Here is a 54,615-nt window from a genome sequence, read left to right as displayed (position 1 = left end):
GATGAACGGCCGCATCTTCGACCCGCAGCACGTGCGCAAGAACGTGGCGGCGAACCGCTTCGAGTCGGTCTGAAGAACCCGTAGTGCCAAAAAAACACCCCGGCCGAAGCCGGGGCGTGCCCTTGGAGAGGGACTTGGGCTCAGTACTGGGCGTTGAGGCTGACGCCCGAGAAGGTGCTGTACCCCTTCACCCGGACGTGCCAGGTGCCGGCGGCGGGGTTGTTGATGGTGCAGGTTTCGTTGTTGCCGCTCAGGTACGGGCGGCAGGTGTAGGTCGTGTCGGTCGGGGCGCTGCCCTGGCGCACGTACAGGTCGGCATCACCGCTGCCGCCACTGATCGCCACGCGCAGCTGTGAACGGCCGGCCGGCACCTGCACCGTGTAGCTGAGCGAGGCACCGCTGGCCGCGCCCAGGCCGGTCACCGGGACGTTGTTCTGCAGCACCGTGCCACCCGGGTTCGGGTTGGTGCCGCCGCCGGTGCCGTTGATGGCCGCGGTGACCGCCGCATCGGCATCGATGATGCCCGCGCCGCAGCCGCCCGAGCAGGCGCCCGGCAGTGCACGCGCAGTGCTCTTGATGATGCTTTCCACCTGCGCCGGGCTCAGCGGCGAGGGCGCCACCGACTGCATCAGCGCCACGACGCCGGCCACGTGCGGCGCAGCCATCGAAGTACCGTTGTAGGACGCGTAGGTCGCGCTGGCCGGCACCGTGGTGCCGGTGTTGAGGGTCGAGAGGATGTTAGCGCCCGGCGCGGAGATGTCGATGCCGGTGCCGTAGTTGGAGAAGCTGGCCTTGGCGCCGGCCGAGGTCACCGCAGCGACCGCCACGACGTTGGCGCAGTTGGCCGGTACCGAGGTGGAGACGTTGGACGACTCGTTGCCGGCGGCCACCACCACGGTGGTGCCACGGCCGACCGCGCCGTTGATGGCGTTCTGGTAGGTGGTCGAGCACGTGCCGCCGCCACCCAGCGACATGTTGATGACCTCGGCCGGGTTGGCATTGGCCGGCACGCCGCTGACCGTGCCACCCGAGGCCCAGGTGATGGCATCGACGATGTCGGAGGTATAGCCGCCGCATTTGCCGAGCACACGCACCGGCACGACCTTGGCGTTGAAGGCGGTACCGGCCACGCCGGTGCTGTTGTTGGTCACCGCGGCGATGGTGCCGGCCACGTGGGTACCGTGCCAGCTGGAGTCGGACGCGGGGTAGCCGGCGCCGCACTCGTTGGCGGCGTACCAGTCACCTTCGTCGTTCGGGTTGTTGTCGCGGCCACCGCCATCGCGTGCCATCGCGGCATCGCTGATGAAGTCGTAGCCGGGCAGGATGTTGGCGTTCAGGTCCGGGTGGCTGGTGATGCCGGTATCGATGACGGCCACGACCACGCCGGTGCCGGTGGCCTTGTCCCAGGCCGGGCGCACGTTGATCGAGGCACTGGAGGTGCCGAAGCCCCACTGCTCGCTGAGGCGGGCGTCGTTGGGGGTCAGCGTGGCACGCATGATCTGGTCGACTTCCACGTACTCGACGTTCGGATCAGCGGCGAGCTTGCGCATCAGCAGCTCGGATTCGGCCTGGTCCAGCGCGCGGTCGGAGCGCACCACACTCGGACCGGTGGCCAGGCGGCGGACCTGCTGCAGGCCGAGGGCGCGACCCTGGGCGCTGGGCAGGCCGGCGGCGGCGGTCTTCAGCGACGAGGCCAGTGCGGTGGTGTTGGCCACCAGCTGGTTGCCGTCCTTGAACTTGACGATGAACTGCTGGTGCACCGGCGCGGACTTCAACCCGCTGAGCTGGACATCGCCAGCGAAGGCCGGGGCGGCCAGCAGCAGGGAGGTGACGACGGAAGCACTGAGAACCACCCACGACTTGCGCAGGCGCGGTTGCGAAACCTGGGACATCGGAATTTCCCTTTCTAGTGGTGTGAATGCCGGAATCGGCAGAAGCACCGGCCCGAGCGCGCGATGGAGGTGTGCACGCATGGCTCGAAGTCCGGTCAGTCAGCGGATTCCCCTGCGACCCGCCGTACTGTTGACGCTAATGACCTGAAACGGACTCCACAAGATTTTCAGCGTCTTTTCAGTAACGTGAAATGTCTGATCTGAGACGTTTTGGGTGTAGGGTTTGTGAAGGTGAAGGAACTTTCACGTCACCTCGACAGACATGAACAGGACTTTGAGTGTCCACCCATGTCTTTGCCGACATCGGCAGGCAGCCTGCCGGAGATGGTTGCTGAAACGCAGAAAGCCCGTCGCGGGGACGGGCTTTCCGGGTATTGCAGTCGAGCATGGCTCGACTCTACAGGGAGCGTAAGACCTGGTGCGAGCGATCAGCCCAGCTTGACCAGCCAGTTGTGGCGGTCCGGCTGGCGGCCGTACTGGATGTCGGTCAGCTCCTTGCGCAGCGACATGGTCACTTCGCCGGCCGGGGCGTTGATGTCGCCCACCGAGAAGCCTTCGCCCTTGAGCTGGCCGATCGGGGTGACCACCGCGGCGGTACCGCAGGCGAACACTTCGGCAATGTCACCGGAGGCCACGCCGTTCTTCCACTCGTCGATGGTGACCTTGCGCTCTTCGACCTTCATGCCGCGGTCGCGGGCCAGCTGCAGGATGCTCTCGCGGGTGATGCCCTCGAGGATGCTGCCGGACAGTTCCGGGGTGACCAGGGTGCCGTCCTTGTAGACCAGGAAGACGTTCATGCCGCCCAGTTCTTCCAGGTACTTGCCTTCGACCGGGTCCAGGAACAGCACCTGCGAGCAGCCCTGTGCCTGCGCCTTCTGCTGCGGCAGCAGCGAGGCGGCGTAGTTGCCACCGCACTTGGCCGCGCCGGTGCCGCCCTTGGCGGCACGCGCGTATTCGGTGGACAGCCAGATCGACACCGGGGCGACGCCCTTGGCGAAGTACGGGCCGGCCGGGCTGGCGATGACGTAGTAGCCGGCCTTGTGCGCGCCGCGCACGCCGAGGAAGGCTTCGTCGCCGATCATGAACGGACGGAAGTACAGGCTGGACTCATCGGCCGACGGCACCCAGGCGCTGTCCAGCGCGATCAGCTGCTTCAGCGATTCGACGAAGATCTCCACCGGCAGTTCCGGCAGCGCCAGGCGCTGCGCCGAACGCTGCAGGCGGCGGCCGTTGGCATCCGGGCGGAAGGTCCAGATCGAACCATCGGCGTGGCGGTAGGCCTTGATGCCTTCGAAGATTTCCTGGCCGTAGTGCAGGACGGCCGCGGCCGGGTCCAGCTGCAGCGGACCATAGGCACGCACGTTGGCGTTGTGCCAGCCGGTGTCCTTGTCCCAGCGCACTTCCACCATGTGATCGGTGAAGTGCAGGCCGAAGCCCGGCTTCTCCAGGATCTGGGCGCGCTCTTCAGCGCTGCGCGGGTGGTCCGAACGGGTGACGGCGAAGCTGGGAATGGACTGGGACACCGGAGGATTCCTGTTCTGGTTGCGGGTAGTGCCGGACCCGCCATGCGGCGGGCCGTGGGTCAAAGCATGCCGGTTTCGAGCCGGGCGGCCTCGGACATCATGTGCTGGTTCCACGGCGGGTCGAACACCAGTTCGACGTCGGCCTGGGCCACGGTCGGGACCATCTCGAGCTTGCTGCGCACGTCGTCGACGAGGATGTCACCCATGCCGCAGCCGGGCGCGGTCAGGGTCATCTTCACGTCGATCTCGCGCTGGCCCTCGTCCAGATGCTTGATCTCGACTTCATAGACCAGGCCCAGTTCGACGATGTTGACCGGAATTTCCGGGTCGAAGCAGGTGCGAAGCTGCTGCCACACCAGCTGTTCCACCTGTTCATCGGTGGCATCGGCGGGCAGTTCCAGCGGCGCCGGGGCCTCCTTGCCGATGGCGTCGCCGTCCTTGCCGGCGATGCGGAACAGGTTGCCTTCGACGAACACCGAATAGCTGCCGCCCAACGCCTGGGTGATATAGCCATAGCTGCCGGCAGGCAGGGTCACGGTGTCGCCCTGCGGGACCATCACGGCCTCGCAATCGCGTTCGAAGTGGACAGGTTCGCTGCTACGGGAATACATGGGGACCGATATGGGGCCGCGGCCGAAGCCACGCAAGACGGCATTCTAGCCCAGCCGCCCTGCCCCCGCCGGTGCACTGCGACAAACCACAGTATCCTGTGGGTGTCCTTCAGGAAGCTTCGATGTCCTCCAATGCCGCGCGTGCCAGGACCGTCACCTGGCTTTGGCCCTTCATGCTGCTGCTGGGTCTGGTTGTCGCCCCGATGGTCTGGGTGCTGCTGGCCCTGATGACCGGCCGCCAGGTCGGCTGGATGGCGGTGCTGACCGCCCTGGAACTCACGTTCATGCTGCGCCTGGGCACGCTGGGCCCGGGCCGCCTGCGCATCGCGCTGGTGGTGCTGGGCACGGTGCTGGTGAGCGCGGTGGCCTACTGGTGCATCGCCAGCGCCTGGATGGGTGGCTCGATCGGCCTGAACCCGATGGATGCCGCGCTGCGGATGGGCCCGCACCTGGCCTGGACCCTGACCAGCCTGGCCAACGGCGCGGTTGAATGGATCTGGCTGGCCGTGGCCGTGGTCGTCGGCGCCTGGCTGGCGCGCTGATCCACATCACATGGGGTCGGATCCCTTTCCGCAGGAAAGGGATCCGACCCCGGCTTTCAATGCCCGCCGTCGAGCGCCTTCAGTTCGCTCACCAGCGAGGCCGCGGCTTCGGCGCCATCGCCGTACAGCATGCGGGTGTTGTCGGCGTAGAACAGCGCATTCTCGATGCCGGCAAAGCCGGTGCCCTTGCCGCGCTTGATCACCACCACGTTGCGGGCGTTGACCACGTCCAGCACCGGCATGCCGTAGATCGGGCTGGCCGGGTCGGTGCGTGCCACCGGGTTGACCACGTCGTTGGCACCGATCACCAGTACCACGTCGGTGTTGGCGAACTCGGGGTTGATGTCGTCCATGTCGGCGATCAGGTCGTAGGGCACACCCGCTTCGGCCAGCAGCACGTTCATGTGCCCGGGCATGCGACCCGCCACCGGGTGGATGGCGAACTTCACCTTCACCCCGCGCTGGCCCAGACGCTGCGCCAGCTCCCAGATCTTGTGCTGGGCCTGGGCCACGGCCATGCCGTAGCCGGGCACGATCACCACGCGCTCGGCGAAGGCCATCATCGCCGCCACGTCGGCCGCTTCGATCGGCTTCTGCGAGCCGGTGATCGCCTGCGCTTCGCCACCGGCGCCAGCGCCGAAGTTGGAGAACAGCACGTTGCTGATCGGCCGGTTCATCGCCTTGGCCATCAGCCGCGTCAGCAGGATGCCAGCCGCGCCGACCATCATGCCGGCGATGATCAGCGCCTCGTTGCCCAGCACGTAGCCTTCGAAGGACACGGCCAGGCCGGTGAAGGCGTTGTACAGCGAGATCACCACCGGCATGTCGGCGCCGCCGATGGGCAGGGTCATCAGCACGCCCAGGGCCAGCGCCAGCACGAAGAAAGCGACGATGGACCAGGTGCTGAGCGTGCTGGCAGCGATGATCGCCAGCACCACCACGGCCAGCGCCACCAGCAGGTTCAGCGCCTGCTGGCCGGGCCAGGTGACGCGCTTGTCCAGGCGCCCGTCGAGCTTGGCCCAGGCGATGACCGAACCGGACAGCGACACCGCGCCGATGGCCGCGCCGACCACCGCCAGCAGCAGCATGGTGGCCGAGGGCTGGCGCGCGGCCAGGTCGGCCAGCGCCTGCGCGCTCCAGTGGCTGGTATCGCGGTTGGCCAGGAAGGCATAGCGCAGCAGTTCCACCGCGCCGATGGCCGCGGCCGAGCCACCGCCCATGCCGTTGTAGAGCGCCACCATCTGCGGCATGTCGGTGATGGCGACCTTGCCGGCCGACCACCAGGCCAGGCCGGCGCCGAGCAGCAGGGCCACCAGGATCAGCGGCACGTTGTGCAGTTCGGGCAGGAAGAAGGTGGCCACCGTGGCCAGCAGCATGCCCAGCCCGGCCCAGCGGATGCCGCTGCGCGCGGTCAGCGGCGAGGCCATGCGCTGCAGGCCGAGCAGGAACAGGGTGGCGGCCACCAGGTAGCTGGCCTTGACCAGCCAATCGAGCAGTTCGACGGTGCTGATGTTCAAGCCTGCGGCTCCTTCGGTTCGTCCTTGCCACCCTTGGGTGCGCTCGGCTTGAACATTTCCAGCATGCGCGCGGTGACCACGTAGCCACCGGCGGCGTTGCCGGCGCCCAGCACCACGGCGAGGAAGCCCAGGGCCTTCTCCAGTGGTGTCTGCGCGTGGCCCAGCACCACCATCGCGCCGATCAGCACGATGCCGTGGATGAAGTTGGAACCCGACATCAGCGGGGTATGCAGGATGACCGGCACCCGCGAAATGATCACGTGGCCCGCGATTGCGGCCAGCATGAAGATGTACAGCGCCACGAACCCGTCACTCATCGGCAACGCCTCCCGCTCTGTCTTCGTCGCCCCATCATAACCACGGGCTGAACCCGACGCGTACTCCGGTCAACCAAAGCCGCGCTCACGCGTTGTCGATGGTGACCCCGAGCGAGGAACCGTACCCTGTGCTGGTGAGCAGCCCCCTCCCCCCGACCGCTGACGCCGATGCCCTGCCGGCATCGCTGGAAGCGTTCCTGGCCAGCGTCGGCCCGCGCGCCTTCCGCTTCGCCGAGGCCGGCCTGCGCCAGCGCGAGGATGCGCTGGACGCGGTACAGGATGCCCTGCTGCGCATGCTGGACTACGCCGAGAAGCCGGCCGCCGAATGGGCGCCGCTGTTCTGGAGCATCCTGCGCCGCCGGGTGATCGACCTGCAGCGCCGGCGCCGCTTCCGCCTGCCGTTCTGGCGCGACAACCACGATGCCGACGGTGCCGACATCGACTGGGCCGACCCCGGCCCGGACCCGGCGCAGGCGCATGAGCAGCGCCAGCAGTACCAGCAGCTGGTGCAGGCGCTGCGCACCCTGCCCGCCCGCCAGCGCGAAGCCTTCACCCTGCGCGTGCTGCAGGACCTGGACGGGGCCACCACCGCCCGCGCCATGGGCTGCAGCGAAGGCGCGGTAAAGACCCATCTGGCACGCGCCCGACAGGCGCTGCAGGATTACCTGGAGAACCACCCGTGAACCGCTCCCTGCCTTCCGATGACGCCCTGCGCAGCCTGCACGCGCAGTCGCTGCAGTCGCTGTCGCCGGCCACCCTGGCGCGCCTGCGCCAGGCCCGCCATGGCGCGCATGCGGCGCACCGGGGCCGCTGGCGCTGGTGGCTGGCCAGTGCCTGTTCGCTGGTGATGGCGCTGGGCATCGGCGTGCAGTTCACCGGCCCGGGCACGCACACCGGCCCGACGCCGGCACCGACGGTGGCCGCGGTGGAAGACAACAGCGCGCTGTACGACGAGAATCCCGACATGTACCTGTGGCTGGGCGACACCGACCTGGCGATGGAGTGAGAACCATGCTGCGACGCCCCACCCTGCCCCTGCTGTTCGCCCTGATCCTGCTGCCGGCCGCGCCGCTGCTGGCACAGACGACTGCGCCTGCGCCCGCCGCGAGCGCCGCGCTGCCGAACTGGGAACAGCTCAGCCCGGCCCAGCGCGAAGCGCTGCTGGCGCCGCTGCGTGACCGCTGGAACGGCGCCGATGCCGGCCAGCGCCAGCGCATGCTCTCGCACGGCCAGCGCTGGCAGTCGATGAGCCCGGAAGAACGCGACAAGGCCCGCCGCGGCCTGCGCCGCTTCGAGCACATGAGCCCGGAGCAGCGTGAGCAGGCGCGCGCGCTGTTCGGCCAGATGCGCACGCTGAGCCCGGCCCAGCGCGATGCACTGCGCGAGCGCTGGACGGACATGACGCCGGAACAGCGCAAGGAATGGGTGCGGGAGAATCCGCCGCCGGCGAAGGCGCGGTAAATGGGTAGCGCCGGGCCATGCCCGGCGGATCCTGTGCGGGCCGCTGCGCTCGCCGGGCATGGCCCGGCGCTACCGCTTCACGCCTGCCAGCGCGTCTTCGCCAGCAGTTCGTCTTCCCAGTCGAAGCCCAGCTGGCCGCCCTGCACGAACAGGGTGACGAAATTCAGCAGGTTGCGCGCGTACATCTCGCTGGCCTGGGTGGCGCCGCGGCTGGCCAGGTTCAATGGGCCATCGATGGCCACGCCCTGGTGGTCGATGCACTGGCCCGGCTGGGTCAGCGCGCAGTTGCCGCCGCTCTCGGCGGCCAGGTCGACGATCACGCTGCCCACCGCCATGCCCTCGACCATCGCCGCAGTGACGATGGTGGGTGCCGGCCGGCCCGGCACGGCCGCGGTGCAGATCACCACGTCCACACTGCGCAGGTGGTCGGCCAGGCGGCGCTGCTGCTCGGCGCGCTCCTCGTCGGTCAGCGCGCGCGCATAGCCGCCCTCGCCCGCTGCGCTCACCCCCAGGTCGAGGAAACGTGCGCCCAGCGACTGGATCTGTTCACGGGTTTCCGGGCGCACGTCGAAGCCTTCCACCTGCGCGCCGAGGCGGCGCACGGTGGCGATCGCCTGCAGGCCGGCCACGCCGGCACCGATCACCAGCACCTTGGCCGGGCGCACGGTACCAGCCGCAGTGGTCAGCATCGGGAAGAAGCGCGGCGCGCGCTCGGCGGCGATCAGCGCGGCCTTGTAGCCCGCCATGCCGGCCTGCGAACTGAGCACGTCCATGGCCTGCGCACGCGTGGTGCGCGGCAGCTGCTGCAGCGGGAACAACAGCAGGCGGTCGTCACCGGCCAGTGCCGCCAGCGATGGATCCGCAGCGGGGGTCAGCAGGCCGACCACGCTGGCGCCCGGCTTGAGCTGGGCCAGCACCGCCGCCGGTGGCGCCTGCACGCACAGCAGGATGTCGATCTCGTTCCAACGGCTGGCGTCGAAGACGCGCGCGCCGGCATCGTCATAGGCGGCATCGGGGAAGCCCGCAGCCAGTCCGGCGCCGGCTTCGTACCAGACGGTGATGCCCAAGGCCCCAAGCTTGCGCGCCGTTTCCGGCGTCAGTGCCACGCGCCGTTCGCCCGGCGCGGTCTCCTTCATCCCCAGCAACGCCACGGCCATGCAGGTCCCCGCTGATCGGTGAGTTTTCCCGATCCTAGCAGGCGGCCACCCCTCAGTGCAGGGTGGCGCTGCCCGGGTCCAGGCGGTCGATCACGCCTTGCATGGCGCTGTCGAAGGCGCCATCGTCGACGTGGGCGCGCAGGCGGCCCAGCCGCACCATCACTGCAAGTTCTTCCGGCGAGGCCACGCAGAAGCGCACGCCGCGGCGGTTGACGAACAGCAGGCGCGAGGAGATCGGGCTGATCCAGGACAGCTTGCCGGCCTGGACCTTGCCGTCCTTGTCGACGAAGTCCAGCCAGTTGCCGATTTCCATGCGGCGGAAGCGATCGGCGTCGGCATTGTCGAAATCATCGGTATCGACCTGCCCGGCCAGTTCCACGGCACTGGCTTCGGGCACCGGCGCGGTCGGCAGCGCGACCTGCGGCAGTTCCGGCAGCGCGCGCTGCAGTTCCGGCCGCGATTCGGCAATGCCCTGCAGGGTGCCATGCAGCACATCGATGGCGGCCGAGGCCGCATCACCGTGCACGCCGACACTGGCGAACACCTTGGCCAGCACCGGCTGCCAGGCCTGCAGCCACGGCTTGCCGATGATGTGCCGGCGTGCCTCGGCCACTTCCTCCAGCAGGCCATCGCCCAGGCTGAGTGCCTCGGCCACGGACGCGCCGTCCTCGCCCTCGCGCAGCAGCGCCAGGGTCAGGTGGTGCTGCCACGGCTGGCGCAGGAACTCGGCGATCGCCGGCGGCAGGGTGGCATCACCGATGCGGCGGTCCAGTTCGGCGCCGGCGCGGTTGCGGGCCATCTCCAGCTTTTCCTGGCCACGCTGCGTTTCAGCGGCGCGGCGCTCGGCGATTTCCACGCGGCGGCGATGCTGCAGCAGGAAATCGCGGAATTCTTCTTCCAGGGTCAGGAAGATCGCCAGGTTCTCGTTGAACTCGGCGACCAGGCGCTCGATGATCTCCTCGACCTTGGCCATCAGCATGCGCTCGGCCTGGCTTTCGCCGGTGTTGCCTTCGCAGGCCTCGGCCAGCGAATTGAGCAGCTTGCGGGCCGGGTGGGTCTTCTGCACGAACATGCGGCGGTCGAGCATGGCGACCTTGACGAAGGGCACCACCAGGCGGCCGATCAGCTCGCGCGAGCGGCCTTCCAGTTCGCGTTCGTCCAGCATCACGTCGAACAGCATGCCGACCAGGTCGATCGCATCCTCGTCCTGCGGGTCCAGCCGGGTCTGGCCGGGGTCCACGCCGAGGCGGGTGGCGTTGGACAGCACTTCGCTCTTCAGCCGCTGCGCCAGTGATTCGCCGTCCTCGCCGATGGCCGCGCGCAGGGTGGCGCTGGGCGTGGCCTGCAGCAGCGACAGCACCGACATCATCTCGCGCTGGCTGAGCGGGCGATGCTGGCCCACCGCCACCTGCGCGGCCGACGTGGCGTCCTCGCGGACATGCCGGGTCTGCTGCAGCAGTTCGTGCAGCGCCTCCAGCAGCATGCCCTGCTGGCCGGGATAGGCTTCGCCCGACCCGGCCGACCCGGCCGGCGCGCCGCCGGGCATGCCATGTTCGTCGGGCAGCTGCTGCATGTGGCCACGACGTTCGGACCAGCGCGCGGCAAACCGCTGCGCCCAGGCCGGTGCGGCCTGCTCCTCGTCGCTGAAATCGGTCTCGAAGCCCGACGTCTGGCGCTGCTCGACCAGGTCGTCCAGCCCGTGCGGGGCCTGCGGGGCCGGGGCCGCCGACAGCGGTCGCCGCGGGGCGCCCATCTGCGGCATCACACCGGCGGCCGCCAACTGCTCGTCCAGCTTCTCGTAGATGCGGCCCACCGGCGTGCGCATGTCGCGCTCGCACAGCTTGATCAGCACCAGGTGAACTTCCGGGGCCAGCTCGCACCCGGCGAAGGCCTGGTGGATGGCCACCCCCAGATGTTCGGGGCTGATCGGATCGAGGTCGGCGTCCAGTTCCAGGCCGCCGACCAGCCAGCCGAGGCGGCGGTCGAGGCGGGCCAGCACCGGCTTGAAATCGCGCAGCAGCACGGTGGCGAAGTTGCGCACCGCCAGCCGCGACTCCAGGACATGCTCGGGAATGAGGCTCAGGCTTTCCTCGGCCGGCCCGGACAGGGTGGCTTCGGCGGACAGCGGATGGCCGTCGGCCAGCGCGGCCCAGGCCCGGTCCAGGTGGGCGGCAAACGCCGCGGTGATCTCGTCCCGGCGCCGGCGCAGTTCGCGCATGGCATCCAGGAACAGCAACTGCGACGAGCCGGCATTGCCGGCTCGATCGAACAGGGCATCGTCAAACCGCGCCAGCGCCGCGCCGAAAGCCTGGCCCAGCGCGGGCAGGACAGCGTCCCGCGCACGCTTGAGCTGGGCCGGGTCACGACCCGACGATCCCATCTGAGTGGGCGCACTCATCATTCGGGAAGGCTCCCCACCTTCTCTGATACGACAGACATGATGGACATCGCGACGACCGGTACACCCCATGTACCGGATCGTCGATGGTAAGCCGGCCAGCCCGTCACGGACAGTGAAACAGTCCTCACTTCAAACCTCACGACCGGCGGCCCGGCAAGACGGATATCCTAAGCCGTGCGGGACCTGCGAGGCGAGGGGAAGGGCTCGCCGGATGCCCGGCAGTGGCATGACGTTCATCACAGTTTGATATTGAAAGGGCAAACACGACGCAGGCAGCGTCACCAACTGCCCCGACTATAATCTTCAGCCCGTGATGACCGGTTCAGACTCCATGCCCGACCCCGCAGCCCTGCTCGCCCTCGACGCCCGCCGTTCGGTGCCCTCGCGGCAGCTGGGCGAGCCCGGCCCGGACCCGGCCACCCTGCTGCGCATGCTGCAGTCGGCCGTCCGCGTGCCCGACCACGGCAAGCGCGTCCCGTTCCGTTTCCTGAAGATTGCCGGCGATGCCCGTCACACCCTGGGGGATTTCCTGGTCGAACGCAGCCGCCAGCGCGATCCGCAGGCCGGCGAGGCGGTGTTCGAGAAGGACCGCCAGCGCTTCAGCCACGCCCCGGTGGTGATCGTGGTGGTGGCCAGCCCGCGCCCGGACGCCAAGGTGCCCGAGCAGGAGCAGCTGATGACCGCCGGCTGTGTCTGCTTCGCCCTGCTGCAGGCCGCCCAGGCACTGGGCTTCGGCGCGCAGTGGCTGACCGCGTGGATGGCCTTCGACCCCGCCGTGCATGCCCACCTGGGCCTGGCCGAGGGCGAAGGCATCGCCGGCTTCATCCATATCGGCACCCCCAAGGCCGACGTGCCCGAGCGCGAGCGGCCGGACGCCGCGGCCCTGCTGCGGGACTGGACCGGCCAGTGAGCGCCGTGAATGCCGTGCCGCTGCCGCCGCCGCTGTACCTGGTGGATGCCAGCATCTATGTGTTCCGTGCCTGGCATTCGCTGCCGGACGAGTTCCAGGACAGCCAGGGCTGGCCGACCAATGCGGTGCACGGGTTCGCCCGCTTCCTGCTGGACCTGCTCGAGCGCGAGCGCCCCCGGCACATCGCCATCGCCTTCGACGAAGCGCTGGACAGCGGCTTCCGCCACCGCCTGTACGCGGCCTACAAGGCCAACCGCGACCCAGCGCCGGAAGCGCTGAAGCGCCAGTTCGTGCACTGCAAGGCGCTGTGCGCGGCGCTGGGCCTGGTGGTGCTGGCCCACCATGACTACGAGGCCGACGACCTGATCGGCAGCGCGCTGCACCAGCACCGGCACAGCCATCGCGGCCTGATCATTTCCGCCGACAAGGACCTGTCGCAGCTGCTGCTGGACCACGACGAACAGTGGGACTACGCACGCAACCAGCGCTGGGACGTGGCCGGAGTGAAGGCGCGGCACGGCGTGCACGCGCACCAGATCGCCGATTACCTGGCCCTGTGTGGTGATGCGGTGGACAACATTCCCGGGATCAGCGGTGTCGGCGCCAAGTCGGCGGCGGTGCTGCTGGCCCACTTCGGCAGCATGGACGCGCTGTACGAACGCCTGGACGAAGTGCCGTTCCTGCGCCTGCGCGGCGCCGCGCAGATGGCCGTGCGCCTGCGCGAGCAGCGCGACCACGCCCAGCTCTGGCGGCAGCTGACCACCATCGCGCTGGACGCGCCGCTGGAAGGCTGCCAGCCGGGCCTGCTGCGCCAGGCGGCGGACCCGGAGCTGCTGGGCGGCCTGTGCCAGGCGCTGCGCTTCGGCCCGCTGACCCGCCGCCGGCTGTTCAGCGCCGCAGGCGTCAACGATCCCGGTTCGGCCACCGCGGCCGGTCCCGACCATTCCCTCCCCTCCTCCAGCGAGCCCGCATGAGCCAGAGAAACACCGAAGCCCCGCGCGTCGTCTACGAAGGCAAGTACCAGCGCATGGTCGTGCGCGGCACGTGGGAGTACAGCGAACGCACCCATGCCGGTGGCCTGGCGGCGATCATCATCGCGGTCACCCCCGAGGACAAGGTGGTGTTCGTCGAACAGTTCCGCGTGCCGCTGCAGTCGGCCACCATCGAGATGCCGGCCGGCCTGGTCGGCGACATCACGGCGGGCGAGTCGATTGAAGCGTCGGCCGTGCGCGAGCTGGAAGAAGAAACCGGCTGGACCGCCGAGCACGCCGAAGTGCTGATGATCGGCCCGACGTCCTCCGGCGCCAGCAGCGAGCAGATCGCCTTCGTCCGTGCCACCGGCCTGCGCCGCATCGGCGAGGGCGGCGGCGATGACAGCGAAGACATCACCGTGCACGAGATTCCGCGCGCGCAGGCCGCCGCCTGGCTGGTGCAGAAGATGGGCGAAGGCTACGCGCTGGACGCCAAGCTCTGGGCCGGCCTGTGGATGATCGAGCACCACCTGGATGGACGCCCGCGTGGCTGATGCCGACCTGCACGTGGCGCCGGCCCTGCTCGGTGCCGACGATCCCGCGATCTACACGATCCACCGTGCGCAGGGTGCATCTCCCTTCCTGCTGCTGGCCGACCACGCCGGCCAGCAGATCCCGCGCGCGCTGCATGGCCTGGGCCTGGCGCAGGCCGAGCTGGACCGCCACATCGGCTGGGACATCGGCATCGCAGGCACCACCCGCGCACTGGCCGGGCTGCTGGATGCGTGGGCCATCGAACAGACCTATTCGCGGTTGCTGATCGACTGCAACCGGCCGCTGGCCTCGCCCACGCTGATCCCGGAAGTGAGCGACCACACCGTGGTGCCGGGCAATGCCGGGCTGTCGGCGGCGCAGCGGCAGCAGCGCATCGATGCCATCCACGCGCCGTACCACGCACGCATCGATGCCGAGCTGGACGCGCGCCGCGACGCCGGCCGCCCCACCCTGCTGGTGATGATGCACAGCTTCACCCCGGCGATGAACGGCGCGGCGCGGCCGTGGCACGCCGGCGTGCTGTACCACCAGGACACGCGCTTCGCCCCGGCACTGCTGCAGGCCCTGCGCGATGAAGGTGACCTGGTGGTGGGCGACAACCAACCGTATTCGGTGAGCAGCACCAGCGACTACGCGGTGCCGGTGCATGGCGAAGGCCGTGGCCTGGTGCATGTGGAGCTGGAGATCCGCCAGGACCTGATTGCCGATGTGGCCGGACAGCAGGCCTGGGCGGAACGGTTGGCGCGGATCTTCAGCGCGTTGCAGCCGGCGTTGCTGGCGGTTGGGTAATCGTCATCAACGCAACACGGGCGCGTCCATCCACGGGAACGGCTTGAACCCGTACACCTGTACGGTCGCGCCGATCGCTTCGAACTGATCCTTGATGGCCTGCGCGCGGTTGCGATCCAGGGCTTCGCCCAGCAGCAACGGCAACGCACGGCAGCGTGCCAGCGCTTCACCCACCGACACCTCGTGCAGGTGCGCCACGGCCTGCGCGGTGGCCTTCAGCTGTTCGTCCACACACGCCAGCAGCTGCAGATCGAACGAGGCAAAGATGCCCGCGCCTACGCCGGCATCGCGCGCGGCGGCCTGGTCTGCGGCCGTGGCCTCACCCAGCGCCTCGTCGATGCCTTCGACCTGCTGGAACGCGTCGTACTCGTGGTAGTGCGCCAGCGCCTGCGCGTACTCGGCCAGCGTGGACAACGGGCGCTGCCGCTTCTGCACGTCGAGCACGTCGGCGAACGTGGCCGGCTCCAGGTAGGTGGACAGGCCCAGCGCGCGCGCCTCGGCCGGCACCTCGCTGTCATCGTCGAACGCGGTCTCCTCGTCGGGCGGCAACCAGAACCGCGCCTGCAGCAGGTCACCGTCGGTGGCATGCACCCAGCCGAAGGACGCGTACACGCCATGGTCGTCGTTGCAGGCGGCAAACGCGTGCAGGGTCTGTTGCAGGTCCAGCAGCTCGATCATGCGTTGTTGGCCTGGCCATCGAGGGATCCGCAGTCTACCGGTGCCGGGCGCAGGCCCAGCGCGATGATCACGCCGAACAGGGCGAACAGCGCGGCGCCGTACTCGGCACGCACCAGCCCGGCCAGCGCGCTGGGCGAACCTGCAACGCCGGCGCCGGCATTGGCCACCATCACCAGCACCGCAAGCCCCAGTGCACCGCCGATCTGCTGCGCGGTGGCGGCCATGCCCGAGGCCACGCCCTGCTGTGCAGCCGGCACGCCCTGCCCGGCCACGATCCACATCGAGGTCCAGGTCATGCCCTGGCCGATGCTCAGCACCACCACACCCGGCAGCAGCGGCCAGAAGTTCGAGGCGTGCGGGAGTGTTGCTGCGACCCAGGCGATGCCGACGGCGCCGGCCAGCTGGCCGAGCACCAGCACCTTGCGTGCACTCCAGCGCTTCAGCGCCCACTCGGCCAGCTGGATGCCGACCGTGCACACCGCCGTCGCCGGCAGGAACGCCAGGCCGGCCTGCAGCGGACTCCAGCCGTAGCCATCCTGGAAATACAGCGCCATGAAGTAGTACTGCACGCCGTAGCTGCTCATGAAGGCGAAGGTGAGGCCGAGCGCAGCGCGCAGGCCGGGCAGGCGCAGCAGCGCGAACTGCATCAACGGGTCGCGGCTGCGCTGTTCGATCTGCACGAAGGCCACCAGCAGCAGCGCCGACAGCAGCAGGCAGACCAGCGTTGCCGGCGCGGTCCAGCCCCACTCCGGTCCCTGCACGAGGGTGGTCACCAGCAGGCTGCCGCCGAGGGTGACGGTGATGCAGCCGGCCAGATCGAACGAGCGGCCCTGCGCGCGCGGGCCATCGGCCGGCAGCCATGCACCGGCGGCGACGGCGCAGGCGGTGGCCATCGGCACGATCACCGCCAGCACGGCCGGCCAGCCGAACGCCTGGGTCAGCACGCCACCGAGCAGGGTACCCAGCGCCAGGCCGACCGCGCTGGCCATGCTCCAGATCGCCAGCGCGCGGTTGCGCACCGGGCCCTCTGCGTACAGCGTGTTGATCAGCGCCAGCGTGGCCGGGAACAGCAGCGCGGCACCGATGCCCTGCGCGGCGCGCGCGATGATCAGCAGCGTGGCATTCGGTGCCAGCGCACCCAGCAGCGAGGCCAGCGCGAACAGCAGCATGCCCAGCCGGTAGAAGCGGCGGCGCCCGATCAGGTCGGCGGCGCGCCCGCCCAGCAGCAGGCTGCCACCGAAGGCCACGGTGTAGGCGCTGACCACCCACTGCAGCTGCTGCGCGTTGATCTGCAGCGCGCGGCCCATGTCATGCAGGGCGACGAAGATGATGGTGGCGTCCAGGGCGATGATCAGCTGAGCGGTGGCCAGCAGGGTCAGCGCCCAGCTTGCGTACTTGAGAGGGGGCATCGGCGGTGGTGGATCGGTGGGGGAACGCAGTCTCATTGATGCGGCGCTATCAATAAACCCTTGCCTGACCATATCTGTCATGATTTTCGGCATGAATGGACCCTCGTTGGACCTCAATGCCGTGCGCATGCTGGTGCAGGTGGCCGAGGCACGCAGCTTCACCGTCGCCGCCGGGCAGCTTGGCCTGAGCCAGTCCGGGCTGTCGCGCGCGATCGGCCGGCTGGAGGTTACGCTGGGGGTGAAGCTGCTGCAGCGGAACACCCGCAACGTGGCGCTGACCCCGGATGGCCGCCAGTTCGTCGACCAGGTCGCGCCGCTGCTGTGCGGCCTGGAGGATGCCGAGCGGCAGCTGGCTGACCGCCCGTGCACGCCTTCGGGCACGCTGAGGATCAGCGCCCCGTCGATGTTCGGGCGCAAGGTGCTGGTGCCGCTGCTGGGCCCGTTGCTGCAGCAGCACCCGCAGTTGCAGGTGGATGCGGTGCTCAGTGATCGCCTGGTCGATCTGGTCGAGGAAGGTTTCGATGCCGCGCTGCGCACCGGCGTGATTGCCGACCAGCGCATCGTTGCGCGGCCGCTGCGGCCGCTGCGCTGGGTGACCGTGGCCAGCCCGGCCTATCTGGCGCGTTGCGGCACGCCGGGGGGTATCGCCACGCTGCACGACCATGCCTGCCTGGCGGTACGCAACCTGCGCAGCGGACGCGTGGTGGACTGGCAGTTCCGGCAGGACGGCCAGCTGCACGACTTCACCCCGCCGACGCGGATGGTGTTCGACAGCGGCGACCCGCTGGTGGAAGCGGCCATCGCCGGCATCGGCATCGTGCAGGTGATGGATTTCGCGGTGGCCGATGCGTTGGCTGACGGACGCCTGCAGCGCGTACTGCAGCCGTTTGAAGGCCGCAGCCGCGAGCTGTCGCTGATCTACCCGCCATCGCGGCAGCATTCGCCGAAGCTGCAGGTGCTGGCCGACGCGCTGCTGGCCGGCGACTGGTAGATCCACGCCATGCGTGGATGGGGGCCACACCGGGGTCAGAGCCCTTTCCATGGGAAAGGGATCCGACCCCTCGCCGGCCAGCGGCCGGCACTACCGAGTGCAGTAGATCCACGCCGTGCGTGGATGGGGATCCGATCCCGTGGGCATCAGGCGAAGCTGTCGGTGGCGCGCACCAGCGCGTCCACGTTCTCCGCTTCAAATGCGGAGTGGCCCGAGGCCGGGGTGATCTCGAGCCTGGCCTTCGACCAGACCTTGGTCAGGTCCCAGGCGTTGGCCAGCGGGCACACCACGTCGTAGCGGCCGTGCACGATCACGCCCGGAATATCGGCGATGCGGTGCGCGTCGCGCAGCAGCTGGTCTTCCACTTCGAAGAAACCGCCGTTGACGAAGTAGTGGTTCTCGATGCGGGCAAAGGCCAGCGCGAAATGCGGGTCTTCGTGGCTGTTGATGAAGTCATCATCGACATGCAGGAAGCTGGTTGCGCCTTCCCACACCGCCCAGGCCTTGGCTGCTTCCAGGCGCGTGATTTCGTCTTCGCTGGTCAGGCGGCGGTGGAAGGCCGAGATCAGGTCGTGGCGCTCCACGGCCGGGATCGGCTTCAGGTAGTGCTCCCACGCATCCGGGAACAGGCGGTTGGCACCTTCCTGGTAGAACCATTCCAGTTCCCAGCGGCGCAGCATGAAGATGCCGCGCAGGACCAGCTCGGTCACGCGCTGCGGATGGGTTTCGGCGTAGGCCAGGGCCAGGGTCGAACCCCAGCTGCCGCCGAACACCTGCCAGCGGTCCACCTTCAGGTGTTCGCGCAGCTTTTCGATATCGGCAACGAGGTCCCAGGTGGTGTTGTCCACCAGGTCCGCATGCGGGGTGGAACGGCCGGCGCCACGCTGGTCGAACAGGATGATGCGGTACTTCGACGGGTCGTGGAACTGGCGCATCTTGTCGCTGCAGCCGCCGCCCGGACCACCGTGCAGCATCACCACCGGCTTTCCGTCCGGGTTGCCGCACTGTTCGAAGTACAGCGTGTGGCGGTCGTCGACCTTCAGGGTGCCGACGTCGTAGGGGGTGATGGCGGGATACAGCGTACGCATGCTTGCAGCTCCAGGGTGATGCCCTGCCGAGGCAGGAGAACCTCCATTCTAGGCCGGGCGCTGGCCCAGGGTGATGCGGTCGCGCTGCTCCAGGTCCTGCGCGGTCCGCACCTGCGCATAGCCGGCCTGCTCGAACAGCGCGCGGATCGCCTCGCTCTGGTCCCAGCCGTGCTCGATCAGCAGCCAGCCGCCGGGCAGCAGGTGCGCCTGGCCGCCGGCGACGATGCGGCGGATGTCATCCAGCCCATCCACGCCGGACGCCAGCGCGGTGGCCGGTTCGAAACGCAGGTCGCCCTGCTGCAGGTGCGGGTCATCGCTGGCGATGTACGGCGGGTTGCTGGCGATCAGATCGAAGCGCTGGCCCTGCAGCGGCCCATACCAGTCGTGCCCGCCTTCGGCGAAGCGCACGTTGCCCAGTTCATGGCGGGCGGCATTGCGCGCGGCCATCGCCAGCGCGCCGTAGCTGGCGTCGGTGGCCAGCACCTGGGCCTGCGGGCGCTCGCTGGCCAGGGCCAGGGCAATGGCGCCGCTGCCGGTGCCGAGGTCGGCCACCTGCAGGTTGCGATCGGCCGGCAGGCGCTCCAGCGCCAGCTCGACCAGCAGCTCGGTTTCCGGGCGCGGAATCAGGGTGAAGGGGTCGACCTCCAGGTCCAGCGTCCAGAAGCCGCGGCGGCCGGTCAGGTAGGCCACCGGTTCGCCGGCCACACGGCGCGCCAGCAGGACCTCGAAGGCCGCCAGATCGGTGGCGGGCAGCGGATCGGTGGCGTGGGCGAACAGCCAGCTGCGCGGCCGGTCCAGCACGTGCAGCAGCAGCAGTTCGGCCTCGTGGCGGGCGTCGATGCCGCCGAGGCGGGCGCTGGCGTCGGCTACGGCCTGGCGCAGGGTGGGTTCTGTTTTGAAGGACATGCCTCAATTGTAGAGTCGAGCTTGCTCGACTGCGCCGGCAGAGCAGTCGAGCAAGCTCGACTCTACGGAGCGACGCAACCGAGCGCGGGCTCGGCTCTACAAACGCGGGATTCGTTCAGGTCCGGCGGGGCGGCATAAGGAGGGGCTATCGGCCCATCTTCACGGCCCGCCAAGTTTTCCCTTTCCATACAATCACTTGCAGGATGGCGGCGACCGGACTCATGGCAGGCTCATCACACTTCAATAGACTCGACCTATCAAATAGATGAAATCAATGCATTGTTCTTATCACTGATGAATCGGTAACCTAGCTCCTGTCGATTCACCCACTCCCCTTCACCCAGAGGAAAAACGATGTCCCTCATCAACACCCAGATCCAGCCGTTCGAAGCCAACGCCTACCACAACGGCGAGTTCATCAAGGTTTCCGATGCCAGCCTGAAGGGCCAGTGGTCCGTCCTGATCTTCATGCCGGCCGCCTTCACCTTCAACTGCCCGACCGAGATTGAAGACGCCGCCGAGCATTACGCCGAGTTCAAGAAGGCCGGTGCCGAGGTCTACATCGTCACCACCGACACCCACTTCTCGCACAAGGTGTGGCACGAAACCTCGCCGGCCGTCGGCAAGGCCCAGTTCCCGCTGGTCGGCGACCCGACCCACAAGCTGACCCGCGCCTTCGGCGTGCACATTGAAGAAGAAGGCCTGGCCCTGCGCGGCACCTTCATCATCAACCCGGAAGGCGTGATCAAGACCCTGGAGATCCACTCCAACGAGATCGCCCGTGACGTGTCCGAGACCCTGCGCAAGCTGAAGGCTGCCCAGTTCACCGCCGCCAACCCGAACCAGGTCTGCCCGGCCAAGTGGAAGGAAGGCGAGAAGACCCTGACCCCGTCGCTGGACCTGGTCGGCAAGATCTAAAGCAGGACCGGCCTGCCGCGGCCCCACGCCGCGGTGCGCTCCTCATCCCCGTGCCGGCCCCACGCCGGCGTGGGGGTGAACCCAAGACAGCCGAGCAAGCAAGCCATCGCTCGCCAGCCCCTTCCACAGCTGTCTCTGCTGCCTTGGGTTCACCCCTACCCCCTCGCTGGTCCGCTACCTTTCACAGCGGTGCCACGCCCCCTGTTTGCCTGAAGCCAGGAGAAGACCATGTTGGACGCCAACCTGCAGTCGCAGCTGAAGACCTATCTGGAGCGCGTGACCCGCCCGATCCAGATCACCGCGCACGCCGATGACGGTGCCAAGTCGCAGGAAATGCTGGAACTGCTGCAGACCCTGGAAAGCCTGTCGGACAGGATCTCGCTGCAGGTCCTGCGCGACGGCCAGGGCCGCGTGCCGTCCTTCGACCTCGGCACCCCGGGCCAGGACATCCACCTGACCTTCGCCGGCCTGCCGATGGGCCACGAGTTCACCTCGCTGGTGCTGGCCCTGCTGCAGGTCGGCGGCCACCCGTCCAAGGCCACCGCCGAGCTGATCGAGCAGGTGCAGAACCTGGAAGGCGACTACCGCTTCGAGACCTACTTCTCGCTGTCCTGCCAGAACTGCCCGGACGTGGTGCAGGCGCTGAACCTGGCCGCCGTGCTCAACCCGCGCATCCAGCACGTGGCCATCGACGGCGCGCTGTTCCAGGACGAAGTGGAGAAGCGCGAGATCATGTCCGTGCCCACCGTGTACCTCAACGGTGAAGTGTTCGACCAGGGCCGCATGACCCTGGAACAGATCGTGGCCAAGCTGGATACCAACGCCGGCAAGCGCGACGCCGAGAAGATCGCCGCCAAGGACGCCTTCGACGTGCTGGTGGTCGGCGGTGGCCCGGCCGGTGCCGCAGCGGCCATCTACGCCGCGCGCAAGGGCATCCGCACCGGCATCGCTGCCGAGCGTTTCGGTGGCCAGGTGCTGGACACGATGGCGATCGAGAACTTCATTTCGGTGAAGGAGACCGAGGGCCCGAAGCTGGCCACCGCGCTGGAACAGCACGTGCGCGAGTACGAGGTGGACATCATGGACCTGCAGCGCGCCACCGCGCTGGTGCCGGCCGGCGAAGACGGCCTGGTGCAGGTGCAGCTGGAAAACGGTGCGGTGCTGAAGTCGCGCTCGGTCATCCTCTCCACCGGCGCACGCTGGCGGCAGATGAATGTGCCGGGTGAGGACCAGTACCGCAACAAGGGCGTGGCCTACTGCCCGCACTGCGACGGCCCGCTGTTCAAGGGCAAGCGCGTGGCGGTGATCGGCGGCGGCAACTCCGGCGTGGAAGCGGCCATCGATCTGGCCGGCATCGTGTCGCATGTGACCCTGCTGGAGTTCGATTCCAGCCTGCGCGCCGATGAAGTGCTGCAGAAGAAGCTGCGCAGCCTGGGCAATGTGACCGTGCTGACCAGCGCGCAGACCACCGAAGTGCTCGGCGATGGCAGCCGCGTCACCGGCCTGGTCTACAAGGACCGCGTCGGCGGCGATGCCCACCGGGTCGAACTGGAAGGCATCTTCGTGCAGATCGGCCTGCTGCCCAACACCGAATGGCTGAAGGACAGCGTGGCGCTGTCGCCGCGTGGCGAGATCGTCATCGATGACCGCGGGCAGACCAACCTGCCGGGCGTGTTCGCCGCAGGCGATTGCACCACGGTACCCTACAAGCAGATCATCATCGCCATGGGCGCCGGTTCCACCGCGGCACTGAGCGCCTTCGACCACCTGATCCGTTCGTCCGTGAGCAAGGGCAGCGGCGCGGTGGCCGAGGCGGCCTGATCATTCGTTCCCAGGGTATCGGGGGCACCATTGCCTGCTGGGTAAGCCGGTCCGTTACCCCTGGGGTCTTACGATGAATCTTCGCGATCTGAAATACCTGGTGGCCCTGGCCGATCACAAGCACTTCGGCCGGGCCGCCGCGTCCTGTTTCGTCAGCCAGCCCACGCTGTCCACCCAGATCCGCAAGCTGGAAGAGGAGCTGGGCGTACCGCTGGTGGAACGCGCACCGCGCAAGGTGATGCTGACCCCGGCCGGGCAGGAAGCGGCGATGCGCGCACGGGTGATCGTGTCCGAAGTGGAACAGCTGAAGGAAGCGGCGCGACGCAGCCGCGACCCGGAAGCCGGTACGGTGCGCCTGGGGATCTTCCCGACCCTGGGCCCCTACCTGCTGCCGCATGTGATCCCGCGCATCCGCGACCGCTTCCCCGAACTGGAACTGCTGCTGGTCGAGGAAAAGAGCGACGTGCTGCTGGAGCGCCTGCGCGAAGGCAAGCTGGACGCCGCGCTGCTGGCGCTGCCGGTGATCGACGACCAGCTGCATGCCGAATTCCTGTTCGAGGAACCGTTCCTGCTGGCCGTGTCCGGCCGCCATCCGCTGGCCCGCCGCGAACACCTGGACGTGCAGGAGCTGGCCACGCAGAAACTGCTGCTGCTGGAAGACGGCCACTGCCTGCGTGACCAGGCGCTGGAAGTCTGCCGCCTGTTCGGCGCCAACGAGAAATCCGAATTCCGCGCCACCAGCCTGGAAACGCTGCGGCAGATGGTCGCCGCCGACGTCGGCATCACCCTGCTGCCGAGCCTGTCGGTGCAGCCGCCGGTGCCGCGTTCGAACAACATCCGCCTGCTCGACTTCACCGGCGAAGGCCGCCCCAGCCGGCGCATCGCCATGGTCTGGCGGCGCAGCTCGGCCATGCACGGCTTCCTGCTGGAGCTGGCCGACCAGTTCAAGCGCCTGCCGCAGGCACTGTTCACCCTCGATGCCGAGGGCGTGCCGGCCGGCGCAGCACCGGACGTGTCCGGCCCGCTGCTGAACGGCTGATCCGGCAGCGCCGGCGCGCTGTTGCGGCGGGAGTCGATTCCGGCCGCATTTGTCCCCACAATACAGTCAGGCGGCGCCAGGTGGTGCCGCCTTTTGCATGGCTTTCAATCAAGGAGCACCACCATGAACACCGCCAGCGGCCTGCCGCCGTCCATCACTGTGTCGACCTTCGACATGGACCGCCTCGAGGCCATGCTTGATTCGCCCGCGCTGAGCCAGACGCCTGCCGCGCTCGCGCTTGCCGAAGAACTCAACCGGGCCACCGTGCTGGCGCCGGACCAGATTCCCGAAGGCATCGTCATGATGCATTCGCGCGTGGAGTGCGAAGATGAAGTGTCGGGCGAGACGCATGTCCTGACCCTGGTCTTCCCCCGCGAAGCCAATGTCGATGAAGGCAAGGTTTCCGTGCTGGCCCCGGTCGGCAGCGCCCTGCTTGGCCTGGCCATCGGCCAGAGCATCGATTGGAACGCGCCCGGCGGCCGCAAGCTGCGCCTGCGCGTGACTGCGGTCCACAACGACCGTCCCTGATTACCGCTGCGCACCGCGCGCGATTCGATTTCCCTGCACCAGGAGCCGTAATGAGTACCCCGTCCAAACTGTCCCAGCTGCGCGAACTGTCGGTGGTTGTCGCCGATACCGGTGACTACGACGCGATCAAGCGCCTGCAGCCGGTGGATTGCACCACCAACCCGACCCTGGTGAAGAAGGCGCTGGACCTGCCGGTCTATGCCGAGCTGATCGAGCGCGAACTGGCCTGGGGCCGCCAGCAGGGCGGTGACCGCGAAGCCGTGGTGCACGCCGTAGCCGACCGCCTGACCATCGGCGTCGGCGCGCTGCTGAGCACGCTGGTGCCGGGCCGCGTGTCCACCGAAGTGGACGCCGACCAGGCCCACGACACCGAGGCCACCGTGGCCAAGGCCCGCCAGTTCATCCAGATGTACGCCGATGCCGGCGTGCCGCGCGAGAAGATCCTGATCAAGATCGCCGCGACCTGGGAAGGCGTGGAAGCCGCGCGCATCCTGCAGGCCGAGGGCATCGACTGCAACCTGACCCTGATCTTCAACCCGACCCAGGCCCTGGCCTGCAGCGAAGCCGGCGCGTTCCTGATCTCGCCGTTCGTCGGCCGCATCCTGGACTGGTACGTGGCCAACGGCCAGACCCCGGCCAACATCGACGAAGACCCGGGCGTGAAGTTCGTGCGCGGCGTGTATGCCGAATTCAAGCGCCGCGGTTCGCCGACGGTGGTGATGGGTGCCTCGTTCCGTTCGACCGCGCAGATCGAAGCGCTGGCCGGCTGCGACCGCCTGACGATTTCGCCGGACCTGCTGGAGAAGCTGGACGCCGACCACGGCGAGCTGCCGCGCAAGCTGGTGGCCGGTGCGGCCGACGGCGTGGCGGTCACTCCGATCGACGCGGCGAAGTTCGCGGCGGACCTGGCGGCGGACCCGATGGCGACCGAGAAGCTGGCGACGGGTATCGATGCGTTTGCCAAGGATCTGCAGGCGCTGCGCGAGCGGATCCGCTCGGAACTGTGATTGCGGCGAACGGCTGAGCCCCTCGTGGCGGGCTGTTCGGCTGGGTAGAGTCGACCGTTGGTCGACTGACTGCAAGAGCAACAGCCGCGCTGGGTCTTGCGGTTGGCAGGGCGGGTGGGCCGTGCAGGGGACGCTGCAAGTACGTCCATGTAAGCTCGGTCGCCGCATCCATGCGGCTCACGTCCCTGCACGACCCACCCGCCCTGCCTTCGACAGTTTCCTGTGGCCGCCCGCCACGGAAGAAAGAAAGAAGAGCAAACGCGGGTCGCGCGCTTCGCTTGCTCGCAGCGGAGCATGGCTCCGCTCTACAAAGGCATTGCAGAACCAAAGAAAAAGGACGCGGCGAAAGCCGCGTCCTTTTTCTTTTCCATCAGTTCGTCAGAAACCCAATGCTCTTGCCCACCGTCACCGGGAAACTGTCGGGGGTGGGGCGGTGTGGGTTGGCAGGACCGTTGGCGCCATGGATGGCGCCATCGAGCCCCCAAGGATGGGTTTACGGCGTGTCCTGGCAACCCACACCGCCCCACCCAACCATCAGCAACCCAGAGCCGCTTTGTAGTTCAGCCGACTAACAGTCGGCTCTACCAGGCTGTGGCTTCTGCCCGCCGCAGGCGGACCTCCGCGCGTCAGCGCGGGGCCTCCACATCCAGCCCGATCGGGCAGCTCACGCCGGTGCCACCAATCCCGCAATACCCGTTCGGGTTCTTCGCCAGATACTGCTGGTGGTAATCCTCGGCGTAGTAGTACTCCGGTGCCGGATACACGATCTCGGTGGTGATCGGCCCGTAGCCGGACGCGTTCAGCTGCGCCTGGTAGGCCTCGCGGCTGGCCAGCGCCGCCGCGTACTGCGCCTCGTCGGTGGCGTGGATCGCCGAGCGGTACTGGGTGCCCGTGTCGTTGCCCTGGCGCATGCCCTGGGTCGGGTCGTGGCTTTCCCAGAACAGCTGCATCAGCCGCTCCAGGCTCACCACCGCCGGGTCGAACACCACCTGCACCACCTCGGTGTGGCCGGTCAGGCCCGAGCAGACCTCTTCATAGGTCGGGTTCGGGGTAACGCCACCGGCATAGCCGACCGAGGTGCTGTACACGCCCGGCTCGGTCCAGAACTTGCGCTCGGCGCCCCAGAAGCAACCCAGCGCGAAGCGGATCTGCTGCAGGCCGGCGAAGCGGTCCTTCAGCGGATGGCTGTTCACGAAGTGCTGGTTGCTGTGCAGCGGCAGCGGCTGGTCGCGGCCCGGCAGCGCCTCTTCCGGGCGCGGCAGGCGCTGCTTGAAGGCCCCGATGCCGAGGATGCCCTGGCTGATTCCCAACATGATGCGCTCCTACGCCGGCTGTCCGGCCCAATCGTCTGCGTCTGAAATGGGGTCGGACGGGCCCTGGCCCAAGTCCAACGCGGCGATGATCTCCTCGGCCTGCGGCCGCGCCACGTCGGGGATGCCGACCCGCAGCACGCCGAACAGCGGCAGCTCGCCCATGCCGCCCAGCAGCTGCTCGCCGAACACGAACGCGGGGATGCCGGCATCCTCCAGCGCGTGCTTGACCAGGTGGGCGTCGAACAGATTGTCGGCCTTGTACACGATGTGCATGGGCGGCTCCTCGGGACAGGGGTCCAGCATACGCCCGGGGGCTGAATGCCGGCGGTGAGTTCGCCGGCCAGCGGCCGGCGCTACCAGAAGATGGCGGTAGTGCCGGCCGCTGGCCGGCAACCGCAGACGCCACCGGGCAGCCCCGCCCCTGACGCGCTAAACTGTTGGTCTTTCTGCCTTTCTCTTTCGCCGACTCATGTCCGAGCACACCCCCGCCAGCCCCGAGACCCCCGCCGACAGCCACGAGAAGCGCGATTTCATCCGCCAGATCGTGCGCGAGGACCTGGCCAGCGGTAAGCACCAGGCGATCAAGACCCGCTTCCCGCCCGAGCCGAACGGCTACCTGCACATCGGCCATGCCAAGTCGATCTGCCTGAACTTCGGCCTGGCCGGTGAGTTCAGCGGCGTCTGCAACCTGCGCTTCGACGACACCAACCCGGCCAAGGAAGACCCCGAGTACGTGGCCGCCATCCAGGACGACGTGCGCTGGCTGGGTTTCAGCTGGAACGAGCTGCGCCACGCCTCGGATTACTTCCAGACCTATTACCTGGCCGCCGAGAAGCTGATCGAGCAGGGCAAGGCCTACGTCTGCGACCTGTCGGCCGAGGAAGTGCGCGCCTACCGCGGCACCCTCACCGAGCCGGGCCGTCCGTCGCCGTGGCGCGACCGCAGCGTCGAGGAAAACCTCGACCTGTTCCGCCGCATGCGTGCCGGTGAATTCCCGGACGGTGCGCGCACCGTGCGCGCCAAGATCGACATGGCCAGCGGCAACATCAACCTGCGCGATCCGGCCCTGTACCGCATCAAGCATGTCGAGCACCAGAACACCGGCAACGCGTGGCCGATCTACCCGATGTACGACTTCGCGCATGCACTGGGCGACTCCATCGAGGGCATCACCCACTCGCTGTGCACGCTGGAATTCGAAGACCACCGCCCGCTGTACGACTGGTGCGTGGACAACGTCGATTTCGCCCATGACGACGCGCTGACCCAGCCGCTGGTCGACGCCGGCCTGCCGCGCGAAGCCGCCAAGCCGCGCCAGATCGAGTTCTCGCGCCTGAACATCAACTACACGGTGATGAGCAAGCGCAAGCTGATGGCGCTGGTCACCGAACAGCTGGTGGACGGCTGGGAAGACCCGCGCATGCCGACCCTGCAGGGCCTGCGTCGCCGCGGCTACACCCCGGCAGCGATGCGCCTGTTCGCCGAGCGCGTGGGCATCAGCAAGCAGAATTCGCTGATCGATTTCAGCGTGCTCGAAGGCGCGCTGCGCGAGGACCTGGACAGTGCCGCCGCGCGCCGCATGGCCGTCATCGATCCGGTGAAGCTGGTGCTGACCAACCTCGACGAAGGCCACGAAGAGCAGCTGACCTTCAGCAACCACCCCAAGGACGAAAGCTTCGGCAGCCGCCAGGTGCCGTTCGCACGCGAACTGTGGATCGACCGCGAGGACTTCGCCGAAGTGCCGCCCAAGGGCTGGAAGCGCCTGGTGCCGGGCGGCGAAGTGCGCCTGCGTGGCGCCGGCATCATCCGCTGCGATGAAGTGATCAAGGATGCCGACGGCACCATCACCGAGCTGCGCGGCTGGCTGGATCCGGAATCGCGTCCGGGCATGGAAGGCGCCAACCGCAAGGTCAAGGGCACCATCCACTGGGTCAGCGCCGTGCACGCCGTGCCGGCCGAGATCCGCCTGTACGACCGCCTGTTCTCGGTGCCGAACCCGGACGACGAGTCGGAAGGCAAGACCTACCGCGACTACCTCAACCCGGAATCGCGCCGCACCGTCACCGGCTACGTCGAGCCGGCCGCGGCCAGCGCCACCCCTGAGCAGTCGTTCCAGTTCGAGCGCACCGGCTACTTCGTCGCCGACCGCCGCGACCACACCGAAGCCAAGCCGGTGTTCAACCGCAGCGTGACCCTGCGCGACACCTGGTCGGCCTGAGGACCTGCGCGGGCGCCGGGATGGCGCCCGCACACTGCCGACAATGATCACCGCCCTCTCCGCCCTGCTCTGGTTCACGTCGCAGCATCCGCTGCTGACGTTCTTTGCAGCGATGGTGCTGGCGGTGCTGGTCTCGTGGTGGCGGCGCGCTCCCGGCTACGCCATCGTGGTGTTCCCGCTGGCGATGCTCAACATCTTCCTCGGCAGCTTCCTCAACGCCACCTTCCTCAATGCGGTGGGCGAGCGCGGTGAAGCGGTGATCGTCAACGCCGAGGAAACCAACTCCACGCTCAACGAACAGTACATCTGGCGCTACGAGGCGGTGCTGCGCACCGCCGAGGGCCGCGATGTGGAGGTGGTGTTCCATACCAACACCGCAACGCTGTGGCCGCTGGAAAACACCATCCGCATCCCGGCGCGCGACCAGCCGTTCGTGGTGAAGTACACGCCGGGTTTCCCGCGCAACTTCGTCATCCTCACCAACGAATCACCGCACGGCATCGCCCAGGCCCGCGCTCGTGCGCGCGAACGGGTGGAAGTAGCCGCGCGCAAGCTGCATTTCAGCCCGGACAACGCCGGGTTCCGCGCCGACTATCGACGCGAGCTGGAAACCTGGCTGCGCGACCACGGCAACGACCCGCAGCAGCAGTCGGATGCACGGCGATATCGCGCCGAACTCGACGCCCTTCGCTGATGCCAGGCACCGCCTGGCTGTCCCCCACCGCTCCAGGCAGGCCCTTCGACATGACCGCTTCCGCCAATGCCCTCCTTCCGCTGCTCCAGCAGGTACTGCTGGGCCGTGATATCGCCTGCGCCCTCGACGGCGACGAGCTGGTGCTGGACAGCGGCCTGCGCCTGAGCGCGCACCCGGTGGGTGCCGAGCCGCGCGACAACGGCGGCTGGCAGACCTCCACGGTGATCGAGGCGCGCCATCCGGACCTGTTCGCCGACGGCCTGTTCGAATACCAGCACGCCGCCGGCGACAGCCAGCAGGAGGCCGCGCTGTCCGGCTTCGATAACTGGGTGCGGGTCGACCTGGCCACCCTGCAGGCGGCCATCGGTGCCGACGACGCCCCCGAGCTGCAGATGCTGACCCTGCGCTACGGCGCCGAGGAAACCGGAACGCCACTGGCGCGCGCGGTGGTGCTGGGCCCGCTGGCCCACTACCGCGGCGAGCCGGCCGACGACGCTGCCGCCTGCAGTGAGGACGACCACGGCTCCTGCCCGTGCTGCCTGTTCACCCAGAGCCTGGAGGCCTTCAACGACCTGCTGAAGACCCGCCAGTTCCTCGGCATCCGCCTGTTTGCTTCGCGCGATGCGGACGGCCAGTGCGAGGCCGACTGCCGCGTCAACGGCCATGACTTCCCCGCCGCCCTGCCCCTGCTGCGCGCCTACGCCGCACGCTGGCCGCAGGCCGGGCTGGAGTTCCGCAAGCAGTACGTGGTGGTCCGCACCGACCTGGACGACTGAGCAGACACCCCCGGTGCACCCGGCTGCCGCTACACTGCGCGCCGGTTACCGAAGCCGCCGCACCACTTCATCTTCCACACGAGGCACCCCGCGATGCTGTACGCGCAAGTCCACCTGACCCTACCCGCCTGGATCCACGACCAGATCGACCTGGATCGTCGCTATCCCGGCGATGAGGCCAAGGTCGCGCTGGCCATCGCACTGTCGCGGCTGAACATCGAGCACGCCAGTGGCGGCCCGTTCGGCGCGGTGGTGTTTGGCCCGGAAGACAAGGTGATCGCCGCTGGCGTGAACCGGGTGATGCCGCATGCGACCTCGCTGGCGCATGCCGAGAACATGGCCTACATGCTGGCCCAGCAGCGCCTGCAGACGCCACGCCTGAACGCCGTGCTGTCGCCGATCACCCTGGCCACCAGCTCGCAGCCGTGCTGCCAGTGCTACGGCGCGACCGTATGGGCCGGCATCGACCGCCTGCTGATCGGCGCCAGCGCGACCGATGTGGAAGAACTGACCCCGTTCGATGAAGGCCCGCTGCCCGCCGACTGGGTCGGCGAGCTCAACAAGCGCGGCATCGACGTCGTGCAGGGTCTGAACCGTGATGATGCGCGCAGCGTGCTGCGTGCCTATGGAGAGAGTGATGGCGCCCGTTACTGAGGCAGGTATCGGCCTGCTGTGCCTGTGCCGCCAGGGCTTCGAGCCCGAGCTGGCCGGCGAACTGCAGTTCCGTGCCGGCGAAGCCGGTTTCGCCGGCTATGCGCGCACCCAGCGCAATGATGGCTACGTGCTGTTCATGTGCGACGAAGCCGCCGGACTGGCCCCGCGCCTGCGCTGGCGCGAGCTGATCTTCGCCCGGCAGAAGCTGGTGGTGCTGGCCGAACTGCCGCAGCTGGACCCGGCCGACCGCATCACCCCGATGCTGGAGGTGCTGGCCGATGCGCCGCGTTTCGGCGACCTGTGGGTGGAACACCCCGATTCGGACGCCGGCAAGCCGCTGTCCGGGCTGGCCCGCGCCTTCGGCAACGCGCTGCGCCCGGCGCTGCGCAAGGCCGGCAAGCTGACCGACAAGCCCAATGCGCGCCTGCCGCGCCTGCATGTGGTGTTCGTTGATGGCACCCATGCCTTCGTCTGCGTGGCCGACCCGGCCGACAGCGCACCGTGGGCGCTGGGCATCCCGCGCCTGAAGCTGCTGCCCGAAGCGCCCTCGCGTTCGGCGCTGAAGCTGGACGAAGCGCTGCTGACCCTGCTGACCCCGGAAGAGCGCGAAACGCTGGCCAAGCCCGGCATGCGCGCGGCGGACCTCGGTGCCGCACCGGGCGGCTGGACCTGGGTGCTGACCCGCCAGCACATGCACGTGCTGAGCATCGACAACGGCCCGCTGCGCCAGCATGTGCTGGACACCGGCCTGGTCGAGCACCTGCGCGCCGATGGTTTCCACTGGCACCCGGACCAGCCGCTGGACTGGATGGTCTGCGACATGGTCGAGCAGCCGCGCCGCGTGGCCGAGCGCATGGCCACCTGGTTCCGCGAAGGCTGGTGCAGGCACGCGATCTTCAACCTGAAGCTGCCGATGAAGAAGCGCTGGGACGAAACCCGGCTGTGCCTGGACCTGTTCCAGGAGCAGGCCGGCAAGCCGCTGGTGGTGCGTGCCAAGCAGCTCTACCACGACCGCGAAGAGATCACGGTGCTGGCCTCGCCGCTGCGCTGAGACACGATGTCCGCCGGGCATGCCCGGCGCTACCGGGAACACGACTGCATGCACTTTCGACTGATTCCACTCCTGATGGTCCTGCTGCCGGCGGCTGCGTCGGCGCAGGTGGCCCTGCCCCAGCCGGCACAGAGCGCACCGCTGCGCGACGACAGCGGCGTGGTCCGCCAGCAGTCACTGGCCAGTGGCCGGGTGACCGGCAGCGTCGACATCGCCGTGCCGCTGGGCGAAACGCCGGTGACGGTGCGCTCGGTCAGCCCGGCCAGCGTGGTCGGGCAGTACCGCATCCACTTCGCCGCACTGGATGTGGACGGCGATGGTTTCATCAGCCGCGACGAGGCACAGGCCAACCCGGCGCTGGCCGATGAGTTCACCTCGCTGGACGTGAAGCACCGCGGCAAGCTGGACCGCACCGACCTGGCCGGCTGGCTGATCGACTGATCCGCCTTCGCGATCTTCATCCACGCATGGCGTGGATCTACTGAAACGACGGCGTAGCGCCGGGGCATTCCGCTTAGACGCCTGCCGCGCGCTTCCAGAATGCCTGCACCAGCGGCGGCCACTTGCCGACGCAGCCCAGCGCGCGGCCGCGGGCCAGGGTCAGGTGCATTTCGTCGTTGGAAAACAGGCGGTTGATCGCATCGAAGCTGTAGGCGGCAATCTGGTTGTCGCTGCGCCGTTCGCGCGCCCAGCGCTGCAGGCGCTGCGGTGAAAGCCGCGGCTGGCCACGGCGCTCGACCGACGGCGCCAGCCACTGCTGCAGGGCGGCGACATCGCGCAGCCCCAGGTTCACGCCCTGCCCGGCCAGCGGGTGCACCACGTGCGCGGCATCGCCCAGCGCCAGCACGCGACCCGCCACGTAGTGACGGGCCAGCTGCCGGCGCAGCGGGAACGCCGCGCGCGGCGAGGCCAGGCGCAGTTCGCCCAGGCGCGCGGCGAAGGCACGGGTCAGTTCGCGGTTGAAGGCGACTTCGTCCAAGGCGAGCACGCGTGCGGCCTCGTCCTCGGGCAGGGTCCAGACAATCGAGCTGCGGCGCTCGGCCACCGGCAGCAGGGCCAGCGGCCCGGTGGGCAGGAAGCGCTGCCAGGCGGTGGCCTGGTTCGGCAGTTCGCTGTCCACATAGGCCACCACGCCACGCTGGTGGTAATCGTGGCGCTCGACCTCGATCCCGGCCAGTTGGCGAAGGGTTGATTCGGCACCATCGGCGGCCACGGCCAGCGCGGCATCCAGGCGACGGCCATCGTCCAGGCGCAGGCGCACGCCGTCTTCGTCCTGCTCCAGCGCTTCCACCCGCGCCGGGCAGTGCAGCTGCACACCGGCGGCCGGCAGCGCCGCCCACAGGCGGTCCTGCAGCAGGCCGTTCTCGACGATGTAGCCCAGCTCGCGACGACCGAAGCGGTCGGCGTCGAACAACAGATCCTCGCCACCGGCCGCATCCCATACCTGCATGCGCCGGTACGGCCAGGCACGGGCCTGGGCGATCGACGGCCACACGCCGAGGCGCTGCAGCAGCTGCACGTTGTCGGCGGCGAAGGCGAACACGCGCAGGTCCGGCTGCATGGTCTGCCACGGCGACGGCTCGCGGCCTTCCACCAGGGCGACCGACAGACCGGCATCGGCCAGCGCCAGCGCACAGGCGGCACCGACCACGCCACCGCCGACGATGGCCACGTCCAGGCGCATGCGGCGACTCATGCGGCCTCCCCACGGCACAGGCGCGGCACATCACCGCGGAAACCCATCGCGCCGCCGACCAGCATCGACTGCACCGACGCGCGTTGCGCGGCGACCAGGCCCAGGCTGCGCAGCGGCCGCAGCAGCGGCGCCGGGTTGCTGGTCAGCCGGGCCAGGCCACCGGAGAACGCCACCGTCTGCCGGCGGTCCTCTTCGCGGCGGGCCACGTAGGCCTGCAGCAGGCCATCGCTGCCGGCATCACCGCCCGCGTCTTCCAGCAGCTCGGCCAGGGTCAGCGCATCGCGCAGGCCCAGGTTGAAACCCTGCGCGCCCAACGGATGGATGGTCTGCGCGGCATTGCCCAGCAGCACCGTGCGCTGCCCGGCCAGCGCGCGCGCCAGCACCTGGATCAGCGGATAGGCACTGCGCGGACCGGATTCAAGCAGGCGCCCGGCACGCCAGCCGAGCGCATTCTGCAGGCGCTGCAGCCAGGCGGCATCGTCCAGCGCCATCACCGCCTCGGCCTGGTCACGGGCCACGCCGTGCACGCAGCCGTAGTGGCGGTCACCACGCGGCAGCAGCGCCGTCGGGCCGGTGTCGGTGAAACGCTCCCAGGCACTGCCATCGGGCGCACGCTGGCTGCGCACACGGGCGACGAACAGGGTCTGCAGGAAATCATGGCGGTCGACGTCGATGCCCAATGCCTCGCGCACGCCGCTGGCGGTACCGTCGGCACCGACCACCAGCCGCGCCTGCAGCGCGCGCTCGCCGCCCTCGTCGGCCACGCGCACCTGGCGATGGCCGTCGATCACTTCGCCCAGGGCGAGGAAACGCATCGGCCGGTAACGGTGCAGGCGCGGCAGTTCCTGCAGCCGCGCTTCCAGCGCCTGGCCGAAATCGCGCGCCACCACCACCTGGCCGAACCACGGCCGGTCGTAATCGGCCGCGTCGAGCTGGACCCGGCCGAAATCCCCGGCGCGGCTGACATGGATGCGGCGGATCGGGCCGGGCGCCATCGCCAGCTTCTGCATCACCCCCAGCGCGGTCAGCGCATTGACGGTGGCGGCGGCGAAGCTGAGGTTGCGCTGGTCGAACACCGCCGGCAGTTCGCCGGCCGGGCTGGCCTCGAGCAGGCCCACGTCCAGGCCCAGCCGGTCCAGGGCGATGGCCAGGCTGGCTCCCACCAGACCGCCACCGACGATCAGCACGTCATGTCGTTCACTCATGAGCCAATGATACGCGCTCGCCGCCGGGCCCTGCGCCAACCCGCGCGGCGGGCTAGAATGAAAGCTGAATCCGCTCCGGGCCCGCTGCCATGTCCGACACCGCCAACCGCGCCTTTGTCCTCTCCGTGCTTGTGCTGTTGCTGGCGGCGACCCGGGTCAACCACTTCGCAGCCATCCCCGATGCATCCTGGGCGGTGTTCTTCATCGGTGGCTTCTACCTGGCGCGCTGGACGCGCTGGGCCTTCCCGCTGCTGATGGTCTTCGCGGTGCTGGTGGACTGGATCGTGATCCGCAGCAGCGGCCTGGATTTCTGGCAGCACTACTGCGTCTCGCCGGGTTACTGGCTGCTGCTGCCGGCGTACTTCTCGCTGTGGGCCGGTGGCCTGCTGCTGGGCCGCAACTACCACGGCGCGCGCTGGTCGACCCTGGGCAAGGGCGCGCTGCTGCTGGTGGCCTCGGTGGCCCTGTGCCACCTGCTCGCACAGGGCGGCTTCTACTGGACCACCCGCAACGTGGCCGAGCCGACGGTGGCCGGCTGGGCGCAGAACTACGCGCAGTGGTTCGGCCCCTACCTGCGCACCACGGCCATCTACGTGGCGCTGGCCGCGGCCCTGCAGCTGGCGGTCGAGCAGGTGCTGAAGCTGCAGCAGGCCCGCCGCGACATCCAGCACTGAGCCATCGCATGGGCCATCGTCTTTCGCGCATCTACACCCGTACCGGCGATGACGGCAGCACCGGCCTCGGCGATGGCAGCCGGGTCGGCAAGGACGACCTGCGCGTGGCCTCGTACGGCACGGTGGATGAAGCCAACGCCGCGCTCGGCCTGCTGCTGGCCACGGCGCTGCCCGACGACGTGCGGGCGCTGGTGGTCCACCTGCAGCACCAGTTGTTCGACCTGGGCGCCGAGCTGTGCGTGCCGGGCCATGCCGCCATCCACGCCGCCGACATCTCGGCGCTGGAACAGCAGCTGGATCATTACAACGCCGACCTGCCGATGCTGAAGGAATTCATCCTGCCGGCCGGCGGCGAAGCAGCCGCGCGCTGCCACCTGGCACGCACCATCGTGCGCCGGGCCGAGCGTGAGACCGTCGCCCTGGCGCGGGTGGAAAGCGTGCGCAGCGAAGCCCTGCAGTACCTCAACCGGCTGTCCGACCTGCTGTTCGTGCTGTCGCGGGTACTGGCCCGTGCCGATGGCCACGGCGAGGCGCTGTGGCAGCCGCAGCACCGGCAGCGCTGACCACCGATGCTGGTCTATACCCACCCCGCCTGCCTGCAGCACGACCCCGGCCCCGGCCATCCCGAGTGCCCGCAGCGGCTGCAGGGGGTGCTCGATGCCCTGCACCAGGCCTTCCCCGGCCAGCTGGACTGGCGCCAGGCGCCACCGGCCAAGTTCGGTGAACTGAGCCGGGTGCACGACAGCGCCCTGCTCGACTTCGTCCTGCAGCCGCAGACCCTGCCGCTGCGCCAGCTCGACATGGACACCTGGACCTCGCCCGGTTCGGCCAGCGCCGCCGTGCACGCGGCCGGCGCCGGCGTGGCCGCGGTCGATGCGGTGATGCTGGGCGAGGATCCGCTGGCGTTCTGCGCGGTGCGCCCGCCCGGCCACCACGCCACCAGCAGCACGGCGATGGGCTTCTGCCTGCTCAACAACATCGCCGTGGCCGCCGCCTACGCGCGCGACCGCCATGGGCTGGAGCGCATCGCGGTGGTGGACTTCGATGTCCACCACGGCAACGGCACCCAGGACATCTTCCAGCACGACGCCCGGGTGTCGTACTACAGCACCCACCAGGCCGGGCTGTTCCCCAATTCGGGCCTGCGCCGCGACCGTGGCGCTGGCAACCTGATGAACATCCTGCTGCCGCCGGGCAGTGGCGGGTTCCGCTTCCGCAATGTCTGGGCCGACGAGATGCTGCCGGCCATCGACGACTTCCGCCCGCAGCTGCTGCTGATATCGGCCGGCTTCGACGCCCACCTGCGCGACCCGCAGGCCGACCTGATGCTGGAAACCGACGATTTCGCCTGGATCACCGCCGAACTGCATGCGCTGGCCCGCCGCCACGCGGCCGGCCGGGTGGTGTCGATGCTGGAGGGCGGCTATGACCTGCAGGCCCTGTCCGAGTGCACCGTGGCCCATGTCCGGGCCCTGCTGGAGGGGGCATCCGGGCCACGGGCTGGATGAACCCGAACCGGCAGCGGGCGGCAACCTTCATTGCCCCTATGCAGCGGATGGGGCAATCTACCGTCCGTTTTCGCCCGAATCCGAACCGCGTGCGCCGAGCCCTCCGCCTGCTTCCCCTGCCCCTGAGCATCGCCGTCTGCCTTCCCGCGATGGCCGATGACAAGCCGCTCAACTGGGGCCTGTGCCCGGCAACCGAGGTCATTCCCGCCTTCACCGATGCCCCCACCCCGGTGCCCGGGCAGGACAAGGCCGCCGCCAGCGCCGAACGCGAGCAGCAGCCCACCGACATCGAGGGTGACCAGCTGCTGGGCACCACCACCGTGCCGCAGTACCAGGGCAACGTGGCGCTGCGCCGTGGCGACCAGTTCGTCGGTACCGACAAGCTCAGCTTCGACACCGAGAGTGGCAACTACATCGCCGACGGCAATGTGCGCTACCAGGATGCGTCGATCCGCATGGTCGCCAAGCGTGCCGAGGGCAACCAGGAAAGCGACACCCACAAGATCACCGACATCCAGTACCAGCTGGTGTCGCGCCGTGGCAACGGCGATGCCGAATCGGTCGACCTGCAGGGCGCCGTCGGCCAGATGCACCGCTCGACCTACACCACCTGCGATCCATCGCAGCCGGTGTGGAAGCTGTCGGCGCCGGAAATCGAAGTGGACAACGACGAGGGCTTCGGCACGGCACGCAATGCCGTGCTGCGCATCGGCAAGGTGCCGGTGCTGTGGGCGCCGTACTTCAAGTTCCCGATCGATGACCGCCGCAAGACCGGCCTGCTGTTCCCGCAGCTGGGCATGTCCGGCCGCAACGGTTTCGATTACGCCCAGCCGATCTACCTGAACCTGGCGCCGAACTACGACGACACGCTGACGCCGCGCTACATGAGCCGGCGCGGCCTGATGCTCGACAACGAGTTCCGCTACCTCTACAACGGCGGCCGCGGCGAACTGCTGACTTCCTACATCCCCAACGACAAGCTGCGCGACATGGACCGCGGCCGGGTGATGTTCACCGGGTATCACAATGTCAATGTCCACTGGCAGGCGCGTGCCAACCTGGCCTGGGTCAGTGACGAACGCTACATCGAGGACTTCGCCAACCGCCTGGTCGGCGTGACCGCGTCCAACCTGCAGAGCACCATCGGCCTGTACGGCACCGGCCAGGACTGGACCGCCGGCATCATGGCCGACCGCTGGCAGCTGACCGATTACACGCTGGACGAGCGCGCCCTGGCCTACAACCGCCAGCCGCGGCTGTACTTCAACTGGGACAAGTCGCTGCTGCCGTGGCTGGAGACCGGCGTCTACTCCGAGGTCGTCCGCTTCACCCACGACGACGTGAACTTCAAGTACGACGCCAGCGCCGGTGAAGACCTGCAGTACACCCGCAACGGCCTGACCCAGCGGGTCTACGGCGGTTCGCGCCTGGACATCAAGCCGTACGTGTCGTTCCCGATCAGCGGTGCGGCCTGGTACGTCACCCCGACCCTGGCCTACCGCTATACCGCCTACCAGCTGGACCGCGGCCTGGCCGACAGCATCCGCAGCACGGTGCTGACCTCGCAGGGTGTCGATGTGAGCACGGCGACCGCCGACCAGCTGCGCGGCAACACCTCGCCGACCCGCGCCCTGCCGATCGCCAGCCTCGATGCCGGCCTGTTCTTCGACCGCGACACCAAGATCGGCGGCAAGTCCTTCCTGCAGACCCTGGAGCCGCGCCTGTTCTATCTGCGCACGCCCTACCGCAACCAGGACGACCTGCCGATCTTCGATACCCGTGACTTCACCTTCAGCTGGGGCCAGCTGTTCCGCGATTCGCGCTATACCGGCGCCGATCGCCAGAACGATGCCAACCAGCTGACGATGGCGCTGAGCACCCGCTTCATCGACCAGACCACCGGCAAGGAACGCTTCTCGGCCTCGATCGGCCAGATCCAGTACTTCGACGAGTCGCGGGTGACCGTGACCCCGGGCGGCGCCCCGGTCGAAAAGGGCAAGTCGGCCTGGATCGCCGATTCGAACTACATGATCAACGACCGCTGGACCCTTGGCGCCACCTACCAGTGGGACCCGAAGTACAAGCGTGAGGATCTGGCCAGCGTCCGCGCCCGCTACCTGATGTCCAACGACGGCGTGGTCAACCTGAGCTACCGCTACCGCATCAACGCCGGTGCGGCGGCCAATGCCACCAAGGAAGAGCGCACCCTGCTGGAACAGGCCGACCTGTCGTTCCTGTACCCGCTGAACGAGCGCTGGAGCCTGGTGGGCCGCTATTACTACTCCATCCAGGACAGCAAGCCGCTGGAAATCATCGGTGGCGTGCAGTGGGACAGCTGCTGCCTGGCCGTGCGCGCCGTGGCCCGCCGCTACGTGCGCAACCGCGAGGGTGAACTGAACAATTCCATCCAGCTCGAGTTCGTGCTCAAGGGCCTGAGCTCGCTGGGCCAGGACACGGACCGCACCCTGCGCCGTGCTATCCTCGGGTACAACCGCGACGACCTCTATCTCGTGCCGCCCAGCAACACCGGGGCGACCCGGGACGACTACGATCCAAACCAGATCCCATGACCAAGAGCTTCCCCGTCCTACTCGCTTCGCTGCTGGCCGTGTCCAGCGTGTCCGCCCCCCTCCAGGTCATCGCCCAGGAGGCCCAGCCGCTGGACCGCATTGCAGCCATCGTCGATGAGGACGTGGTGCTGCAGAGCGAACTGCAGCGCGCGATCGTCAACATCAAGGCCCAGTACGCCGGTCGTGAGAACCAGCTGCCGCCCGACGACGTGCTCAGCCGCCAGGTGCTCGAGCGCCTGGTGCTGGTCAAGCTGCAGGTCGCCCGCGCCCAGGGCAGCGGCATCCGCATCAGCGACCAGGAACTGAACCAGGCGATGAACTCGATCGCCCAGCAGAACGGTTCCAACCTGGACGCCCTGCGCCAGCGCCTGGCCAGCGACGGCATCGATTTCGCCGATTTCCGCGCCTCGGTGCGTGACGAGATCACCGTGCAGCGCCTGCGCCAGAGCTTCGCCCAGAGCCGCATCAGCGTCAGCGAGGGCGAGGTCGATGCTGCCCTGAAGCAGCAGGCCACCGTCGGCAACCAGTACCACCTGGCGCACATCCTGGTGGCCCTGCCCGACGGCGCCACTGCCGAACAGATCTCCACCGGCCAGAAGAAGGCCGATGGCGTGAAGGCACTGCTGGACAAGGGCGAGCTGGACTTCAACGCCGCCGCCGTCCGCTATTCGGACAGCCCCAACGCGCTGGAAGGCGGCGATCTGGGCTGGCGCAGCCTGGATGAGATCCCGGCCGCCTTCGCGCAGATGATGCAGCAGATGAAGGCCGGCGACGTGGTCGGTCCGATCCGTGGCCCGAGCGGCTTCCAGCTGCTGAAGCTGGTGGAAGTGCGTGATGCCAACGCCGCCACCGGCGACCACACCGTCACCGAGTACCACGGCCGCCACATCCTGGTGCGCGTGGACGACAACCAGACCGACGCGGCCGCCAAGGCCAAGATCGACACCCTGCGTGCCCGCATCGTCGGTGGTGCCGACTTCCAGGCCGTGGCCAAGGAATCGTCGGAAGACAACAACAGCAAGGGCCAGGGCGGCGATCTGGGCTGGTTCCCGGCCGATGCCTTCGGTCCGGCGTTCGGCCAGCAGGTCGAAGGCATCCAGGACGGCGGCGTCAGCCAGCCGTTCCGTACCGATGCCGGCTGGCACATCGTGCAGCGCGTTGCCACGCGCCAGACCGACGTGACCAGCGACAACCAGCGTGCCCAGGTCCGCGAGACCATCGGCCGCCGCAAGCTGGAAGACGAATACAACCGTTTCCTGCAGGAACTGCGTGGCGAAGCCTACGTCAGCTTCCGCAGTGGCGACCGCGCGGAGAACACCGCGACGCCGCAGCAGCCCTGACCGATGCGCCCCGAGCTCGCTCTGGTACCGGGCGAGCCGGCGGGGATCGGCCCGGAGCTGTGCGTCCGCCTTGCCCAGCAGCCGCGTGATGATTGCCGGCTGCTGGCCTTCGCCGACCCGGATACCCTGCGCGCCGCCGCGGCCGCGCTGAAGCTGCCCCTGCAGCTGCTGCCCGAGGATGCCGAGGCCCGCCTGCCCGGCGACCTGCGCCTGCGCGCCCTCGGCAACACCACCCCCAGCCACTTCGGCCAGACCGATCCCGCCAATGCGGGCGCGGTGATCGGCGCGTTGCTGGCGGCCGGCCAGGCCTGCCTGTCCGGCGAGCTGCAGGGCGTGGTCACCGGCCCGGTGCACAAGGCGGTGATCAATCAGGGCGGCATCGCCTACAGCGGCACCACCGAACTGCTGGCCGACCAGGCCGGAGTGAAGGTGGTGATGATGCTGGCCAACGACATCGTGCGCGTGGCCCTGGCCACCACCCACCTGCCGCTGCGCGAGGTGGCCGATGCGATCACCGCGCCCAGCCTGGAACACACCCTGCGCACCGTGCATGCCGCGCTGCGCCGCGAGTTCGGCCTGCCCGCGCCGCGTATCGCCGTGCTCGGGCTGAACCCGCATGCCGGCGAAGACGGCCACCTCGGCCGCGAGGAGCTGGACCTGGTCATCCCCCTGCTGCAGCGCCTGCGCGCGGAGGGCATGGACCTGGTCGGGCCGCTGCCGGCCGATACCGCCTTCCTGCCGGCCAAGCTAACCGGCTTCGACACCGTGCTGGCCATGTACCACGACCAGGGCCTGCCGGTGCTGAAGTATTCCGGCTTCGAACAGGCCGTGAACCTGACCCTGGGCCTGCCCTACCCGCGCGTGGCCGTCGACCACGGCACCGCGCTGGAGCTGGCCGGACGTGGCATCGCCGATCCTTCCAGCCTGCAGGCCGCAACGGCGCTGTGTGCGCGGCTGGCCCGGCAACGTACACTGAGCGCATGAATTCCCCGCATTCCCCCTCCGGCCCGGTGTTCACCGCCCCGGCCAAGAAGCAGCTTGGCCAGCATTTCCTGGCCGACCGCCACTACATCGACAAGATCGTGATGGCGGTCAATCCCAAGGACGGTGACCGTCTGGTCGAGATCGGCCCCGGCCAGGGCGCGATCACCCTGCCCCTGCTGCGCGTGCACCCGACGCTGACGGTGATCGAGTTCGACCGCGACCTGATCGCGCCGCTCACCGCCGCCGCCGAACCGCTGGGCGATCTGACCATCGTCCAGGGCGACGTGCTGCGCGTGGATTTCACCGCGCTGGCCGCCGGCGAGCCGATCCGCCTGGTCGGCAACCTGCCCTACAACATCTCCTCGCCCATCCTGTTCCACGCGCTGGAGCACGCCGCGGTCGTCCGCGACATGCACTTCATGCTGCAGAAGGAAGTGGTGGACCGCATGGCTGCCGGCCCGGGCAGCAAGGTCTATGGCCGCCTCAGCGTGATGCTGCAGGCCTACTGCCAGGTGACCTCGCTGTTCGTGGTGCCGCCGGGCGCGTTCCGGCCGCCGCCGAAGGTCGATTCGGCCGTGGTGCGGCTGGTGCCGCGTGACCCGGCCAGCGTCAACATCAACGACCACAAGCGCTTTGCCGACGTGGTCAAGGCCGCCTTCGGGCAGCGCCGCAAGACCCTGCGCAATGCGCTCAACAACGTCGTCACGGCCGAGCAGTTCGCGGCCGCCGGCGTGCGCCCCGATGCCCGTGCAGAACAGCTGGATGTGGCTGAATTCATCGCTTTGGCCAATGCCACCTGATTACACTGCCGGTATGGAAGACGCTGACGTTTACGCCATTACTGTCGAGGTTGCTCCGCGCTTCCTCGACGACCAATCCGCGCCGGAAGACGGCCGCTATGCGTTCGCCTATACGATCCGCATCCACAACCAGGGGCGCGTCGCCGCGCGTCTGGTCGCCCGCCACTGGCGCATCACCGATGCCAACGGCCGCGTCGAGCATGTCGATGGCGACGGCGTGATCGGCGAACAGCCGCGCCTGCGCCCGGGTGAAGACTTCCGTTACACCTCGGGTGTCATGCTGGGGACCGACCACGGGACCATGCAGGGCCACTACGACATGGTTGCCGATGACGGCACCGAATTCGCCGCGCCGGTCGCACCTTTCGTGCTGGCCGTGCCGCGTACCCTGCACTGACACGGAGGCCGGACGATGAGTGTATGGGCGATCGGCGACCTGCAGGGCTGCTACGACGTTACCCAGCGACTGCTGGAAAAGATCCGCTTCGACCCGGCGCAGGACACCCTGTGGTTCTGCGGCGACCTGGTGAACCGCGGCGGACAGTCGCTGGAAACCCTGCGCCTGGTGCATTCGCTGCGCGAGCACAGCGTGGTGGTGCTGGGCAACCATGACCTCTCGCTGCTGGCCGTCGGTGCGCGCACCGAAGAGGAACAGCGCAAGGTCAACCCGGACCTGCTGCGCATCGTGCAGGCCGAGGACCGCGACGAGCTGCTGGACTGGCTGCGCCTGCAGAAGCTGGTGCACGTGGACCGCGAGCTGGGCTGGATGATGGTGCATGCCGGCCTGGCGCCGAAGTGGACCACGCAGATGGCCGAGAAGCACGCCGCCGAGGTGGAAGTGCAGCTGCATGGCGCCGGCTACCGCAAGCTGTTCCGCAACATGTACGGCGACAAGCCGAGCTGGGCACCGAACCTGTCCGGCTACGACCGCTCGCGCGCGATCATCAACGTGCTCACCCGCATGCGCTACTGCACCCCGCGTGGGCGCATCGGCATCGAGGACAAGGGCACGCCGGGCACGCAGGAACAGGGCTTGTACCCCTGGTTCGAAGTGCCGGGCCGGGTCGAGCGCGACCTGAAGGTGGTCTGCGGCCACTGGTCGGCGCTGGGCCTGACCATCACCCAGGGCGTGCACGCCATCGACACCGGTGCGGTGTGGGGCGGCAAGCTCACCGCCATCCAGCTCGACACCGACGAACTGCGCGTGGTGCAGGTACCCGGCCGGGATGTGCCGGCACCGGTGGCCAATGCCCGTCCGCCGGCACGACCGGCGCGCGAGCGGCCGGCCGCTGCCGCGCAGGACAAGGAAGCGGCCGCAGCACCTACCGCCAACCGTGGCCCGCGTCGTCGTCGTCGCCGTGGTGGTGGTGGTGGTGGCGGTAACGGCAACAGCGCACCGCCGCAGGGCTGAGGCCTGTACGGGTAGAGTCGACTGTCAGTCGACTCGCGCGCGCCGCGCGGGGTTTTCCGCGATTTGATGCAGGAGCAGTCGACCAACGGTCGACTCTACCCATGGTCAGCGACGCACGTAGTGCACGAACCGGAACGCGTACGCGTGGCGCGCATCGGCCGGATGCGGCTCGCTGCTGGTTTCCTGCCAGACGCCTGGGTCCACCTCGGGGAAATGGGTGTCGGCCGGTACTTCGGCATCCACCCAGGTCAGGTACAGATCACTGGCCTGGACCAGCAGCTGGCGGAAGATCTCGCCGCCGCCGATGATGCACAGCTCGCTGGCGCCCTCGCCTTCGGCAATGGCCTTCGCCTCGTCCAGCGACGCCACCGCGCGCATGCCCTCGAACGGCACCTGGCCGCTGCGGGTCAGCACCAGGTTGGTCCGCCCCGGCAGCACGCGGCCGATCGATTCGGCAGTCTTGCGCCCCATCAGGATCGGCTTGCCCAGGGTGAGCGCCTTGAAGTGCTTGAAGTCGTCCGGCAGGTGCCAGGGCATCGCGTTGCCCTGGCCGATGCCACGGTTACGGTCCAGTGCCACGATCATCGACAGCTTCATTGCACTCATACCGCCACCGGCGCCTTGATCGCCGGGTGCGGGTCGTAGCCATCAATGCGGATGTCGTCGAACTGGAAACCGAACAGGTCGGTCACCTCCGGGTTCAACCACAGCTTGGGCAGCGCGCGCGGTTCACGCGACAGCTGCTCGCGGGCCTGCTCGTAGTGGTTCGAATACAGGTGCGCATCGCCCAGGGTGTGCACGAAATCGCCCACGCCCAGGCCGGTGGCCTGCGCCACCATGTGGGTCAGCAGCGCGTAGCTGGCGATGTTGAACGGCACGCCGAGGAAGATGTCGCCGCTGCGCTGGTACAGCTGGCAGCTGAGCTTGCCGTCGACCACGTAGAACTGGAACAGGTTGTGGCACGGCATCAGCGCCATCTGCGAAAGCTCGCCCACGTTCCAGGCGCTGACCACCAGCCGGCGCGAATCGGGGTTGCGCTTGATCTCGTCCACCAGCCACTGCATCTGGTCGATCTCGCGGCCATCGGCGGTGGCCCAGCTGCGCCACTGCTTGCCGTAGACCGGGCCGAGGTCGCCGTTCTCGTCGGCCCACTCGTCCCAGATGCGCACCTGGTTGTCCTTCAGGTAGCCGATGTTGGTATCGCCCTTCAGAAACCACAGCAGCTCGTGGATGATCGAGCGCAGGTGCAGCTTCTTGGTGGTGACCAGCGGGAAGCCTTCGTTGAGGTCGAAGCGCATCTGCCAACCGAACACGCTGCGGGTGCCGGTGCCGGTGCGGTCGCTCTTCTCGGTGCCGTGCTCGAGCACATGCGACAGCAGGTCGAGGTAGGCCTTCATGCCTTGCCCTCCGCGGCCACCATCGGCTGCGGCTGCAGCACCGGTGCGCGGCGCGACAGGGCCAGCAGCACCAGGCCGAAGGCGATGAGCGGCACGCACAGGATCTGGCCCTTGGTCAGCCAGCCGAAGGCCATGTAGATGCCGTTGTCGGGCATGCGCACGAATTCCACCGCGAAGCGGAAGATGCCGTACAGCAGCGCGAACAGGCCACCGATCAGGTAGCGATGGCGCGGCTTGGCCGACACCGCCCACAGCACCACGAACATCACCAGGCCTTCCAGCGCCGCTTCATACAGCTGCGAGGGATGGCGGGCGTACTGGTTCAGCGCGCCGGTGGCGAACTGCGCCTGCAGGGTGGCGGTGTCGAGCTGGTTCAGCGGGGCCGGCAGGCCGGACGGGAACACCACGCCCCAGCTGCCATCAGTGTACTTGCCCCACAGCTCGGCGCCGATGAAGTTGCCGATGCGGCCGAAGCCCAGGCCCAGCGGCACCAGCGGCGCCATGAAATCCATGGTGTCGAAGAAGTGCAGCGCGTGCTTGCGCGACCACCACCAGCAGGCGGCGATGACGCCCAGCAGGCCGCCGTGGAAGCTCATGCCGCCATCCCACACCTTAAACAGCAGCAGCGGGTTGTGCAGGAAATCGCCCAGCGCATAGAACAGCATGTAGCCGATGCGCCCGCCCAGCACCACGCCGAGCATGGCGTAGAACAGCAGGTCGGAAAAACCGTTGGCATCGACGCCCGGCAGGCGGCCCTCGGCGATGCGCTTGCGGCCCAGCAGCCAGGCCGCGGTGAAGCCGAGCAGGTACATGATGCCGTACCAGTGCACCTTGATCGGCCCCAGCGAAAGGGCGATGGGGTCGATGTCGTGGAAATAGATCATGGAAGCTGCCTTGCGGGAGTACGGGTATTTTACGGCTCAACCCAGGATCTGCGGGGTGTCGGGCAGGCCGTCATCATCGGACCGCGTGGCGGCCGGAAAGTGCCCTTCCACCAGCGCGGAGACTTCATCGATGGCGCTGCGCAGCGCCTCGACCGGGTTGGCCCCGCGCAGGCCCTCGCGCAGGTGGGTGCAAACCCGCTGCCACTGCGCCGGGCTGACCCGGCCGTGCAGGCCGCGGTCGGCCACGATCTCGATGGCGTGGTCGGCCAGCAGCAGGTAGATCAGCACGCCGTTGTTGTGGTGGGTATCCCAGGTGCGCAGCTGGGCGAAGGCCTGCTCGGCCGCCTGCCGCGGGGTCACGCCCCGCCACAGCGCGTGCAGCGGCAGGTCCGCCTCCACCGCGAACATCACCTGGCCGCCGTGGCGTGCCTCACCGGCGGCAATGGCCTCGGTGATGGCCTGCAGGGTGTCCGGCGGGAAGGCCCGCCGCACCGAGGGCGCGACCACATGACGGAGCAGGCGCCGGATCATCACCAGCCTCCCGAGGCGCCACCGCCGCCGGAGCGGCCACCACCACCGCCCCAGCCACCGCCGCCGCCACCAAAACCGCCACCACCGCCGCCAAAGCCACCGCCCCCACCCCAGCTGCCGCCACCCCAGCCGCCGCCTCCGGCAAAGCGCCCGGGGTGGCCGGACAGCATCGCCACGACCAGGCCGACGATGCCGGCCAGGCCGCTGGCCAGCAGGGTGGAAGTGAACAGGAACGCGGCCAGCGCCGCGCCGCCGCCGCCGAGCAGGCCGCGCAGCGGGCGTGGCACCCGCGAGAACACCCCGCGCAGGATGCTGCCGGCGAACACGCCGATGAACAGCGCCAGGACCCAGGTATCGCCACCACCGCCCGGTTCGTGGCCGCGCTGGCCGCTGACCGGCGCCGGCAACGGCTCGCCATCGACCAGCTTCACCAGCACGGCCGTGGCGTCGGTGATGCCACCGGCGTAATCGCCGCTGCGGAAGCGCGGCACCAGGTATTCCTGGATGACCCGGTTGGCGATGGCATCGGGAATCGCGCCTTCCAGGCCGTAGCCCGGCTCGATGCGCACGCGCCGGTCATCCTTGGCCACCACCAGCAGCACGCCGTCATCCACACCCTTGCGGCCGATCTGCCACTGGTCGAAGACGCGGGTCGTGTACTGGGCGATGTCCTCGGGCTGGGTGCTGGGCACCACCAGCACCTGCAGCTGGCTGCCCTTGCGCTGCTGCAGGTCCAATGCCTGCTGCACCAGTGCCTGCTTCTGCGCGGCATCGAGGGTGCCGGTGGTATCGACCACCGGCGAATCCAGCGCGGGAATCGGCGCCAGCGACTGCGCCTGCGAGGCCAGCGGCAGCCACAGCAGGAACGCCAGCAGCAGCGCGGTGGCCAGGCGCATCGGTCAGTGCGCCGGCTGCGGTGCCGGCTGCTGCTGCGGCGTGGTGCCGAAGTCGACCACCGGCGCGTTGGAGATCTGCGCTTCGTTCTCGACGCTGAAGTTGGGCTTGGGCTGGTAGCCGAAGATCTTCGCGGTGACCAGCTGCGGGAACGAGCGGATGTAGGTGTTGTAGTCCTGCACCTGCTGGATGTAGCGGCCGCGAGCCACGGTGATGCGGTTCTCGGTGCCTTCCAGCTGCGCCTGCAGGTCGCGGAAGTTGGCGTCGGACTTCAGCACCGGATAGTTCTCGGTGACCACCAGCAGGCGCGACAGCGCGCTGCCCAGTTCGCCCTGCGCCTGCTGGAACTGCTTGAGCGAGGCCGGGTCATCGGCGTTGACGTTGATCTGGCCGACGCGCGAGCGGGCGTTGGTGACTTCGGTCAGCACGCGCTCTTCCTGGCTGGCGAAACCTTTGACGGTCTGCACGAGGTTGGGCACCAGGTCGGCGCGGCGCTTGTACTGGTTGAGTACTTCGGACCAGCTGGCCTTGACCGCCTCATCCTTCTGCTGGATGGCGTTGTAGCCGCAGCCGGAGAGCAGGGAGGCCAGCAGCAGCAGGGGCAGGACGCGGGTGAAAAGGCGCATGGCGGGAGTTCCGGGTGGACTGGCTGCCGAGCATGCCATGGTTCGCGTTAACGCCAGCGTGGAGGTCGGCCATCGGGCGGGGCCCCCTCCGCGGTGGGTGTGTTTGCTGGATATCGGGGTTGGTCGGGAGGGTGGGTTGGCTGGGAGACGCTGCAAGTACGTCCCTGTAAGCTCGGTCGCCGCTTGCTCGTGTGCGCTGTCCTGCGCACACGGCAAGACCGGGGTTGGGCGTCCTGCCCAACCCGCCCGAGGCATGCCTCGGGCCCATGGCGATCACGCCCCCAGCCAACCCACCCTCCCGACCATGGACGGTTTCCTGGCACCGCGGGAAAGATCAGAAAGAGCAAGAGCAAAAGCCCATGCGTCAGACATTCGTGCCGACCAACGGTCGGCACCCACCAGAGCAGAACGCCGTTCTGACAGATCGCGGAGGTCTGTCGAAGGCGGGGTGGGTCCGGTTGAGGGGGTGTGAGCGGCATGGATGCCGCGACCAAGCCCCCATGGCTGGGTTTACGGCGTCCCCCTCAACCGGACCCACCCCGCCATCCCACGGATAGCCCGCTGTTGAACTTGACGTTGCCCTGGCTTGTAGCGGGTGCAGGGCTGCAAGCCCTGCCGGCCCCCCCCACCGTTCAACAGGCCTCAGGCACCGGCGCGCGCGTCCGCCCCAGCCACGCCAGCAGCAACCCCGACACCGCCAGCAACCCACCGGCCACCGGAATCGCCGCATACCCCAGGCCCGCGCTGATCACCGCGCCACCCAGCGCCGCACCCACCGCGTTGCCCAGGTTGAACGCACCGACATTGATCGACGACGCCAGGCCCGGCGCCTCGCTGGCCACCTGCATCACCCGGATCTGCAGCGGCGGCACCAGGGCAAAGGTCGCCGCACCGAACAGCAGCACACCGAGCGCCGCCGTGGCGTGGCTCATGAAAGCCAGCGGCAGCACGAACATCAGCACCGCCAGCACGGCCAACAGGATGCGCGTGGCGCCATCCAGCGACCAGTCAGCCATGCGCCCACCGATGCCGTTGCCGACGGTGAAGCCGATGCCGATCAGCGCCAGCGACATCGCAATGAATGCATTCGACGCGCCCGTCAGTTCGCCCAGCACCGGCGCCACGTAGGTGTAGAGGGTGAACATCGCACCGGCACCCAGCACCGTAGTGGCCATCGCCAGCAGCACCTGCGGCTGCAGGATCGCGCGTATCTCGCGACGCACGTCCGGGCGCGCATCCGGCGCCGACGCCGGCAGGGCCAGGCCCAATGCGGTGATCGCAACCAGGCCCAGCACCGCCGTGCCGGCGAAGGACAGGCGCCAGCCCAGCTGCTGGCCGACCCAGGTGGCCAGCGGCACGCCACCGATGTTGGCGATGGTCAGGCCCATGAACATGGTGGCCACGGCGGCCGCCTGCTTCTCCTTCGGTACCAGGCTGGCGGCGACCACGGCACCGATGCCGAAGAACGCACCGTGGTTGAGGCTGGTGACCAGGCGTGACAGCAGCAGCAGGCCGTAGTTCGGCGCCAGCGCCGACAGCAGGTTGCCGACCACGAAGATCGACATCAGCAGCATCAGCGCGGTGCGCTTGCCGAACCGCCCCATCAGCAGGGTCATCACCGGTGCGCCCAGCATCACACCCACGGCATAGGCGGTGATCAGCATGCCGGCGGAAGGAATGCTCACGCCCACGCCATCGGCGATGACCGGCAACAGGCCCATCGGGGCGAACTCGGTGGTGCCGATGGCGAAGGCGCCGACGGCGAGGGCCAGCAGTGCGGCTCTGGAATTCATGGGGGTTCCTGTGGGGAGGAAACGGGAAGCTGCGTAGCCTGCGCGCTTTGCCGTCGCCGATTAAGCCTCGCCGCGAGAAAACAGTGTTGACCCCGGTTCACAGGTGGCGGCGTGATTCCGCCGGGCATGGCCCGGCGCTACCAGAGCCGGCGAGCCCGGGCGGTTGCGATCCGGTAGCGCCGGGCCATGCCCGGCGAGCGCAGCGGCCCCCATAACGCAGAACCCCCGGCAGTGCCGGGGGTCCTGGATGGATCGTTTACCAGTTGCCGGCGCCCGGCACGTGGTGGTCGCGTGCGCGGCGGCGCATCAGCAGGTTCAGCCATTCCACCAGCACCGAGAAGCCCATCGCGGCGTAGATGTAGGGCTTGGGCACGTGCACGTCCAGGCCGTCCAGGATCAGCACCGCACCGATCAGCAGGATGAAGGCCAGGGCCAGCATCTTCACCGTCGGGTTGGCATCGATGAAGCGGCCCAGCGGGTTGGCGGCCAGCAGCATCACCAGCACCGACAGGAGGATGGCGGCGACCATCACCGGGATGTGGTCGGCGATGCCGACGGCGGTGATCACCGAGTCCAGCGAGAACACGATGTCGATGACCGCGATCTGCGCGATGACGTAGCCGAACACGGCCGAGGCCTTGGTGGTGCTGGGGTCTTCATCCTCGCCACCGGTGATCAGCTCCTTGATCTCCATGAAGCCCTTGATGATCAGGAACAGGCCACCGACGATCAGCACCAGGTCGCGGATGGAGATGCCCATGCCGGCCACGGTGAACAGGTTCGCCGCCATGTGCGCCAGGTAGGCCAGCGATACCAGCAGGCCGATGCGGGTGATGCAGGCCACGGCGATGCCGAGCTTGCGCGCGAACGGGCGGCGCTCTTCCGGCAGCTTGCTGACGGCGATGGAGATGAACACCAGGTTGTCGATGCCGAGCACGATTTCCAGGGCGCTGAGGGTAAACAGGGTTACCCAGGCGTTGGGGTCGGCGAGAAACTCAAAGGACATGGAAACTCTTCAGGACAGTGGGGGAATGGGGATTCAGGCGTACGTGCCGGCCAGCAGGTGGGGCACCACGACCAGTGCCCAGCACAGCAGCACGTTCATCATCAGCACGAACACCGCTGCCGAGCCCATGTCCTTGGCGCGGCCAGCCAGCTCGTGGATCTCGGCGCCGTAGCGCTCGATCACCGCTTCGATGGCCGAGTTGGCCAGTTCCATCGCCAGCACCAGCAGCATCGAGCCGATCATCAGAGCGCGCTCGACCGGGGTCTGGCCCAGCCACAGCGCCAGCGGGGCCAGCACGACCAGCAGGTAGACCTCCAGCCGGAACGAGGACTCGTGCAGCCAGGCGGCGCGCAGGCCCTGCCAGGACCAGCGGGCGGCCTGGAAGATGCGGCGCGGGCCGCGGGGCATGTGGCCGAACTGATCAGCCACGGGGGAAATATCCAGCAACAGGGGCGCGGCGCGGCGACCGCTCAGACGCACGGCAGGCAATCATGGGTGCACAGGAATGGGCAGACAGCCCCCATTTTGCCACAAGGGCGGCAGCGGCACCCCGCAGCGGCCGGCCAACGACCCGCCATGGTCAAGCGCAGCACGGCGGCGAACTCCTATGATGGGTGTCCCCTGCCCTTGCTGGAGCCGCTGATGACACTCGCCCGTACCTGTCTGCTGTCGCTTGGATTGCTGACCCTGGCCCCGCTGGCCCAGGCGTTGAGCCCGCCGGCCGCGCCGCGCGTGCCCGACCAGGTGTCCAACGTGGCCTGGGAAGGCGACATGGCCAGCTTCCTCAAGGCCGATCAGGGCAACCCGCCGCCGCGCGGTGGCATCGAGTTCATCGGCAGCTCCTCGATCCGCTTCTGGGAGAGCCTGGCCCAGGACTTCCCGGGCCAGCCGGTGTTCAACCGCGGCTTCGGTGGTTCGGAAGTGCGCGACAGCACCTGGTATGCCGACCAGATCGTGGTGCCCTATGCGCCGTGCAAGGTGTTCTTCTACGCCGGCGACAACGATCTCAACAGCGGCCGCAGCGCCACCCAGGTGCGCGATGACGTGGTGGCCTTCGTGCAGCGCGTGCACCGCGACCTGCCGAAGACCAAGGTGGAATACCTGTCGATCAAGCCAAGTCCGTCGCGCGCGCACCTGCTGCCGGCGATCAACCAGGCCAATGCGATGATCAAGGCGGCCCTGGCCAAGCTGCCCAACGCCGGCTACACCGACATCTACACCCCGATGCTGGGTGCCGATGGCCAGCCGGACGCGAAGCTGTTCCGCGAGGACATGCTGCACATGACCCCGGCCGGCTACGCGATCTGGACCAAGGCCGTGGCGCCGAAGGTCAACTGCAACTGAGCAGGGCGTGCGCCGGGCTTTGCCTGGCGTGACCCGGGATTCATCCACGCATGGCGTGGATCTACTGCAGATCGCAGCCATCTGTCAGAGGCGGGGCGGTGTGGGTTTGCGGGGTGTGAGCCGCATGGATGCGGCGACCAAGCCCCCATGGACGGGTTCACGGCGTCCCCGCAAACGCACACCGTCCCGCCATCCCACGGAATGTCCGCATTTGATGTTGAAGTTGCCGGCCAGCGGCCGGCACTACCGCGGGTGCCGGGTGCAGCCCGGCAGAAGCTCCTTACCGGAAAATGACGGTGGCTTCGGTGCCCTTGCCCGGCTCGCTGGCGAGGCTGACCTTCCAGCCGAAGCGGTCGCACAGCCGGCGCACGATCGACAGGCCCAGGCCCGTGCCCTGCGGACGATCCGGTTCGGCGCGGTAGAACGGCTCGAACGCGCGGGCCAGCGCCTCGGCCGACATGCCGATGCCGGTATCACGCACCACCACCCGGTCAGACTCGACCTGCACGTCGATGCGGCCTTCGTCGGTGTAGTTGCAGGCGTTGCGCACCAGGTTGCCGACCACCACCTGCAGCACCCGCGGCGGCGCATGCAGCTGCACCGGGCCGGCGTTGTGCAGGTGCACCGCCACCGGGCGGTTGCCCAGCAGTTCGTTGGCGTTGTCCACCTCGTAGCGGACGATGTCGTTGACATCGAACAGCTCGATCTGCGGCTCGATGTCGGCCTCGCGGGCCAGGATCAGGAACGCATCGATCACCGCCTCCATGTCCCGCCCGGCGCGCTGGATGCGCTGCAGGCTGCGGCGCAGGCGCGGTTCCAGGGTCTCATCGCCCAGCGCCATGTCGCTGGCCACGCGGATCACGGTCAGCGGCGTGCGCAGTTCGTGGCTGGCATCGCGGGTGAAGTTGCGCTCGCGCGCCACATGGTCGGTGACCCGGTTGGCCAGTGAATGCAGCGCCGCCGCCAGCTGACGGGTTTCGCCCTGCATGTCGGCCGGCAGCTTGTCCGGCTCCAGGTCGGCCGCCTCGGGGTGGCCGGGGTCCCAGCGCGACACGCGCCGTGCCAGCCAGTTCACCGGCGACACCAGGCGCTTGGACGCGCGGTAGGTCACCCAGCTGGCGCCGTAGACGGCCAACAGAGTCAGCAGCACCGGCACGATGCCGAACCAGAACGCCAGCATTTCCGCGCGCGAGCGCAGGAACACCAGGTACAGCCGGCCCTGCGGCCGGGCATCGACCAGCACCAGCTGGTCATCGCCGGGCAGTTCATGGAAACCGGGTTCCAGCGTGCGCAGGTTGGCTGGCAGCGACAGGCTGGAGCGCCCGCGCTCGAGCAGGTACCCGCGGATGTTCTGGGTATTGGGCGGTGGCTGCGCGGGCGAGGCCTCGTGCAGCGTCCAGTAGTAGGCGGCCTCTTCGCGCAGGGCGGCGCCCACCAGGCTGTGCTTGATCACCAGCGAGACCAGCCACGCGCCCAGCAGGATGCCTACGCTGGCCAGCACTGCCTGCAGGATGAAAGCGATACGGATCTTGCGCGGCAGGCCGTGCGGCATTGCGGGGTCCCGGTTGAAGCGCTGCGATTATAGGCAGCGCGCCGTGCCGGCGACGTGCACGGTGGATGACCACCCCTGCGGCCGACGGCCCGTCCCCTGCCCCGCGACCCGGCCGAAGCCGGGGCGGGCCTGTTCCTGTACCGGCACTGCTCAGGCCATGGGCTGGGCGATGTCGGCGATGCGGTAACCGGCGCTCTGCACGGTGTGCAGCAGCGGACGGTCGAACGGCTTGTCGATGATCTTGCGCAGGTTGTACAGATGGCTGCGCAGGGTGTCCGAATCCGGCAGCCCGTTGCCCCAGATCTCGCGTTCGATTTCCTGGCGGGTGACCACGCGGGGCGATTCCCGCATCAGGATGGTCAGCAGGCGCAGGCCGATCGGCGAAAGCTGCAGTTCGGTACCGGCACGGGTGGCCCGCATGCTGACCGGATCGAGCACGAGGTCGGCGACCTTGAGCACTTCCGAACCGACCTGGCGACGTTCGCGGCGGATCAGCGCGCGCAGGCGGGCTTCCAGTTCCTGGATGGCGAACGGCTTGGTCAGGTAGTCATCGGCACCAAACCCCAGGCCGGTGAGCTTGTCGTCCAGCGTGTCGCGCGCGGTCAGCATCAGCACCGGCGTCGACTTGCGGGCATCGTTGCGCAGGCGGCGGCACACTTCAAT

General features: G+C 68.6%; 57 protein-coding genes (2 of these 57 only partly in view). 31 read left to right on the top strand and 26 right to left on the bottom strand.

What is annotated here, in order from left to right; translation table 11 throughout:
• Positions 1–73: the 3' portion of an asparaginase domain-containing protein gene (locus tag C1925_RS04180; RefSeq protein WP_079220726.1), read on the top strand. 413 nt of this gene lie to the left of the window's left edge; 73 of the gene's 486 nt are visible here — the last part of the coding sequence; its start codon lies beyond the left edge, outside the window; it ends in the stop codon at positions 71–73.
• Between the two features lie 67 nt (positions 74–140).
• Here C1925_RS04180 and C1925_RS04175 read toward each other — a convergent pair whose 3' ends face one another.
• The 3 genes from C1925_RS04175 to sufT all read right to left on the bottom strand — a co-directional run bounded on the left by C1925_RS04175 (position 141) and on the right by sufT (position 4,026).
• The gene (locus C1925_RS04175; RefSeq protein WP_108767829.1) at positions 141–1,892 is read right to left on the bottom strand and encodes a S8 family peptidase; all 1,752 of its coding nucleotides are present in this window, start codon (positions 1,890–1,892) and stop codon (positions 141–143) included.
• 428 nt (positions 1,893–2,320) lie between these two features.
• Entirely contained in the window at positions 2,321–3,415 is a 1,095-nt protein-coding gene (locus C1925_RS04170) for a branched-chain amino acid aminotransferase (protein WP_079220724.1), read from the bottom strand.
• Between the two features lie 59 nt (positions 3,416–3,474).
• Positions 3,475–4,026, bottom strand: a complete 552-nt coding sequence (gene sufT, locus C1925_RS04165; RefSeq protein ID WP_108767828.1) for a putative Fe-S cluster assembly protein SufT — start codon at positions 4,024–4,026, stop codon at positions 3,475–3,477.
• Positions 4,027–4,148: 122 nt separating this feature from the next.
• On the opposite strand from sufT, the gene C1925_RS04160 reads away from it, so the two are divergent.
• On the top strand, positions 4,149–4,568 hold the full coding sequence (locus C1925_RS04160; RefSeq protein ID WP_108767827.1) for a hypothetical protein: 420 nt from the start codon (positions 4,149–4,151) through the stop codon (positions 4,566–4,568).
• A gap of 56 nt (positions 4,569–4,624) precedes the next feature.
• Here C1925_RS04160 and C1925_RS04155 read toward each other — a convergent pair whose 3' ends face one another.
• Complete coding sequence (locus C1925_RS04155) at positions 4,625–6,085, bottom strand: NAD(P)(+) transhydrogenase (Re/Si-specific) subunit beta (RefSeq protein ID WP_108767826.1); 1,461 nt, start codon at positions 6,083–6,085, stop codon at positions 4,625–4,627.
• Positions 6,082–6,402, bottom strand: coding sequence for an NAD(P) transhydrogenase subunit alpha (locus C1925_RS04150; RefSeq protein WP_005408173.1), 321 nt, complete (start codon positions 6,400–6,402; stop codon positions 6,082–6,084). Before C1925_RS04150 ends, C1925_RS04155 begins: the two co-directional genes overlap by 4 nt.
• A gap of 98 nt (positions 6,403–6,500) precedes the next feature.
• Here C1925_RS04150 and C1925_RS04145 point away from each other — a divergent pair, with 98 nt between their 5' ends.
• The 3 genes from C1925_RS04145 to C1925_RS04135 are packed head-to-tail and all read left to right on the top strand — an operon-like array spanning position 6,501 to position 7,863.
• A complete protein-coding gene (locus C1925_RS04145) occupies positions 6,501–7,085 on the top strand; it encodes an RNA polymerase sigma factor (protein WP_108767825.1) in 585 nt (194 codons plus the stop codon).
• A complete protein-coding gene (locus tag C1925_RS04140; RefSeq protein ID WP_108767824.1) occupies positions 7,082–7,408 on the top strand; it encodes a hypothetical protein in 327 nt (108 codons plus the stop codon). The genes C1925_RS04145 and C1925_RS04140 overlap by 4 nt, the downstream gene beginning before the upstream one ends.
• Before the next feature lie 5 nt (positions 7,409–7,413).
• Complete coding sequence (locus tag C1925_RS04135) at positions 7,414–7,863, top strand: DUF3106 domain-containing protein (RefSeq protein WP_108767823.1); 450 nt, start codon at positions 7,414–7,416, stop codon at positions 7,861–7,863.
• 77 nt (positions 7,864–7,940) lie between these two features.
• Here C1925_RS04135 and C1925_RS04130 read toward each other — a convergent pair whose 3' ends face one another.
• Both C1925_RS04130 and C1925_RS04125 read right to left on the bottom strand, forming a co-directional pair.
• Positions 7,941–9,020: an NAD(P) transhydrogenase subunit alpha gene (locus C1925_RS04130; protein ID WP_108767822.1), complete on the bottom strand. Its 1,080-nt coding sequence runs from the start codon at positions 9,018–9,020 to the stop codon at positions 7,941–7,943.
• Positions 9,021–9,072: 52 nt separating this feature from the next.
• Positions 9,073–11,421, bottom strand: coding sequence for a DUF1631 domain-containing protein (locus tag C1925_RS04125; RefSeq protein ID WP_108767821.1), 2,349 nt, complete (start codon positions 11,419–11,421; stop codon positions 9,073–9,075).
• 331 nt (positions 11,422–11,752) lie between these two features.
• Between C1925_RS04125 and C1925_RS04120 the strand changes: the two genes are divergently transcribed.
• From C1925_RS04120 to C1925_RS04105, 4 genes are read left to right on the top strand one after another with little or no spacing between them, the layout of a single operon-like run.
• Positions 11,753–12,331 (top strand): nitroreductase, encoded by a 579-nt coding sequence (locus C1925_RS04120; protein ID WP_108770616.1) that lies wholly within the window; start codon positions 11,753–11,755, stop codon positions 12,329–12,331.
• Positions 12,316–13,305, top strand: a complete 990-nt coding sequence (locus tag C1925_RS04115) for a 5'-3' exonuclease H3TH domain-containing protein (RefSeq protein ID WP_108770615.1) — start codon at positions 12,316–12,318, stop codon at positions 13,303–13,305. The genes C1925_RS04120 and C1925_RS04115 overlap by 16 nt, the downstream gene beginning before the upstream one ends.
• Positions 13,302–13,856 carry an NUDIX hydrolase gene (locus C1925_RS04110; protein ID WP_108767820.1) on the top strand — a complete coding sequence of 185 codons (555 nt, stop codon included), beginning with the start codon at positions 13,302–13,304 and terminating at the stop codon, positions 13,854–13,856. The genes C1925_RS04115 and C1925_RS04110 overlap by 4 nt, the downstream gene beginning before the upstream one ends.
• Positions 13,849–14,646, top strand: a complete 798-nt coding sequence (locus C1925_RS04105; protein ID WP_108770614.1) for an N-formylglutamate amidohydrolase — start codon at positions 13,849–13,851, stop codon at positions 14,644–14,646. Before C1925_RS04110 ends, C1925_RS04105 begins: the two co-directional genes overlap by 8 nt.
• Positions 14,647–14,652: 6 nt before the next feature.
• Here the strand turns inward: C1925_RS04105 and C1925_RS04100 are convergent, their stop codons facing one another.
• Together C1925_RS04100 and C1925_RS04095 are read right to left on the bottom strand one after the other, a co-directional pair.
• Entirely contained in the window at positions 14,653–15,324 is a 672-nt protein-coding gene (locus C1925_RS04100) for a hypothetical protein (protein ID WP_108767819.1), read from the bottom strand.
• Positions 15,321–16,733 (bottom strand): MFS transporter, encoded by a 1,413-nt coding sequence (locus C1925_RS04095; protein ID WP_108767818.1) that lies wholly within the window; start codon positions 16,731–16,733, stop codon positions 15,321–15,323. The genes C1925_RS04100 and C1925_RS04095 overlap by 4 nt, the downstream gene beginning before the upstream one ends.
• Positions 16,734–16,824: 91 nt before the next feature.
• Between C1925_RS04095 and C1925_RS04090 the strand changes: the two genes are divergently transcribed.
• Positions 16,825–17,724: a LysR family transcriptional regulator gene (locus C1925_RS04090; protein ID WP_254051381.1), complete on the top strand. Its 900-nt coding sequence runs from the start codon at positions 16,825–16,827 to the stop codon at positions 17,722–17,724.
• Positions 17,725–17,870: 146 nt separating this feature from the next.
• Here C1925_RS04090 and pip read toward each other — a convergent pair whose 3' ends face one another.
• Both pip and prmC read right to left on the bottom strand, forming a co-directional pair.
• Positions 17,871–18,812 carry a prolyl aminopeptidase gene (pip, locus tag C1925_RS04085; RefSeq protein ID WP_108767816.1) on the bottom strand — a complete coding sequence of 314 codons (942 nt, stop codon included), beginning with the start codon at positions 18,810–18,812 and terminating at the stop codon, positions 17,871–17,873.
• Positions 18,813–18,860: 48 nt separating this feature from the next.
• A complete protein-coding gene (gene prmC / locus C1925_RS04080; RefSeq protein ID WP_108767815.1) occupies positions 18,861–19,718 on the bottom strand; it encodes a peptide chain release factor N(5)-glutamine methyltransferase in 858 nt (285 codons plus the stop codon).
• 354 nt (positions 19,719–20,072) lie between these two features.
• Here prmC and ahpC point away from each other — a divergent pair, with 354 nt between their 5' ends.
• The 5 genes from ahpC (at position 20,073) to C1925_RS04055 (ending at position 25,031) form a co-directional block, all read left to right on the top strand.
• On the top strand, positions 20,073–20,636 hold the full coding sequence (ahpC, locus tag C1925_RS04075) for an alkyl hydroperoxide reductase subunit C (RefSeq protein WP_079220707.1): 564 nt from the start codon (positions 20,073–20,075) through the stop codon (positions 20,634–20,636).
• Positions 20,637–20,864: 228 nt separating this feature from the next.
• The gene (gene ahpF, locus C1925_RS04070) at positions 20,865–22,457 is read left to right on the top strand and encodes an alkyl hydroperoxide reductase subunit F (RefSeq protein WP_108767814.1); all 1,593 of its coding nucleotides are present in this window, start codon (positions 20,865–20,867) and stop codon (positions 22,455–22,457) included.
• A 73-nt stretch (positions 22,458–22,530) separates the two neighbouring features.
• A complete protein-coding gene (locus tag C1925_RS04065) occupies positions 22,531–23,496 on the top strand; it encodes a LysR substrate-binding domain-containing protein (protein WP_108767813.1) in 966 nt (321 codons plus the stop codon).
• Positions 23,497–23,619: 123 nt separating this feature from the next.
• Entirely contained in the window at positions 23,620–24,024 is a 405-nt protein-coding gene (rnk, locus tag C1925_RS04060; RefSeq protein ID WP_079220704.1) for a nucleoside diphosphate kinase regulator, read from the top strand.
• Positions 24,025–24,074: 50 nt separating this feature from the next.
• The gene (locus C1925_RS04055) at positions 24,075–25,031 is read left to right on the top strand and encodes a transaldolase (protein WP_108748603.1); all 957 of its coding nucleotides are present in this window, start codon (positions 24,075–24,077) and stop codon (positions 25,029–25,031) included.
• A gap of 626 nt (positions 25,032–25,657) precedes the next feature.
• Here the strand turns inward: C1925_RS04055 and msrA are convergent.
• Together msrA and C1925_RS04040 are read right to left on the bottom strand one after the other, a co-directional pair.
• Positions 25,658–26,323: a peptide-methionine (S)-S-oxide reductase MsrA gene (gene msrA, locus C1925_RS04045; RefSeq protein WP_174213535.1), complete on the bottom strand. Its 666-nt coding sequence runs from the start codon at positions 26,321–26,323 to the stop codon at positions 25,658–25,660.
• 30 nt (positions 26,324–26,353) lie between these two features.
• Positions 26,354–26,617 carry a DUF2007 domain-containing protein gene (locus tag C1925_RS04040; RefSeq protein WP_079220701.1) on the bottom strand — a complete coding sequence of 88 codons (264 nt, stop codon included), beginning with the start codon at positions 26,615–26,617 and terminating at the stop codon, positions 26,354–26,356.
• 196 nt (positions 26,618–26,813) lie between these two features.
• Here C1925_RS04040 and C1925_RS04035 point away from each other — a divergent pair, with 196 nt between their 5' ends.
• The 6 genes from C1925_RS04035 (at position 26,814) to C1925_RS04015 (ending at position 32,178) form a co-directional block, all read left to right on the top strand.
• Positions 26,814–28,562 carry a glutamine--tRNA ligase/YqeY domain fusion protein gene (locus tag C1925_RS04035; RefSeq protein WP_108767811.1) on the top strand — a complete coding sequence of 583 codons (1,749 nt, stop codon included), beginning with the start codon at positions 26,814–26,816 and terminating at the stop codon, positions 28,560–28,562.
• Positions 28,563–28,605: 43 nt separating this feature from the next.
• Positions 28,606–29,256, top strand: coding sequence for a hypothetical protein (locus C1925_RS04030; RefSeq protein WP_108767810.1), 651 nt, complete (start codon positions 28,606–28,608; stop codon positions 29,254–29,256).
• Between the two features lie 50 nt (positions 29,257–29,306).
• Entirely contained in the window at positions 29,307–30,032 is a 726-nt protein-coding gene (locus C1925_RS20880) for a DUF6348 family protein (RefSeq protein WP_159097475.1), read from the top strand.
• A 93-nt stretch (positions 30,033–30,125) separates the two neighbouring features.
• The gene (locus tag C1925_RS04025; protein ID WP_108767809.1) at positions 30,126–30,686 is read left to right on the top strand and encodes a nucleoside deaminase; all 561 of its coding nucleotides are present in this window, start codon (positions 30,126–30,128) and stop codon (positions 30,684–30,686) included.
• On the top strand, positions 30,670–31,737 hold the full coding sequence (rlmM, locus tag C1925_RS04020; protein ID WP_108767808.1) for a 23S rRNA (cytidine(2498)-2'-O)-methyltransferase RlmM: 1,068 nt from the start codon (positions 30,670–30,672) through the stop codon (positions 31,735–31,737). Before C1925_RS04025 ends, rlmM begins: the two co-directional genes overlap by 17 nt.
• Before the next feature lie 48 nt (positions 31,738–31,785).
• The gene (locus C1925_RS04015; protein ID WP_108767807.1) at positions 31,786–32,178 is read left to right on the top strand and encodes a hypothetical protein; all 393 of its coding nucleotides are present in this window, start codon (positions 31,786–31,788) and stop codon (positions 32,176–32,178) included.
• A 73-nt stretch (positions 32,179–32,251) separates the two neighbouring features.
• Here C1925_RS04015 and C1925_RS04010 read toward each other — a convergent pair whose 3' ends face one another.
• Positions 32,252–33,433 (bottom strand): UbiH/UbiF family hydroxylase, encoded by a 1,182-nt coding sequence (locus tag C1925_RS04010; RefSeq protein WP_108767806.1) that lies wholly within the window; start codon positions 33,431–33,433, stop codon positions 32,252–32,254.
• On the bottom strand, positions 33,430–34,638 hold the full coding sequence (ubiH, locus tag C1925_RS04005) for a 2-octaprenyl-6-methoxyphenyl hydroxylase (RefSeq protein ID WP_108767805.1): 1,209 nt from the start codon (positions 34,636–34,638) through the stop codon (positions 33,430–33,432). The genes C1925_RS04010 and ubiH overlap by 4 nt, the downstream gene beginning before the upstream one ends.
• A gap of 89 nt (positions 34,639–34,727) precedes the next feature.
• Between ubiH and C1925_RS04000 the strand changes: the two genes are divergently transcribed.
• From C1925_RS04000 to C1925_RS03960, 9 genes are all read left to right on the top strand, one after another.
• Positions 34,728–35,312 carry a hypothetical protein gene (locus C1925_RS04000; RefSeq protein WP_108767804.1) on the top strand — a complete coding sequence of 195 codons (585 nt, stop codon included), beginning with the start codon at positions 34,728–34,730 and terminating at the stop codon, positions 35,310–35,312.
• Positions 35,313–35,320: 8 nt separating this feature from the next.
• On the top strand, positions 35,321–35,875 hold the full coding sequence (locus tag C1925_RS03995) for a cob(I)yrinic acid a,c-diamide adenosyltransferase (protein ID WP_108767803.1): 555 nt from the start codon (positions 35,321–35,323) through the stop codon (positions 35,873–35,875).
• 6 nt (positions 35,876–35,881) lie between these two features.
• The gene (locus C1925_RS03990; RefSeq protein WP_108767802.1) at positions 35,882–36,820 is read left to right on the top strand and encodes a histone deacetylase family protein; all 939 of its coding nucleotides are present in this window, start codon (positions 35,882–35,884) and stop codon (positions 36,818–36,820) included.
• An 89-nt stretch (positions 36,821–36,909) separates the two neighbouring features.
• Entirely contained in the window at positions 36,910–39,390 is a 2,481-nt protein-coding gene (gene lptD, locus C1925_RS03985; protein WP_108767801.1) for an LPS-assembly protein LptD, read from the top strand.
• Positions 39,387–40,730 carry a peptidylprolyl isomerase gene (locus tag C1925_RS03980; protein WP_108767800.1) on the top strand — a complete coding sequence of 448 codons (1,344 nt, stop codon included), beginning with the start codon at positions 39,387–39,389 and terminating at the stop codon, positions 40,728–40,730. The genes lptD and C1925_RS03980 overlap by 4 nt, the downstream gene beginning before the upstream one ends.
• 3 nt (positions 40,731–40,733) lie before the next feature.
• Positions 40,734–41,714: a 4-hydroxythreonine-4-phosphate dehydrogenase PdxA gene (gene pdxA, locus C1925_RS03975; protein ID WP_108767799.1), complete on the top strand. Its 981-nt coding sequence runs from the start codon at positions 40,734–40,736 to the stop codon at positions 41,712–41,714.
• On the top strand, positions 41,711–42,514 hold the full coding sequence (gene rsmA, locus C1925_RS03970) for a 16S rRNA (adenine(1518)-N(6)/adenine(1519)-N(6))-dimethyltransferase RsmA (RefSeq protein WP_108767798.1): 804 nt from the start codon (positions 41,711–41,713) through the stop codon (positions 42,512–42,514). The genes pdxA and rsmA overlap by 4 nt, the downstream gene beginning before the upstream one ends.
• Before the next feature lie 13 nt (positions 42,515–42,527).
• Complete coding sequence (apaG, locus tag C1925_RS03965; RefSeq protein WP_079220685.1) at positions 42,528–42,911, top strand: Co2+/Mg2+ efflux protein ApaG; 384 nt, start codon at positions 42,528–42,530, stop codon at positions 42,909–42,911.
• A 15-nt stretch (positions 42,912–42,926) separates the two neighbouring features.
• Positions 42,927–43,925, top strand: a complete 999-nt coding sequence (locus tag C1925_RS03960; protein WP_108767797.1) for a symmetrical bis(5'-nucleosyl)-tetraphosphatase — start codon at positions 42,927–42,929, stop codon at positions 43,923–43,925.
• A gap of 105 nt (positions 43,926–44,030) precedes the next feature.
• Here the strand turns inward: C1925_RS03960 and C1925_RS03955 are convergent, their stop codons facing one another.
• From C1925_RS03955 to C1925_RS03910, 9 genes are all read right to left on the bottom strand, one after another.
• On the bottom strand, positions 44,031–44,522 hold the full coding sequence (locus C1925_RS03955) for a dihydrofolate reductase (RefSeq protein ID WP_108767796.1): 492 nt from the start codon (positions 44,520–44,522) through the stop codon (positions 44,031–44,033).
• 5 nt (positions 44,523–44,527) lie between these two features.
• Positions 44,528–45,322, bottom strand: coding sequence for a thymidylate synthase (locus C1925_RS03950; RefSeq protein ID WP_108767795.1), 795 nt, complete (start codon positions 45,320–45,322; stop codon positions 44,528–44,530).
• On the bottom strand, positions 45,319–46,206 hold the full coding sequence (lgt, locus tag C1925_RS03945; protein WP_108767794.1) for a prolipoprotein diacylglyceryl transferase: 888 nt from the start codon (positions 46,204–46,206) through the stop codon (positions 45,319–45,321). Before lgt ends, C1925_RS03950 begins: the two co-directional genes overlap by 4 nt.
• A 36-nt stretch (positions 46,207–46,242) precedes the next feature.
• Complete coding sequence (locus C1925_RS03940) at positions 46,243–46,737, bottom strand: TPM domain-containing protein (RefSeq protein ID WP_108767793.1); 495 nt, start codon at positions 46,735–46,737, stop codon at positions 46,243–46,245.
• Positions 46,737–47,633 (bottom strand): TPM domain-containing protein, encoded by an 897-nt coding sequence (locus tag C1925_RS03935; RefSeq protein ID WP_108767792.1) that lies wholly within the window; start codon positions 47,631–47,633, stop codon positions 46,737–46,739. The genes C1925_RS03940 and C1925_RS03935 overlap by 1 nt, the downstream gene beginning before the upstream one ends.
• A 3-nt stretch (positions 47,634–47,636) precedes the next feature.
• Positions 47,637–48,257, bottom strand: a complete 621-nt coding sequence (locus C1925_RS03930; protein WP_108767791.1) for a LemA family protein — start codon at positions 48,255–48,257, stop codon at positions 47,637–47,639.
• A 632-nt stretch (positions 48,258–48,889) separates the two neighbouring features.
• On the bottom strand, positions 48,890–50,050 hold the full coding sequence (locus tag C1925_RS03920) for an MFS transporter (RefSeq protein WP_108767790.1): 1,161 nt from the start codon (positions 50,048–50,050) through the stop codon (positions 48,890–48,892).
• 256 nt (positions 50,051–50,306) lie between these two features.
• Positions 50,307–51,056: a TerC family protein gene (locus C1925_RS03915; protein WP_108767789.1), complete on the bottom strand. Its 750-nt coding sequence runs from the start codon at positions 51,054–51,056 to the stop codon at positions 50,307–50,309.
• Positions 51,057–51,089: 33 nt separating this feature from the next.
• A complete protein-coding gene (locus tag C1925_RS03910; protein ID WP_108767788.1) occupies positions 51,090–51,485 on the bottom strand; it encodes a diacylglycerol kinase in 396 nt (131 codons plus the stop codon).
• A gap of 213 nt (positions 51,486–51,698) precedes the next feature.
• Here C1925_RS03910 and C1925_RS03905 point away from each other — a divergent pair, with 213 nt between their 5' ends.
• Entirely contained in the window at positions 51,699–52,400 is a 702-nt protein-coding gene (locus tag C1925_RS03905) for an SGNH/GDSL hydrolase family protein (RefSeq protein WP_108767787.1), read from the top strand.
• A 280-nt stretch (positions 52,401–52,680) separates the two neighbouring features.
• Here the strand turns inward: C1925_RS03905 and C1925_RS03900 are convergent, their stop codons facing one another.
• On the bottom strand, positions 52,681–53,952 hold the full coding sequence (locus C1925_RS03900) for a HAMP domain-containing sensor histidine kinase (RefSeq protein ID WP_108767786.1): 1,272 nt from the start codon (positions 53,950–53,952) through the stop codon (positions 52,681–52,683).
• 150 nt (positions 53,953–54,102) lie between these two features.
• Positions 54,103–54,615, bottom strand: partial view of a response regulator transcription factor gene (locus tag C1925_RS03895; protein ID WP_002811889.1) — the 3' portion only. It continues 201 nt past the right edge of the window; only the last 513 of its 714 coding nucleotides appear in the window; the start codon falls outside the window, past its right edge — the gene reads right to left on this strand; it ends in the stop codon at positions 54,103–54,105.

It is taken from the genome of Stenotrophomonas sp. SAU14A_NAIMI4_5, assembly GCF_003086795.1.
Taxonomy (GTDB): Bacteria; Pseudomonadota; Gammaproteobacteria; order Xanthomonadales; family Xanthomonadaceae; genus Stenotrophomonas.
The sequence above is the reverse complement of the archived record's forward strand: the minus strand, read 5'-3'. Positions and strand labels throughout refer to the sequence as shown.

What these genes read in the sequence shown, in the direction of transcription:
- C1925_RS04175 (WP_108767829.1), bottom strand. Translation starts at nt 1,892, where the DNA reads ATGTCCCAGGTTTCGCAACCGCGCCTGCGCAAGTCGTGGGTGGTTCTC.
- sufT (WP_108767828.1), bottom strand. Translation starts at nt 4,026, where the DNA reads ATGTATTCCCGTAGCAGCGAACCTGTCCACTTCGAACGCGATTGCGAG.
- C1925_RS04160 (WP_108767827.1), top strand. Translation starts at nt 4,149, where the DNA reads ATGTCCTCCAATGCCGCGCGTGCCAGGACCGTCACCTGGCTTTGGCCC.
- C1925_RS04150 (WP_005408173.1), bottom strand. Translation starts at nt 6,402, where the DNA reads ATGAGTGACGGGTTCGTGGCGCTGTACATCTTCATGCTGGCCGCAATC.
- C1925_RS04145 (WP_108767825.1), top strand. Translation starts at nt 6,501, where the DNA reads ATGGTGACCCCGAGCGAGGAACCGTACCCTGTGCTGGTGAGCAGCCCC.
- C1925_RS04135 (WP_108767823.1), top strand. Translation starts at nt 7,414, where the DNA reads ATGCTGCGACGCCCCACCCTGCCCCTGCTGTTCGCCCTGATCCTGCTG.
- C1925_RS04130 (WP_108767822.1), bottom strand. Translation starts at nt 9,020, where the DNA reads ATGGCCGTGGCGTTGCTGGGGATGAAGGAGACCGCGCCGGGCGAACGG.
- C1925_RS04125 (WP_108767821.1), bottom strand. Translation starts at nt 11,421, where the DNA reads ATGATGAGTGCGCCCACTCAGATGGGATCGTCGGGTCGTGACCCGGCC.
- C1925_RS04120 (WP_108770616.1), top strand. Translation starts at nt 11,753, where the DNA reads ATGCCCGACCCCGCAGCCCTGCTCGCCCTCGACGCCCGCCGTTCGGTG.
- C1925_RS04110 (WP_108767820.1), top strand. Translation starts at nt 13,302, where the DNA reads ATGAGCCAGAGAAACACCGAAGCCCCGCGCGTCGTCTACGAAGGCAAG.
- C1925_RS04100 (WP_108767819.1), bottom strand. Translation starts at nt 15,324, where the DNA reads ATGATCGAGCTGCTGGACCTGCAACAGACCCTGCACGCGTTTGCCGCC.
- C1925_RS04095 (WP_108767818.1), bottom strand. Translation starts at nt 16,733, where the DNA reads ATGCCCCCTCTCAAGTACGCAAGCTGGGCGCTGACCCTGCTGGCCACC.
- C1925_RS04090 (WP_254051381.1), top strand. Translation starts at nt 16,825, where the DNA reads ATGAATGGACCCTCGTTGGACCTCAATGCCGTGCGCATGCTGGTGCAG.
- pip (WP_108767816.1), bottom strand. Translation starts at nt 18,812, where the DNA reads ATGCGTACGCTGTATCCCGCCATCACCCCCTACGACGTCGGCACCCTG.
- prmC (WP_108767815.1), bottom strand. Translation starts at nt 19,718, where the DNA reads ATGTCCTTCAAAACAGAACCCACCCTGCGCCAGGCCGTAGCCGACGCC.
- ahpC (WP_079220707.1), top strand. Translation starts at nt 20,073, where the DNA reads ATGTCCCTCATCAACACCCAGATCCAGCCGTTCGAAGCCAACGCCTAC.
- ahpF (WP_108767814.1), top strand. Translation starts at nt 20,865, where the DNA reads ATGTTGGACGCCAACCTGCAGTCGCAGCTGAAGACCTATCTGGAGCGC.
- C1925_RS04065 (WP_108767813.1), top strand. Translation starts at nt 22,531, where the DNA reads ATGAATCTTCGCGATCTGAAATACCTGGTGGCCCTGGCCGATCACAAG.
- rnk (WP_079220704.1), top strand. Translation starts at nt 23,620, where the DNA reads ATGAACACCGCCAGCGGCCTGCCGCCGTCCATCACTGTGTCGACCTTC.
- C1925_RS04055 (WP_108748603.1), top strand. Translation starts at nt 24,075, where the DNA reads ATGAGTACCCCGTCCAAACTGTCCCAGCTGCGCGAACTGTCGGTGGTT.
- C1925_RS04040 (WP_079220701.1), bottom strand. Translation starts at nt 26,617, where the DNA reads ATGCACATCGTGTACAAGGCCGACAATCTGTTCGACGCCCACCTGGTC.
- C1925_RS04035 (WP_108767811.1), top strand. Translation starts at nt 26,814, where the DNA reads ATGTCCGAGCACACCCCCGCCAGCCCCGAGACCCCCGCCGACAGCCAC.
- C1925_RS04030 (WP_108767810.1), top strand. Translation starts at nt 28,606, where the DNA reads ATGATCACCGCCCTCTCCGCCCTGCTCTGGTTCACGTCGCAGCATCCG.
- C1925_RS20880 (WP_159097475.1), top strand. Translation starts at nt 29,307, where the DNA reads ATGACCGCTTCCGCCAATGCCCTCCTTCCGCTGCTCCAGCAGGTACTG.
- C1925_RS04025 (WP_108767809.1), top strand. Translation starts at nt 30,126, where the DNA reads ATGCTGTACGCGCAAGTCCACCTGACCCTACCCGCCTGGATCCACGAC.
- rlmM (WP_108767808.1), top strand. Translation starts at nt 30,670, where the DNA reads ATGGCGCCCGTTACTGAGGCAGGTATCGGCCTGCTGTGCCTGTGCCGC.
- C1925_RS04015 (WP_108767807.1), top strand. Translation starts at nt 31,786, where the DNA reads ATGCACTTTCGACTGATTCCACTCCTGATGGTCCTGCTGCCGGCGGCT.
- C1925_RS04010 (WP_108767806.1), bottom strand. Translation starts at nt 33,433, where the DNA reads ATGAGTCGCCGCATGCGCCTGGACGTGGCCATCGTCGGCGGTGGCGTG.
- ubiH (WP_108767805.1), bottom strand. Translation starts at nt 34,638, where the DNA reads ATGAGTGAACGACATGACGTGCTGATCGTCGGTGGCGGTCTGGTGGGA.
- C1925_RS04000 (WP_108767804.1), top strand. Translation starts at nt 34,728, where the DNA reads ATGTCCGACACCGCCAACCGCGCCTTTGTCCTCTCCGTGCTTGTGCTG.
- C1925_RS03995 (WP_108767803.1), top strand. Translation starts at nt 35,321, where the DNA reads ATGGGCCATCGTCTTTCGCGCATCTACACCCGTACCGGCGATGACGGC.
- C1925_RS03990 (WP_108767802.1), top strand. Translation starts at nt 35,882, where the DNA reads ATGCTGGTCTATACCCACCCCGCCTGCCTGCAGCACGACCCCGGCCCC.
- C1925_RS03980 (WP_108767800.1), top strand. Translation starts at nt 39,387, where the DNA reads ATGACCAAGAGCTTCCCCGTCCTACTCGCTTCGCTGCTGGCCGTGTCC.
- pdxA (WP_108767799.1), top strand. Translation starts at nt 40,734, where the DNA reads ATGCGCCCCGAGCTCGCTCTGGTACCGGGCGAGCCGGCGGGGATCGGC.
- rsmA (WP_108767798.1), top strand. Translation starts at nt 41,711, where the DNA reads ATGAATTCCCCGCATTCCCCCTCCGGCCCGGTGTTCACCGCCCCGGCC.
- apaG (WP_079220685.1), top strand. Translation starts at nt 42,528, where the DNA reads ATGGAAGACGCTGACGTTTACGCCATTACTGTCGAGGTTGCTCCGCGC.
- C1925_RS03960 (WP_108767797.1), top strand. Translation starts at nt 42,927, where the DNA reads ATGAGTGTATGGGCGATCGGCGACCTGCAGGGCTGCTACGACGTTACC.
- C1925_RS03955 (WP_108767796.1), bottom strand. Translation starts at nt 44,522, where the DNA reads ATGAAGCTGTCGATGATCGTGGCACTGGACCGTAACCGTGGCATCGGC.
- C1925_RS03950 (WP_108767795.1), bottom strand. Translation starts at nt 45,322, where the DNA reads ATGAAGGCCTACCTCGACCTGCTGTCGCATGTGCTCGAGCACGGCACC.
- lgt (WP_108767794.1), bottom strand. Translation starts at nt 46,206, where the DNA reads ATGATCTATTTCCACGACATCGACCCCATCGCCCTTTCGCTGGGGCCG.
- C1925_RS03940 (WP_108767793.1), bottom strand. Translation starts at nt 46,737, where the DNA reads ATGATCCGGCGCCTGCTCCGTCATGTGGTCGCGCCCTCGGTGCGGCGG.
- C1925_RS03935 (WP_108767792.1), bottom strand. Translation starts at nt 47,633, where the DNA reads ATGCGCCTGGCCACCGCGCTGCTGCTGGCGTTCCTGCTGTGGCTGCCG.
- C1925_RS03930 (WP_108767791.1), bottom strand. Translation starts at nt 48,257, where the DNA reads ATGCGCCTTTTCACCCGCGTCCTGCCCCTGCTGCTGCTGGCCTCCCTG.
- C1925_RS03920 (WP_108767790.1), bottom strand. Translation starts at nt 50,050, where the DNA reads ATGAATTCCAGAGCCGCACTGCTGGCCCTCGCCGTCGGCGCCTTCGCC.
- C1925_RS03915 (WP_108767789.1), bottom strand. Translation starts at nt 51,056, where the DNA reads ATGTCCTTTGAGTTTCTCGCCGACCCCAACGCCTGGGTAACCCTGTTT.
- C1925_RS03905 (WP_108767787.1), top strand. Translation starts at nt 51,699, where the DNA reads ATGACACTCGCCCGTACCTGTCTGCTGTCGCTTGGATTGCTGACCCTG.
- C1925_RS03900 (WP_108767786.1), bottom strand. Translation starts at nt 53,952, where the DNA reads ATGCCGCACGGCCTGCCGCGCAAGATCCGTATCGCTTTCATCCTGCAG.